Origin of the sequence: Pseudoduganella sp. R-43 (genome assembly GCF_049913255.1) — a bacterium.
Taxonomy (GTDB): Bacteria; Pseudomonadota; Gammaproteobacteria; order Burkholderiales; family Burkholderiaceae_D; genus Rugamonas.
Window position 1 is genome coordinate 2600236 of record NZ_CP183988.1, and the last position, 53065, is coordinate 2653300.

Here is a 53065-nt window from a genome sequence, read left to right on the forward strand (position 1 = left end):
ACCAGGGGCGCATGTTCAAGGGCGATGGATCGCGCAATGACGATTGGTATGGCTGGGGCAAACCGATCCTGGCACCGGCTGGCGGGAAGGTAATCCGCGCCGTCGGCACAATCCCGGACAATGCCAAAGGCAAGGGGCCGTCGTTTGGCAAGGAGCAGTTCATCGCTGATCCGAGCATCATGTGGGGCAACCACGTGGAGATCGAACATGGCAACGGCGAAATCAGCTTGCTGGCCCATATGAAGCAGGGCAGTGTGGCGGTCAAGGCCGGTGATATCGTGAAGGCTGGCCAGAAGGTCGGAGAAATGGGCTTTTCCGGCGATGCCTTCCTGGTTCACCTGCACTATGACCTGAAAAACGCGCCGGGCTTCGATGCCGATGCGCTGCCATCGCCGTTCAATACCTTCGAACGCCTGACAGGCAAGAACTGGCTCAAGGTCAAGCAAGGCCAGGTCGATAGCGGCGATGTGGTGCGCCGCCTGCCGTAAGCCTTAGCGGATGCGCCGGGTGGTTTCGCGCACCACCAGCTCCACCGGTGGGATGGTGCCTTCCACTTCCTCGCTGTTGATGAGGCCGAGCATCGATTGCACGGCCGTCTGTCCGATCACGTACAGCGGCTGGCGGATGGTGGTCAGCGGCGGCGTGGTGTAGGAGGAGCCGGGCAAATCGTCGAAGCCGACCAGCGAGATGTCGTCAGGTACGCGAATGCCTTTGCGATACAGGAAAAGCCGCGCGCCGTAAGCCGTCTGGTCATTCACCGCGAAGACGGCGGTAAAGGGATGGCCGCCGTCGAACAGTCGATTCATGGCCAACAGGCCGCCGGCCTCCTGCAGGTCGCCTTCCACCACCAGCGCCGGATCGAAATCGATGTCGGCTTCTTTCAGCGCGCGTTTGTAGCCGGCCAGGCGCTCGACCGAGTCGCGGTTCTCGCCCGGCCCGGCCAGGTGGGCAATGCGGCGATGGCCCATTTCGATCAGGTGGCGTACGGCCAGCCAGGCGCCGTGTTCATTATCGAGCGCGAAGCCGATTGCGCGGTTGGTGCGCAATACGCGGCCCAGCGAGACGATAGGGCGCTGGGCGGCGAAGCCCAGCACCGCTGCGTCGGTCATGCGGCCGGTCAGCAGGATGATCCCGTCCACTTTGCGCGCCAGCAGCAGGCGGATGCGCTCCGCTTCTTCGTCGGCGTTCCAGTGGCCGCTGACGATTACCGAGGCGTAGCCGGTGCCTTTCAGGCCATCGTCCACACCGTGCAGGATCTCGTCGAAGAAGGGTGAGGCGATATCCTGCACCACGATCCCGATCGTCATCGTGCGTCCGTGCTTCAGGCTTTGCGCCATCTGGTTGGGTGCAAAATTCAGTTCGCGGATCGCGGCCAGCACGGCTTGCCGTTTATCGTCGGCGACCTTGGCGGTGCCGTTCAAGATACGCGATACGGTGCTGGGGGAAACGCCTGCGCGGCGGGCGACGTCGGTCAGCGTGGCGGGCGATGGAGCAGTGGAGTGGTCGTTCAAAGGATTTCTCATTCTGAAAAGCTTTTCAAATGGAGATTACCATAGAACACAGCGGCAACTTCGACTTAATGAATTACTGTTGCACGAATAGTATGAAAATCGTTTCTGAAAGCGTTTTCATGCCGGCATAGCAGGTCTACGAAGGCGCGATGGTCGGGCAGGTCCGCCACTGCCCGTGCCGACACTGCAGCGATATTGGCGAATTCCTGGCGCGCGGCTTCTGCCAGCGGTTCAAGACCGGGCAGGGGAGGCATGGCTTTCGGGAAGTCCATTCCATACAAGACGTATTGCCAGCTGGTGGGCGGGTACATCTCGAAATCGGTCAGGAAATCCATGCGTTGCGGCGGGCGGCAGCGCCACATGGCCAGCTTGTCGCGCAAGCTGTCGGTCCAGGTGGCGGGGTCGCAATTGTCGATCCAGAATTGTTCGCGGCGTTTGCTCAGGCAATAGTGCAGCTTGATGAAGTCGACGATGCGGGCATAGCGCTCGCCCATGAACTGGTTGAAGTGGCGCGCCACCGGCGCCATTTCGCCGTTATGCGGGAACAGGGCGCCCAGCATGTGCACCGCGGTTTCGACCAGGCCGATGCCGGATGCCTCCAGCGGTTCGAGGAAGCCGCCAGCCAGGCCGATCGCCACGCAGTTTTTGATCCAATGCTGTTCGCGGTAGCCCACGCGCATGGGGATCTTGCGCACGTTCAGGCCTTCGGCGGCTGGGCCGGCGTAGGCGCGCAGCACCTGTTCGGCGCGCTCGTCGCTGGTGTGGCGGCTGGAGTAGACGTAGCCGATGCCGCGCCGTTCCTGCAGTCCTATGTCCCAGGTCCATCCCGCCTCGTGCGCGGTGGAGATGGTGGCGGAGGCGATCGGCGTATCGGGCGCCGGATGCGGCACTTGCACGGCCAGCGCGGTATCGCATAGCAGGATATCGCTCACGCTGTGGAACGGCGCGCCAAGTGCGCCGCCGATCAACAGGGCGCGGAAGCCGGAGCAGTCGATATAGAGGTCGGCCATGAGCGCGCCGTGTTCGCGGGTGTCGACGCTGGCGATGGCGCCATCCAGGTCGAGCTGTACGCCTTCGACATGATCCTGCACGTGGCGCACGCCGAGTTTGCGCGCATGCTTTGCCAGCAGGCCGGCAAAGCGCGCGGCGTCGAAATGGTAGGCGTAGTTCATCGGGCCGTTGTAGTCGCTGTCGCCGGGACGTTTCGGCGCGCGTTGCGCATCTACCACGCGCTTCTGCATGGTGACTGCTTCGGCAAACGGCTTGTTGCCGGCCAAGCCTTGCAGCCAGTAAGGCAAGAGCTCCGGCGCGCCCGGCCGCTGGCTCGGCATGGAGAAGGGATGGAAGTAGTGCTCTTCGCCGTGCAGCCAGTTCTGGAAGGTGATGCCTTGCTTGAAGGTGGCACTCGATTCGCGAATGAATTCCGCCTCCGGAATGCCGATCGCCGCGAGCGTGGCGCGCAGGGAGGGGAAGCTGCCTTCGCCCACGCCGATGGCGCCGATTTCGGGCGCTTCCACCAGAGTGATTTGCTTGCTGTCGCCGAACATCTTGGCCAGGTAAGCGGCGCACAGCCAGCCTGCGCTGCCGCCGCCAACGATCAGTATCCGCGTGGTTGGGATCGTTCCCATTTTTGTCGTCTCCTTAAAAATTTTTGTTGACTTTTTATTTTTTGAAAATGTACCATGAAAACGTTTTCAAGAAATAAGAAATCGTTTTCACAACAACTACCGGAGACAACATGAAGTTTTCTGCAATCCAGGTCGGGGTGCTGGCCCTGGTCTCGTCCGTCAGCGCCTCGGCGCAGCAAGCCGCCCCTGCGGCCAACACCGAATCCGCCGTCGTGCCAGAGGTTCTGATCACGGCGACCAAGCGCACCACCTCCCTTCAAAAGACCCCTGTGGCTGTTACCGCCCTGGATGCAGCGGCACTCGAAGACGCACACGTGCAAACCATCCAGGACGTGACCAACCTGGTGCCAAGTTTCCAGGCCACCGGCCAGGGCGACCACGGCGTCATCACGATGACCATGCGCGGTATCGGTAACGACTCCGCCAAGACTGAATACGCCGATCCGGAAGTAGCCTTCTTCGTCGACGGCATCTACTCGCCTCGTCCGGAAGGGGCTACCGCGCTGCTGTTCGACGTGGAAGCGATTGAAGTCCTGCGTGGCCCGCAAGGCACGCTGTGGGGCCGCAATTCCACCGTCGGCGCAGTCAATATGCAGACCGTCAAGCCCAAGCTGAAGGAGTTCTCGGGCAGCGTTTCCGGCGGCATCGGCGATTACGCCCGCCTGGGCGCCCGTGCGGCGTTGAACGTGCCGACCGGCGACAACTCCGCCCTGCGCGTGGCCGTGATCCACGAGCAGCACGACGGCTACGTCAAGTACCAGACCTTCCCGAACATTTCGCTGGCCGACCAGCGTGCGGCCTACCTGGCTGGCGGCGGCGACCCGGCCAAATTCCAGCCGATCAACCCGAACCAGTACGTCGTCAACGGCCCGCGCTACAACGCGCAGAACCAGAGCGGCGTACGTGTGAGCTGGCTGTACCAGCCGACCGATCGCCTGAAGTGGAACATCTCCTACGAGCGCTTCCAGGACCGTGGTACCCCGAACATGAACCTGATGCAGACTCCGCGCGCCGGCCAGGACGAGTGGTCGGCACTGATCGACACCGCGCCGTTCCTGCACCGTAACGTGAACACCTTCCGCAGCCGTCTCGAATATGCGGTGAGCCCGGACATGGCGCTGACCTACATCGCCGGCCATTCCAAGTTCTCCGGCTCGTCGACTTACGACCAGGACGGCGGCCGCGTACTGCCGACCAGCTTCACCACCGGCGGCGACTTCCAGGCCAATAACACGGTCTGGTCGAAATACAGCAGCAATAGCCACGAGCTGCAACTGCAGTCGGTCGGCCAGAAGGAAGTGGACTGGCAACTGGGCGCCTACTACGCGGCGGAAGACAACGGCATCCGCTTCGACATCCCGATCATGCACGGTACCCAGCAAGGCAGCGTGGCATGGCAAGGTTCCTTCATCCAGCCGAAGGAAACCGTGGATTCGCGCGCTGTCTTCGGCCAGGCGACCTGGAACGTCGGCAGCATGCACCTGACCGGCGGCCTGCGTTACACCTCGGACAAGCGCACCAATGAAGGCGGCAACGGCTATACCTGGAATTCTGACCCGAACGCACCGCAGGTTCCTCTGAGCCCAAGCATCGACCCGACCAAGCCGGGCCAGGGCTACAACCCGAGCGTGCCGTCCAACGATGGCCGCTACAAAGGCAGCAAGACCACCGGCCTGGCGCGCCTGAGCTACGACGTCGATAAGAACCACATGCTGTACGCCAGCGTCGCCACCGGCTACAAGGCGGGCGGCCTGCAGGACGGCGGCCGTACGTACGACCCGGAGACCCTGACCAACTACGAGATCGGCAGCAAGAGCTCCTTCCTGGGCGGCGCATTGCGCATCAACAACGCGCTGTACTACGAGGACTTCAAGGATTTCCAGTTCAGCTCCCCGGTCACCAATCCGGACGGTTCGCACACCTTCGTCACCAGCAATGTGGACGGCGCGAAAGTGTGGGGCTTCGAATCGGAAATCCAGGCCAAGCTGTCGCCGGATGACAAGCTGGCGCTGGCCCTGGCTTACACCCACACCAAGCTGGGCTTCCTGATCGCCGGCTCCAACGACTACGCGCTGCCGTTCTGCCCGGACCTGAACTCGAACTGCCTGAACGTCACCGGCAACATCATGCCGCACGCGCCAAAGTTCTCGGCCCACCTGAACTACCAGCACACCTTCCGCATGGCGAATGGCGACACCCTGATCCCACGCGTTTCGGCACACTACGAAACCAAGTCCGAACTGTCGATCTTCAACCTGGGCCCGGAAGACCAGCAAGCTGCCTACACCAAGTTCGACCTCGGCCTGCGCTACCAGGGACCGAAGCAGTTTTGGGTGGACGCCTTCGTGCGCAATGTGGGCGACAAGCGCATCAAGACCAGCGCCATGAACGGCGCCAATGTGTGGGTGGCGCAGTACCTGCCTCCGCGCACCATCGGTGTGAATGCGGGCATCGAATTCTAAGCCCGTTGCAACGCGGCCTGCCTCGTCCCTCGGGGCAGGCCATCCCTAAGCCTTAACCTGTGAATCAAGAAATGAAAGATAAACGCCTGCCGCCCGAATTTCTCTGGGGCGTAGCCACCAGCGCCTTCCAGATTGAAGGCGCCAACCAGGAGGACGGCAAAGGCCTCTCTATCTGGGACGTTTTCTGCAATACGCCCGGCAAGATCAAGGACGGCAGCGACGGCAGCGTCGCCTGCGATCACTATCATCGCTACCGCGAGGACGTCGACATCATCGACTGGCTCGGTGTCGATGCCTACCGCTTCTCGATCGCCTGGTCGCGCGTCCAGCCGGACGGCAAGGGCGCCTGGAATGAAGCCGGTTTCGCTTTCTACGACCGCCTGATTACAGCCCTGCACGAAAAGGGCAAGCAGGCATACATCACGCTGTACCACTGGGACTTGCCGCAAGCCTTGCAGGAAGAGGGCGGCTGGCTCAATCGCGATACCTGCTACCATTTTGCGGCCTACGCTGCCGAAGTGGCGCGCCGCTTTGGCGATCGTGTGGCCAGCATCGCCACCCACAACGAGCCGTGGTGCACAGCCAACCTGGGCTACGGCAACGGACAGTTCGCGCCTGGCGTGCGCGACGCCAAGGCGGCCATACAGGTTTCGCACCACTTGCTGTTGTCGCACGGCCTGGCTATGAACGCCATGCGCGCCGTCGGCTCGAAGGCAAAATTGGGCATCGTGCTGAACCAGTGGACCGCTGATCCTGCCACAGACAGCGACGCCGACCGCGAACTGGCGGAGTTCGAGTATGCGCGTTCGGTACAATGGTTCATGGACCCAATTTTCAAAGGCCGCTATCCGGAACTGGCGCTGCGCAAGCACGGCGCGAACGCGCCGCTGGTTGAGCCGGGCGACATGGCCGTCATCCACCAGCCGATCGACTTCCTCGGCGTGAATTACTACTTCCGCGCCTTCTGCAGCGCCGAAGACCCGCCGCGTACGCCGCCGCTGGAAAACGGCCGCACCGACATGGGCTGGGAGATCTACCCGCAAGGCCTGACCGAACTGCTGCTCAAGCTGAAGGGCGAGTACGAGCTGCCACCGATTTACATCACCGAGAACGGCATGGCCAGCAGTACGCCGGAGCACGATGAGGAGCGCATTTCCTTCGTCACGCGCCACCTCGATGCGCTGGCCAGCGCAATGGAGCAGGGCGTCGACGTGCAAGGCTACTTCATGTGGAGCCTGCTGGACAACTTCGAATGGGATTCCGGCTACGCCAAGCGCTTTGGCATCGTCCACGTCGATTACGCCACGCAAAAGCGCACGCTGAAAGACAGTGCGCACTGGTATCGTGAATTGATCAAGGTACAGCGTTCATGAACCGATCGCCGCTGCAGTGGGTCCCCACCGGCTACTTCGCGATGGCGATGGGGTACATGATGCTGACCAGCGTCACGTCCATCATGTTCAAGAACCTGGGCATGGACAATGGCCGTGCCGCGCAGTATTCGAGCATGCTGATCCTGGCCTACACCATCAAGCCCCTGTTCGCGCCAGTAGTGGAAATGTACCGCACCAAGAGGTTCTTCGTGCTGGTCACACAGTTGCTGCTTGGCCTGGGCTTCGGTGCGGTAGCCCTGGTGATGGGCATGCCGGGTTCGATGGCCCTGATGATGGTGCTGTTCTGGATCATGTCCTTCATCGGCGCCACCATGGACATTGCCAGCGATGGCGTGTACGTCACTTCGTTAAGCTCGCGCAGCCAGTCGCTTTACTGCGGCGTGCAAAGCCTGAGCTGGAATATCGGCCCGGTGGTGGCCTCCGGCGTGCTGGTTTACCTGAGCGGCCGCCTGCATTCGGACTACGGCATGGATTGGCTGGGCGCTTGGCGCATCGTCTTCGTGGCCGTGGCGATCCTGTTGCTGGCAATTACGGCATGGCACTGGCGCGCTATGCCGGATGGCGCCCGTGCCGCCGATACGCCGGAAAGCCTGGGCCAGGCTGCCTTCATCCTGCGCGACGCGTTCAAGACCTTCTTCGAAAAACGCGGCGTGTGGATGATGGTAGCCTTCGCGCTGCTGTACCGAGTCTCGATCGGCCTGCTGGAAAAAATCGGCCCCTTCTTCATGGTCGATCCGGTGGGCAAGGGCGGCCTGGGCATGTCGAATGAGTTGCTGGGCATCGTCTACGGCACATACGGCTTGCTGGCCGTGCTGGCGGGCTCCCTGATTGGCGGCTGGTACGTGGCGAAGCGCGGCCTGAAACCGGTGTTGTTCACGCTGTGCTGCGTACTGAACATCCCGATTGCCACCTTCCTGCTGATGGCGATCTACCAGCCGTCCAACCTGTGGGTAATTGGCGCCGGTGTGGTGATCGAGAAATTCTCCTTCGGCTTTGGCTCGGTGGGCTTCATGATCTACCTGATGCAGCAACTGGCGCCTGGCAAATACACCACGACCCATTACGCCTTCGGCACTGGCCTGATGGGGATGTGCGGCATGTTGACCGGCATGGTCAGCGGCCACCTGCAGGAAGCACTGGGCTACGTCAGTTACTTCTGGCTGGTGATGGCGGCGACCGTACCATCCTTCATCGTGACGTGGTACGCGCCTTTCCACCATGAAGAAGCGCGTCCTGCTACCGAACCCGATCAGCTGCAGCGCAAGGCTGGCTGACGCTTGCCGTCGTGGGCGCCGATCACGTCGCGGATCGCGCTGACCACGACCTCGGGATTGGCCTGCTGCATCTGGTGGTCGGAATCCACGATCACCTTGCAGGCTTTCGGATACATGTTCTTGACCATGTTGCGAGTCTGTTCGTCGTCGTTGACGGTACCTAGGTCCACCGCCACGGCGCCGGCCGATTTGGGCACGTTAAACAGGCGCACGACCGGAATATCGTCATTCCACGGCATCGCCAGCATGGCCTGGCCGGTGCTGTTGATCTGGTCGACTTCCGCCTCCATCGCCGCGTTCAGGAACACGTACTTGGCCACGCGCGTCATGAAGGGAAATTCTTCCGGCTTCTTGATGATGCCGGGGTAGACCGAGTCGACCAGCACCACCCCCTGGACTTCCTGCGGGTAGGCGCGCGCATACATCTGCATGTACAGGCCGCCAAGGGAATGACCGACCAGGGTATAGGGCGGCTGCAAGCCTTGCTGGCGCAGCAGCTGGCGCAACTCCTCGACCACGGTCTTGCCGTCGCGCGGGGTGGAAGGCTTGTCGCTCTTTCCGTATCCGGGGCGGTTGTAGGCAAACACCGTCGATTCCTTGGCCACTTCCGCAATTACCTTGTCCCATTTATCAAGGGTGATGCGCGAACCGTTCTCGAAGACCACGGTGGACGGCGCTCCTGGCTTGGCGATTTTCAGGACTTCGATCTTATGGCCTGCAAAGTTCTGCAGCACGGCTTCGGCATGGGCCTGGGCGCTGGCCAGCGCGATTGCCAGCACAGGCAGGGTGAAACGAGTCAAGGGCATGAATGTCTCCAGTTTGATAACGGTGGCGATTCTGACGGCTGCCACAGCTAGCTACCGGAAGATTGCGACGAGTTGTCAAAAATAATGCTTGAATTGCACAAATCGCGGCCTGGGGGCTAGAATAAAAGTCACTACTTAGAGGGGAATCGCCATGAAGCCTATCCTGTTCGCACTGCCCGGCAATGAGGCAATGACAGCGCAACTGTCGGCGTTGCTGGGTTGGGAGCAGGGGAGTTTGCAGGTGCGGCGCTTCCCGGACGGCGAATCCTACGTGCGCTACCACTCGGAAGTGAAAGGCCGCCAGGTGGTCTTGGTGTGCACCCTGGACCGGCCGGATGATCGTTTCATGCCCCTGTATTTCGCCGCCAGCATCGCGCGCGACCTGGGCGCGGCCAGCGTAGGACTGGTGGCGCCATACCTGGCCTATATGCGCCACGACGCCATCTTCAACCCCGGCGAAGGCATCACCTCTGCCCATTTTGCGCGGCTGGTGTCGGGCGTGTTCCATTGGATGGTGACCATCGATCCGCACTTGCACCGCCACCATGACCTGGCCGAGATCTACACGATCCCGACCCGCGTGGTGCGCGCCGCGCCTGCCATCTCGCAATGGATCGCGGCCAATGTGCCGCAGCCGCTGGTGATCGGGCCGGATTCGGAAAGCGAACAATGGGCCTCCGAAGTGGCGCGCGGCGCCGGTTGCCCCTTCATCGTGCTGGAAAAAGTGCGTCGCGGCGACCACGACGTGGAGGTATCGGTGCCGGACACCGAACGCTGGCTGCACCACACCCCCGTCATCGTTGACGATATCGCATCCACTGCCCGCACGATGATTGCCGCCGTGGGCCACGTGCGTCGGGCCGGCCTGCCGCCTCCCGTATGCGTCGCGGTCCACCCCCTGTTCGCAGGCAGCGCCTATGAAGATCTGCAAGCCTCCGGCGTGGCCCGCACTGCCAGCTGCGACACCGTCCCGCACAGCAGCAACGCCATTCCTGTCGCATCCTTGCTGGCCCCGGCCCTGGCAGGCATGACACAAGGCGCAGGCTAGGCTATATTCCTGCCTATGTGGAATTGGATTCGTAACTGGTATCGCAAGCTGCGCATGCCCGCAGCCTATCGCGCCTACGAGCGCAGGCTGCGTGCCGCCCATGAGGAAGAGGCACGCAAGAAGTTTTCAACCGTGCGCTACGAGGCGCGCCTGCTGGCCGCCAACAAGGCGATGGAGGAGCGCGCCCAGCGCCGGTTCGACATGCCGGTCGCCAAACTGCAGCTGGAAGTGGTGGCGCTGGAAAAGCAGCTCGAGTCCTGCCGCGCCCAACTGGGCAATTTCGAACGCCCCTTCCGCGACGAGTACGAAGTGCTGGAAGCGGAAATGGCCCTGCTGGGGGAGCGCCGCCGCAACGCCTACGCGGCCAAGGACGCCCAGGCCATCGACGAGGTCAACGCGGAAATCGCCGAACTGCAGAAGCGTACCAACGCCGTGCGCGGCGACCTGGCAGTGCAGACCGACTTGCGCGACCAGGGCCTGACGCCGGAAAAGCTGCGCCGCACCGTGCAGCGTTGCGAGGGGCGCCTGCAGACCATCAAGGACGAGCAGGAACGGATCCAGCGCGAACGCGCCAACTACATGAACCATTCGGCGGACCGCGCTGAAATCGACGCGATCGAGCGCGAGATGCTGGCGCTGGAACGCAAGCACATCCAGTTCTTGCGCGACTTCGACTCTCCGGCCGAGCGCCGCCGCCGTGAACGCGCCCACGAGCAAACCTGGCTCAACGGCGCTTAATCGCTGCACCTTTAATCTGCGTCAAGCCGGGGTATATTCCCGCCGGCCCAGTGCTGCCTATACTTGGCTTGTCGCGCCATGCCTTTGCACGGCGGATCGTCGGGAGGACGGCCATGCGCAACCAATCCCTTGGCAGCAATCTCGGTGCGCTCCTGCGCCGCTGCAAAAAAATGGAAGCCACAATGCGGGGCGTGGGCTTGCCAAGCTTCCTGGCCTGCCTGCCGCTGGCCCTGCTGGCCTGGCAATACGCGTTGATGCTGCACCAGAAAAATGCCAACATCAATCGCATCAGCCGCCGCATCCAGCGCTGGCAAGGCACGGTGTCGCAACTATCGGCCCATGAATACGCGCGTACCGAGTTCATCGACCTTGACCGCAAGATGCGCGCCGACATCGAAGGCGCTTGCGCTTCCATGCGCACCCTGCGTGACCTGTGCTTGGATATCTGCGAAATGTTCAGCGTAGTCGGTTACCAGTCGGCCATGCTGACGCGGGGCCGCGACCGCTTCGATGCCACGGTCAGGGAGGCGTGCCGGCTTTCGCAATCCTTAATTGACCTGGTCGATGCGCATGATCGCCGCGCGCTGGCAATCCGCCAGCAACTGCACGCGATCGAACAGGCCGGCGAGGCGAGCGCGGCAGCGCATGCCGCGCGTGCCGCCGCTGAAGCTTAAAACCCTTCCAGCACGATCTTGCCGCGCGCGCGATTGCTTTCGAGCAGGGCGTGTGCGCGTTTCAGGTTGGCTGCGTTGATGGCGCCGAAGCGCTCGCCCAGCGTGGTTTTCAGCACGCCGCTATCGACCAGGCGCGACACGTCGTTCAACAGCGCATGCTGTTGCGCCATGTCGTCGGTCTCGAACATTGAGCGCGTGAACATGAACTCCCAATGCAACGATACGCTCTTGCGTTTCAGCAGGCGCACGTCGATATGCGCAGGATCGTCGATCAGGGCCAACTTGCCTTGCGGTGCCACCAGTTCGGCCAGCGCGGCGAAATGGCGTTCGCTCTCGTTCAGGCTGGCGATGTAGTGGACGGGCGGCAGGCCGAGGCGACCGATTTCTTCATCCAACGGCTTGCTGTGGTCGATAACGTGGTGCGCGCCAAGCGACTTGACCCAGTCTGCAGTTTCAGCGCGCGAAGCGGTACCGATCACGGTCAGTCCCGTCAACTGGCGTGCAAGCTGGACCAGGATGGAGCCGACGCCTCCGGCGGCGCCCGTCACCAGCAGGGACTTGCCGGCTTCGCGCGCCTTGTCGCGGCTGGCGCCAAGGCGGTCGAACAGCAATTCCCAGGCGGTGATGGCGGTCAGGGGCAGGGCAGCCGCTTCGGCGAAGCCAAGCCTGGAAGGCTTATGGCCGACGATGCGTTCGTCAACCAGGTGCAGTTCGGCGTTCGTGCCCGAGCGGCCCAGAGCGCCGGCGTACCACACTTCATCACCCGGCTTGAACAGCGTCGCCTCCGGGCCGACCGCGCGCACGATGCCGGTGGCGTCCCAACCGAGCACCTTGTGTTCTCCTTCGGCGGGAGCGACGTTGCGCCGAATCTTGGTATCGACTGGGTTGACGGAAACGGCCTTGATTTCGACCAGCAGGTCGCGCCCGCTGGCAACCGGTGCCGGCAATTCGATGTCGACCAGCGCTTCGGCGTGGTCAATGGGCAGGGAGGCGCGGTAGGCAACAGCTTTCATTGTGATGTCCTTCGTCAAAAGTGGTGATGTCGCTATCTTCGATCATCACGGCTTCGCGAAAAAGACTAAAATTATGGAAACACTTTCAAAGGAATGCTGAAAATGCTGCGCCTCGACGATCTGGAAGTCTTCGTCAGCACGGCCGACCGCGGCAGCCTGTCAGCGGCGGCGCGTTCGCTCGACATCTCGCCGGCCCTGGCCAGCGCAGCCTTGAAGCGGCTGGAAGACGAACTGCAACTGCGGCTGTTTGCCCGCACCACGCGTTCGCTGCGCCTGACGGCGGAAGGCGAGCATTACCTGGGGCACGCGCGCGAAGCGGTACGCCAGTTGCGCGAAGGACATGAGGCGATCAGGCAAGGCCAGCAGGAGCTGGCGGGCTTATTGAAAATTTCGATGCCGTCCGATGTGGGCCGTAACGTGCTGCTGCCCTGGCTGGACGCTTTCCAGGCCGAATATCCGGCCATCAGCCTGCAGTTGTACGTCAGCGACCGGGTTGCCGATATGTATCGCCAGCCGGTAGACCTGGCCCTGCGTTATGGCAAGCTCGATGATTCAAGTCTGGTTGCCATGCCTGTTGCGCCAGGAAATCGACGCACCCTGGTGGCCTCGCCGGACTACCTGCGCCGGCACGGCGCCCCGGCCAACCTGGATGAGTTGGCGCGGCACAATTGCTTGCGCTTTGCTTTGGATGATGTGCTGTATGACCGCTGGGCCTTCCCCGCCCAGGGCAAAGTCGTGCAGGTCAGGGGCAACCGCAGCAGCGATGATGCCGACCTGGTGCGCCGCTGGGCGGTAGCGGGACTGGGGATTGCCTATAAATCACGGCTGGACGTGACCGCCGACCTCAAGGCCGGTCGCTTGCGCATGCTGCTACCAGATGTAATGGGTGAAGAGGTGCCATTACAGCTGGTTTGCATGCATCGCTCGCAGGTCACGCCCGTCGTGATTCGTTTGCGCGACTATTTGCGCGCTCGGTATGAACAGCTATGCGAGACTGAAGCTTAGTGGGCCTTGGAGAAGATCAGCAGCCAACGGCTGAACAGCAGTACTTCCAGGTGGCCAGGCTGTACGCCGGTGTCGCATTCGATGATCGGGTTCACAGCGTAGAAGCGCTTGCGGAAGTCGCGGCACACCAGCACTTCGCGTTTGCCGAAGCGAACCAGGAAAGACATAGGGGCATATTCCAGGCCAAAGCGGGAGCCGAAGGTGCTGTGCATAGTGGTCATGACGAATTCCTTTTGCTGTGATGTGTTTAACGAGTGATTAGAATAACACAAATACTGTATGAATCAACAGTACTGGATGAAATATCAGGTTTTTTTATTAAGCGTTGTATGAGAGATACGATCCGACTTCCCCTGCATCTGGTGGCCGGCCTGCTCCTGTTGCTCAGCGCCGCGGCCGTGTTTGATGCGATTGCCGGCGCTGCGATGGGACCCGGCGCCCGGCTGGCCGCACTCGATATCAGCGTTTCCCAATGGCTGCACGTTCGCGCCAGCGAGCCCTGGACTACGCTGATGCTGGCGGTCAGTCATCTGCACAGCGTGGCGGGCATTGCCTTCCTGACGCTGCTGTTTGCCTGGCAGCTGTGGCGGCGCCAGGCGCATTACTGGCTGCTGACCTTGCTGCTCTCCGTACCACCGGGCATGGTGCTGAACGTGTTGCTCAAGTACAGCTACCAGCGCGTGCGGCCCAGCTTCGACGCGCCCCTGCTGACTTTGCCGACCTACAGCTTTCCCAGCGGCCATACGCTGGCCGCAACCGTGTTTTATGGCGTGCTGGCCTGTTACCTGTGGCCGCGTGCCCGCGGCGCGGCCCAGCACGCGGCGCTGCTTGCTGGCGCAGTGGCGATGGTGGCGCTGGTCGGGTTCAGCCGCGTCTATCTCGGCGTGCATTTCCTGAGCGATGTGCTGGCGGCGGTGGCGGAGGGGCTTGGCTGGTTGGCCATCTGCGTCACGGCGGTGTCCAGCCTGCGCCGGCACCGGGAGCGCCGATGAGCCGCATGGCCGTCATCATCAACGCTGGAGCTGGCCTCGGATATGGCCTGCCGTGGCGCGATTCGCTGGCCGCGCGTTTCGCCAGCCACGGACTGGATGCCGACATCACGCTGGCCGCCGACCTCAATCATCTGATGGAGGCCGCCCGGGCAGCATTGGCCGCCGGCGCGCCAGTGGTGGTGGCGGGAGGCGGCGACGGCACGGTCAATGCCGTGGCCTCGGTGGTGCTCGATAGCGGCGCCATGTTCGGCGTCCTGCCGATGGGGACGCTGAACCATTTTGCGCGCGACCTGCGCATCCCGCCCCAGCTCGACGCAGCCATTGCCAACCTGGCTGCCGGCCACGTGGCAATGGTCGACGTCGGGGAGGTCAATGGCCGCATCTTCCTGAACAACTCGAGCCTTGGGCTCTACCCGGACATCGTGCGCGATCGCCAGCGGCAGCAGCGCCGCCTCGGGCGCGGCAAGTGGACTGCGTTCGGCTGGGCGACGCTGGCCGCGCTGAAGCGTTATCCTTTCCTCAGCGTGCGCCTGACCCTTGGTGAACAAGGCCATGCGCGGCGCACGCCCTTCGTTTTCATCGGCAATAATGAATACCATATGCAAGGATTCAACATCGGCGAGCGGGCACGGATTGATGGCGGCACGCTGAGCGTCTACGTGGCCCAGCGGCCGACACGTTTCGGCTTGCTGAAACTGGCCTTGCGCGCGCTGTTCGGACGGTTGCGCCAGTCGCGCGAGTTCCATGTATTCCAGGCCGGCGAGATGGTGATCGAGACCCGCCACCGCCGCTTGCGGGTGGCGACCGATGGCGAGGTGTCCGTCATGGCCCCGCCTTTGCGTTACCGGATCCGCCCGGCAGCCTTGCCGGTGCTCGTGCCGCGCCCTCTGGAGAAGTGATGCGAACCCTGGTCCATATCTCCGACTTGCATTTCGGCCGCGTGGACAACGCCTTGCTGGCGCCCTTGCGCGAATTGATCGGGGATTTGCGGCCGGACGTGGTGGTGGCTTCCGGCGACCTGACCCAGCGTGCCCGCAGCGCGCAATTCCGCCAGGCACGGCACTACCTCGACACCTTGCCCCAGCCGCAGATCGTGGTGCCGGGAAATCACGACATTCCCCTGTATAACGTGGCAGCGCGCTTCTTCCAGCCGCTGGTCAAATACCGGCGCTACATCACGCGCGACCTCGCGCCAGAGTTCGTCGACGATGAAATTGCCGTGCTGGGGTTGAACACGGCGCGCTCGCTGACCTTCAAGGATGGCCGCGTCAATCGCCGCCAGGTCGAATACTTGCGGCAACGCTTCTCGCGCCTGCCGCGCAGCGTCACGCGGGTTGTCGTGACTCACCACCCCTTCGACCTGCCACCGCACAAGGACAATGACGATATCGTGGATCGCGCGCCAATGGCGATGGAAACGTTCGCGCGCTGCGGCGTGGACTTGCTGCTGGCAGGGCACTTGCATACCAGCCACACTCACAATACTTCTGAGCGCTATGAGATAGACGGCTATGCCGCACTGGTGGTGCAGGCCGGCACTGCCACCTCCACCCGTAGCCGGGGGGAGACCAATTCATTCAACGTGCTGCGCGTACAGCACGACGAAATCCAGGTTGAGCGTTACAGCTGGCGCGAAGGAAGCGGCTTCGCCTTGGCTGCTACCGATATCTTCTGCCGTGTGGGTGACATCTGGCGCCCAGCTGCTTAAAGCACGCCAAGGTGGCGAGCTTCAATGCATATCAAACCTCAGAGCCAGTAGTCCCATACGCGGGCAAGCCACTCCTTCAGACGCGTGGAGATCGGCCGCTTGTTCCACTCCACCAGCGTGATCTCACGGGAATTGTGCAGGTCTTCCTTGAACGCCTTTTCCATCTCGAGGCCGAACACATCGCCCATCACGATCACATTCACTTCACTGTTGTGGAGGAAGCTGCGCCGGTCGAGGTTGGTTGAGCCGACAGTGGACCATACGCCGTCAATCACCACCGTCTTCGCATGCAGCACCGACAGCTTGAGCTCATAGATCTTCACGCCAGCTTCCAGCAAAGGCTGGTAGAACGCCCGCCCTGCGTGGAATACGAGCCCGCTGTCCGACACGCTGGGCAGCACAAGCTGCACATCCACGCCGCGCCGGGCGGCATCGGTCAGCGCCTCCAGGGTCTGGTCATCCGGCACAAAATAGGCGCAGGTGATATGGATCGACTTCTTCGCTTCCTGCATCGCCAGCAGCAGCGCCTTGTAGATCTCAAAATGTCCTTCAGGCCGCGAACCCAGCACGCGCACCACCTTGTCTCCCGCCGGCGCTACCTGGCTGAAGTATTTGGCGTCGCGCAAGTCGTCCGCATCCTGCTCGATCCAGGCTTGCACGAACAACCACTGCATGGCCTGCACGGCCGGCCCCTCGATGCGCACATGCGTGTCGCGCCAGCCGACGTCATTTTCGCCTTTTTCACGCCCCGGGCCGGACCCGCCGCCGGCGCCCGAACCCACGCCGCCGGAGCCGCCGCGGAATGGTGAACTCTTCGAGTACGTATCGCTGATATTGATCCCGCCCGTGAAGCCGACCTTGCCATCGACGATCAGCATCTTGCGGTGGTCGCGCGCATTCAGCTTCCAGCCGTTGCCGCGCGCCTTGGCAGGATTTACCGGGTTGAAGGCCAGCAGCTTCACGCCGCCTTCCTTCATGCGGTCAAAGAATTCCTGCGGCACGCCGATGGTGCCGACACTGTCGTAGATCACATTGACCACCACGCCTTCGCGCTGTTTCTGGATCAGCAGGTCGGCGAACTTCATCCCCAGTTCATCCTGGTCGAAGATATAGGTCTCGAAATTGATATGGTCGCGGGCTGCCGCAATGGCCTTCATCATCTCCGCCATGGTCTGCGGGCCATCGAACAGCAATTGCACCTTGTTGCCGGCAATAAGCGGCACCCCGGTTGCCGACTCCTCCAGGGCCGCCTGGGCTTTCAGGTCCAGCGTGGACTTGGCCCAGCGTTTCTTCAGCAGTTGTTCGGTGGTCTGGCGCGGCAGCTTGCCCTTGGCGGTGATGACTTGCGGCACGGTGCCCGCACGTGGCTTGGCCTGGTCGGCATCGACCTCCGGCAACGAAGCGCAGGCCAGCAGCGTCCAGCCCGCGAGGATAAAAGCCAGCCAACGACTTGCCTTCATGGGGCACCTCCGAAGGCCAGTCTAAGACAGCAGCGAACGGTTGAATGTTCGCTGCCGAACATAGTCAGCTGTAGTTCAGCCGGGCTGCTTCACGCCGCAATTCGCCCCTGAAATCGGGATGCGCAATCGAAATCAGCGCTTCGGCGCGTTGCTTGGCCGACTTGCCGCGCAATTGTGCCACGCCATATTCGGTCACCACGTAGTTGATGTCGTTCTTGCTCGTGGTCACATGTGTCCCGGCGCACAGGGTGGGCACGATGCGCGAAATGCTGCCTTCCCTGGCGGTCGACGGCAGCACGATAAAGGACTTGCCGCCGCGAGAACGATTGGCTGCCCGCACAAAGTCCACCTGGCCGCCGGTGCCGGAATAGGGCAGGTGCGCCAGGCTTTCCGAGCCGCACTGTCCCAGCAGGTCGATCTGCAGGCTGGCGTTGATCGATACCAGCTTGTCGTTCTGCCCGGCGATATAGGGATCGTTGCTGAAGCTGACCGGGTGCATTTCCAGCATCGGGTTGTGGTGCATGAAATCGTACAGCTTGCGCGAGCCCAGCGCGAAGGTCGCCACCATGCGCCCGGGCATGAAGCTCTTGCGGCGATTGGTCACGGCGCCGCACTCCACCAGCTTGAGGATGCCGTCGCCAATCATTTCGGTATGGATGCCCAGGTCCTGCTTGCTGGTCAGTTGCATCACCACCGCGTCGGGAATGCCGCCATAGCCGATCTGCAAGGTCGAGCCGTCTTCGATCATCGGCGCCACATGGGCGGCAATCGCCTCCTGCACCGGTCCGATCTTCGGCAGCCCGACTTCGATCACCGGCGCATCGCTTTCCACCACCGCCGTCACCTGCGAAATATGGATGTGGCATTGGCCGTGCGCAAAGGGCACGTTGGGATTCGATTCGAGCACGATGACACGTGCTTTCTGCAGGGCAGCCATGGTGTAGTCGGCGCCCAGGCTGAGCGAGAAGTTGCCGTGCTGGTCCATTTCCGATGCCAGCGCAAAGACCACGTCGGCGGGCATCTGCCCGTGCTCGATCAAGGAGGGGATTTCAGAGAAATACGCCGGGATGAAGCCTGCCCAGCCGGCCTGGCCCGCCGGCCGCGAAGCGCCGCCGAAGAACAGCGCGCAATGCCGCACGTGGTGCGCCGTTTCCTGGTCGAAGTAATCGTACTTGCGCATGGCCAGGATTTGCGCCACCTGTACGCCCTTGAAATTGCGGCGCTGCGCCGACAGTTCGGTCAACAGGGCCGGCGGCTCGCCGGCGCCGGTAGGAACAATGATCATGTCGCCATCACGCACGAGGCGAATGGCGTCGGCGGCGCTGCAACGCTTGCTGGACATACGCGGTCTCCGAATAGTTTTGTTTGTGTGCGCACAGATTGCATGACCGTGCTTACCCTAAGCTGACAAGCATGAAAGCTCTTGCCATCCTGCTCACAATGCCCGCACTGGCGCTGGCGCAGACCAGGGAACCGCCGGCGGGACAAGGCGTCCAGCCCTATGGCGTGGTCGATGCCGGCGTGGTGCTGGAGCGCGGCTGCAAGGAGGGCTGTGCCGGCAGCAAGGTTTCCCCCGGCATAGCGGAAGGCTCGCGCATCGGCATCACGGGGCGCGAACCGTTGGGCAGCAACGGGAATTCCGCCGTCTTCACGCTGGAAGGCGGCGTCGAGAACGATACCGGCCGCTCCGAAGAAGGCCGCCTGCTGGGGCGCCAGGCCTGGGTCGGGCTCGATGGGACGTGGGGCATGCTGACGCTCGGTCGCCAGTACAACCTGCAATACGAAACCTTGGCCGAGGTGGCTGACCCCTTCCATGGCGGACTCGCCGGTACCGCTACCAACCTGATGGGCTTTACCACCAAGCGTTATGACAATGCCGTCAAATACCGCACGCCGTCCGGCCACCAATGGAATGCCAGCGCCATCTACAGCTTCGGCGAATCCGAATTCAGCACCTCGCGCAACCGGGCATACGGCGCGACGCTGGGCTTTGCCAACGGCATCTTCAATGTCCGCATCGCCCACCAGCGCAAGCGCAATCCGATCGAAGCGGTCGGCACCACGCAGCCGGTCGACCTTTCCGCCCGCAATACCCTGGTGGCGGCCAACCTGAACTTTGGCGCCACCACCGTCTTCGCGGCCTATGGCATCAATCGCGGCCTCGGCAGCTCGCCGTGGGACCCGGCCAACCCGTATGGCGCGCTGACGCTGAACACGCCCTCGCTCTACAGCCACGATATGCTGGCAGGCATTTCCTACACCCGCGGCCGCACCACCTACATGGCTTCCTTCATCCACAAGGACGATCGCAGCCCCCCCAACCAGGATGCCGACCAGGCGGCTGTCGGCGTGGTGTATTCGCTGTCCAAACGCACCGCCCTGCATGCCTCCCTCGCCCATATCCGTAACCGCAACAACGCAGCTTATACCGCCGGCACCGCGACCGAAACCGGCAAGGGCAACCGCGCCATCACCTTCGGCCTGCGCCACGCTTTCTGATGTGCTACATTCCCAAGCTGGAACTTTCAGCGGGGAACACTATGTATCTGACTTACTTCAATGGAAACTGGGCGGAAGGCAATGCGCCACTGTTCGGCGCAATGGACCACAGCGTCTGGCTCGGCTCCTCGGTATTCGACGGCGCGCGCGCCATGCGCGGCAAGCTGCCGGACTTGCGCCCGCACCTGGAGCGCGTGATTCGCTCGGCGCGCAGCCTGGGCCTGGAATGCCCGCTCAGCGTGGATGAAATGGAGGAGCTGGTGAAAGAGGGCGTGGCACGCTTCCCTGCCGATGCCGAGCTGTACATCCGCCCGCTGGTATTTGCCACCGATGGCCTGCTGATCCCGGTCGCTGAAAAATCCGCCTTCGCGCTGACCCTGTTCGACGCACCGGTGCCGCCATTCACAGGTTTCTCGGCCTGCCTGTCGGCCATGCGCCGTCCGGACCCGGACATGGCGCCTACCGATGCCAAGGCCTCCGCGCTGTATGCCAATTCGACCCGCGTGCTGCGCGAAGCGAAAGAACGCGGCTGCGACAACGCCGTGGTGTGCGATAGCCAGGGCAATGTGGCGGAGTTCGCCACCGCCAACCTGTTCTTCGTAACGCCGGAGGGGAACGTGGTGACGCCGGCCCTGAACGGCACCTTCCTGGCCGGCATTACCCGCGCCCGCGTGATCAAGCTGCTGGCCGAAGCCGGCATCGAAGTCGAGCAGCGTACCGTCAAGCCGGAAGAGCTCGATCGCGCCAGCGAAATCTTCAACACCGGCAACTTCGGCAAGGTCACGCCTTGCGTGCGCTATAACGGCCGTGAACTGCCGGCTGGTCCGGTCGCCACCAAGGCCCGCGAGCTGTACTGGGCCTTTATTGAGCGCGGCGAGTAGGCGCCTGCAAATCCGGCCCGGGCTTGCTGGGCGGTGCAGCGGGCGCCGGCGGCGCCACGCTGCCGCAGTCGGCGCTGAGCCAGCGGCCGCTGCCCTCCACCACCATGTTTTGCGGCTTGCCCTGCGCTGAACTGTTCACGTTCATGCGCATGCTGTAGGCCGTATTGCCGTTGAAGATCACCTGGCCATTACCGCTGGACGGCGGCCGGGTGCAATTGAAGGTCACGTTCAGGCCGCCCGGCACGGGCGTGCGGGTAGTGGTGCACTGGCCGGGTTGGCCGGCCGGCAGATCCTGCTTCTCGGCCATGTCCTTGGTCAGGCAATAGGTGAGCTTGACGCCACCGTTAGCGCCCAGTCCCAGGTTGACGCCGTGGCGCGCCATCATCTGTTCCATGGCCTTGCGCTGTTCCGGCGCCATATTGGCCATCTGTTGCTGGGCTGCCTCCATGATGGCCATCATTTCGGGACTGGCCGAGGCAATGCGGTTATCCAGCTCCCACAGTCCCGGTTTCAAGGTCTGCGCCATCGCCGGCGCGGCGGCCAGGCAAAGCAGGAAGAAGGCTTGGATTTTCATGCGGGCTCCTTGGGGGCAGGATGCGCGGCCCGGAGCGCCATGCCCCGGGCCGATGCGGCTTGCTTAGCCTTGCGGCTGGCGTGGCTCGGCCACGAAGATTTCCACGCGGCGGTTGCGTGCGCGGCCGGCTGCGTCGTCGTTGGAGGCGATCGGCTCCTGCTCGCCGCGGCCTTCGATCACGATGCGGGTCGGCGATACGCCGCGCGTGGCTAGGTAGTCGCGCGTATGGGCTGCACGGTCGACCGACAGTGGCTGGTTCACGCTGGCGTTGCCGGTGCTGTCGGTGTGGCCGACAATGCTGACGGTGGTCGCCGGGTTTTCATTGAGCGTGGTGGCAAAGCGGTCCAGGATCGGGCGGAAGTCGGGCTTGATGTCGGAACGGCCCGTATCGAACGAAATATCGCTCGGGATTTCCAGCTTCAGGCGGTTGTCGCCGGTTTGCGAGACTTGCACGCCAGTGCCCTGGGTGGCCTGTTCCATCTGCTGCTTCTGCGCTTCCATGCGCTTGGACCAGACGTTGCCGACCACGGCGCCGACTGCCGCGCCAATCGCAGCACCGCCGGCCGCCCGTTTGCCGCCGCCTGGACCGGTCGCGGCGCCAAGCACGGCGCCGATGCCGGCGCCGACGCCGGCGCCGGTGGCAGTGCCGCGCTGGGTGGCGCTCATGTCCGCACAGCCGGTTGTGGCGAGCACGGCAATCAGCAGGGCAGCAAGGGTTTTATGAGGCATGAGCTTTCTCCTTCGTTAAATATGCTCGAAAAAAAGCGGGACGGGTCCTGCGCCGCAGTTCCCGCCCCGCTAGTGTACGCCGGCTTGGCCGGCTTAACTAAATGCCGCGCCCACTGATCAGGCGCAGCAGGATCATGATGACTGCCACCACCAGCAAAATATGGATGAAGCCGCCCACAGTGTAGGAGGTCACCAGGCCGAGCAGCCACAAGATGATAAGTACGACAGCGATCGTATAGAGCATGATGTTTTCCTCTCATAATCCGTAATCCTGGATGCATTATTGCTGCGTCCGACCGCGTCATCTGTACGTTGTCGAACTATCAGCGTCGTTGCAGGCGTCCCTTGACGACTTTTACATGGTCGCCAGCCTGCCAGTTGGCCGAGCTGCTGCTGACGGTGCGCACCTTGCCGTCATCCATGCGCACGCGCACCTGGTAGGTGGTGGTCGACTTCATATTGTCTTCCACCTGGTTGCCGACCACGGCGCCGCCGACCGCACCGGCCACGGTGGCCAGCTTGCGGCCCGAGCCGCCGCCGATCTGGTTGCCCAGCAGGCCGCCGACAATCGCGCCGCCCGCCGCGCCCAGGCCGCTGCCCTGGCCGCGCTGGGTGACGGCATGCACTGCTTCCACTACGCCGCAGCTATGGCAGACGGCGGGCGCCGGCGCCGCCATGTGCGCTGCGGCGGGCTGCGGTGGAGACGCTTCTGCCGGGGCCGCCCTGCCGCCGCCATCGTTGCCGGCGCCATAACTGCCGCCGCCTGCGCCGCCACCGCTACCGGAATAGCCGGAGGTGTCGGCCACGCGATTGACCGGCGCATAGCCGGCCGGCGGCGGCGGCGGGCCGGCGTCGCGCGTATCGACCTGTACCGGCGCTTCGGCAACCGGCGGCCCCATCTTCGCCCCTGATTGCGGCAGCCAACCCATGACCGCAGCGATGCCGACGCCGCAAAACAGCACCACGGCAATGGCTGCAATCAGCAGCATCGGGTGGGTGGTGTAGCTCATGATTTTGGTTTCTCGTTGCATGCCGTAATTCCTTTCCTATTGGATAGACGCATTCTGGCGGCCGGGCTGGCCTGCTTCCGTGCGTCAGCGTACATACAGTCTTTTTAATTGCCGATACGCTCCGCCTAAACTCCACCAGGCTGACGGCAATGACCCTGAATCTTCATACCGTTCCAAGCAGTGAATCGCCACCACCCCGTATTGGCAACCGCCTGCTGGCAACCCTGCCGGAAGACGACCTCGAGCACCTCGAGGGCCTGTGCGAACTGGTGGACCTCGCGGCCGGCGATATCCTGTTCGAAGCCGGCCAGCCCATCGACTACATCTTTTTCCCGCTCGATACCCTGGTCTCGCTGCTGGCCGTGGCGGAAGGCCGCATGACGCTGGAAGTTGGCTCGGCCGGCCGCGAAGGCATGGTCGGCGCTTCGGTAGCGCTGGGCCAGCGTTTCGCCCAGGTGCGTGCCGTGGTCCAGCGCAGCGGCCATGCGCTGCGCATGGAGGCGGAAGATTTCATCGCCGAGTTTGCGGAAATGGAATCGCTGCAGCGCCTGCTGCACCGCTATACCGACACCCTGCTGGCGCAAGCGATCCAGATCGCGGTCTGCAGCCGCTTCCATGTGCTGGAGGCGCGCTTGGCGCGCTCGCTGCTGGTCACGCGCGACCGCCTGCAATCGGACCGCTTCCACATGACCCACGAATTCCTGGCCCACGCGCTCGGCGTGCGCCGCGTTGGCGTGACCAAGGCGGCCAGCGCCTTGCAGGGGCAGGGCTTGATCAGCTACAGCCGGGGCAATATCGAAATACTGGACCCGGCTGGCCTGGAAGCGGTGTCCTGCCATTGCTACCAGCAGGTCCGCACGCCGTCTTAGCGGCGAGGTTTGTCGACCTGGTTACCGATCACGCCGCCGACCACGGCGCCGCCCACCGTACCGGTGGTGGAGCCGCCCGTCAGCACGGAACCGGCGACCGCGCCGACACCGGCGCCAATGGCCGTGTTCTTATCCTGTTGCGACATCGAGGAGCATGCGCCCAGGCCCAGCATGGCGGTAGCGATGGCGAGGCGGGCTGCGATCTGTTTGGTATTCATGATGTTTCCTCCGTAACGTGGAATGCTGGCTCCAGCTTACGGGGGAGGGCAGATGTGATCTGTTCGCTATTTCACGGTGTAACGGTTTGTTACCTTTGCGTCTTGCCCGGCGGCGGCGCCTTCGGCTTTTCGCGCGCGGCGGCCAGCAGGCTGGCGCATTGGTTGTCGCCTTCGCCGCCCGCGCTGATCAGGGGCACCAGGGCCGCCGGTGCGGCCAGCGCGCCCAGCGCCAGTGCGCCGCCGGCCCGCATGGCGATCACGCCCTTGTCGATGTCGACGTCGGGTTGCTTGAGCGAGCCGCGCACATAGATTGGGGCGCGCAGCGAAATAATGCGCAAGCCCTTGCTTTCCGGTTTCATGGTGAGGTCGATTTTCTCGCTGGCCAGGTTGACTGCGCCGTTGATGCGCACCGTGGCATCGTCGGTATCGGCGATGAAATAGCGCGTCTGCGCCAGGCCGTCGCGCACGCCGAAGTCGCCGGCCAGGCAGTTCAGGTGCACCGGCTTGTCGCCAAACAGCTTGGTCAGCACGATGTTGCCGATGTTCAGGCCCATCTGCTCCAGCAGCAGCTTGCTGACGGTGCCGTCGTTGACCAGGGTTTTCAGTTCGCCATTGGAATGCGCCAGCAGGGTGGCCACCGAGTTGCCTTTCGCAGTCAGCTTGGCGTCGGCATTGATTTCGCCGATGGTGGCCTGCTTGAGTTCGGGCAGCTTGGGCAGCAGTTGCCTGAGCTTGATATGGCGGGCCGTGGCGTCGAGCGTGGCGGCGACAGCTTCGCCGCTGCTGCCGTCCAGCGTTGCCTTCGAGGCGACGCGGCCGCCGGCGAAATCAAAGTTGAGCGGGGTCAGGCGCAGCACGCCGTCTTTCAGGTGGAACGCCGTTTCCAGTTTGCTGAGCGGCAGTTCCTTGGTGCGCACGATGCGCTCGGCGCGGAAGCCGACGTCGGCATCGAGCGCCGTCCAGCGTTCAGTCTTGAAGGTCTCCACCGGCAGCAGCTTGCCGGCCGGCTGCACTGCCGCCACGCCGCGTTCTTCTTTCTTGGCATTGGAGTCGGCGCCGATCAGCGGCCCCAGGTCGGCGAACTGCAGCAGGCGCGAGTGCACTGAGCCGGTCAGCAAGCCGCGCGGCTGGCGCTGCTGGTAGGACAAGGTGCCGGCGATATCGCTGTCGCCGACGCGGCCGGTGAATTTTTCGTAGGTCCACTGGCTGGCGCCCTCGGCCAGGTGGCCGCTCAGGCGCCCGGCGGTACTGAAGGGCGGGGTTTCCGGCAGCAGCAGCCCGGTCAGTGCATACAGGCGTGCGGCCGAAGCGCCGGCGACCTTGAGCTGCAGGTCGATGGCAGCGAGCTGGGCCGGATTGGTCAGCGTGCCTTCGGCAGCCACGCTGACCAGGCCGATCTTGGCATCGGCCTGGATCGGGAAGGGCAGGCCGGTGTCGCGCAAGGCCAGCACGGCGCCGGTCTTGCCCTTGCCGCTGATGTCCTGCTTGTTCCATTTGCCGGCCAGGGTCCATTGCACGCCGTAGCGAGGATCGTTGTCGAGCGTGTCGACGTGGGCGGTGGCCGCGATCTGTTGCTGGGCATCGTCCAGCTTGATGGTGCCGCGCGTGAAGACCACGCGCTCCAGTTCCATGCGCCACTCGGACGGCGGGCGCTTGGGCAGGGTCCAGTTGTTCCTGCCGTCGGCCTGGCGCAGCAGGTCGAGCTGCGGCTGGTCGAAACGCAGTTCCGGGATGGCGATCTTGCGGCCCAGCAGGGCAAATGGACTCAGCGAGAACGCCAGGCTCCGGGCTGCCGCGGTGTCGCCTGCCGGCAGGCCGGCCGGGTTACCGACGTGCACGTCTTGCGCGACCAGATGGGGCCAGGGAATATGGTCGCGCCAACTGCGCGCCTGCGGCGGCAGCGCCTGCTTTTGCCAGGTCAGCGACAAGTTGCCGCGCAGTTCCACCGGCCTTTGCAGTGCCTCGGTGGCGCGCGCGCCCAGCCAGGGGCGGGCGCGGTTCCAGTCGTAGTTCAACACGATCACCAGGGCCACCGCCGGAATGGCCAGCAGGAAGCCCAGCACAGCCAGGCTAATCTTTGCGCGGCGAGAAATTGTGTGTGCCATGGCGCCAGCTTACACCCGGGCAGCCCGACTTCAATGTGCGGCACCGTACTGAACCCATCGGGGACAGCTTATATAACTGGCATACCCCAATCGCTTTGAGGAGAACAACAATGGATTCGCTGAATCGCCTACCGCTGTTGACTACCGCCTGCGCAGCATGCGTGATTGCGTTGGCAGGTTGCAGCAGCATGAAGACCCCGGCCACGGCCGAAGTAGCATCGTCGCGTACGGCGGTGGAAGCCGCTGCCTCGACTGGCGCACCGGAACTGGCTCCGGCCGAAATGGCGGCAGCGCGCGACAAGATGCTGCGCGCCAACCAGGCGCTGGCAGCCAAGGATTACCGCACCGCCCAGGACCTGGCACAGCAGGCGCAAGCCGACGCCAAGCTGGCGCAAAGCAAGGCCAGCAGTGCCAAGGCCACCGAGGCCGCCAACAAGCTGCAAGACGATATCCGTGTGCTGCGCGAAGAACTCGATCGCGCCAACAGCACCATGACTCGCTGAGAAAGGGGCCATCATGTTCAAGCCATTCCTGAAACCTGTTGCCCTGGCCGCCGCCCTGGCCCTGGCAGCCTGCAGCACCACCCCGACCACCACCGGCGAACTGGAAACCGCGCGCGCCAATTACGCGCAGGCGCAGGGCAACCCGATGGTCGCCAAATACGCCAGCGCCGAACTGGCTGCCGCCACCCGTGCCATGGACCAGGCCAATACAGCGGCGGCGCGCAATGAAAGCCTGCAAACGATCGACAAGCTGGCCTACATCGCCAAGCAGAAGACCGCCAGCGCCGAGGAAATCGCGCGTGCCAAGTCCGCCGAAGACCAGTTGAAGGACGCCGCCTCGCAGCGCGACCAGGTGCGCCTGCAAGCGCGCACGGCGGAAGCCGAGGCGGCCAAGCGCCGTGCCGACCAGGCCCGCATGGAGGCCGAAAATGCGCAGAACCAGGCCGCCAGCGCCGAAGCGGCGAAAAGCGACGCACAAGCCCGCGCTGCCGCCCTGGCGGCGCAGCTGGCCGACTTGCAGGCCAAGCAGACCGAGCGCGGCATCGTGATCACCTTCGGCGACGTGCTGTTCAACGTCGACCAGGCCGTGCTGACCTCGCAAGGCATGGCGACCGCCCAGCGCCTGGCCGATGTGCTGCGCGACAATCCCGACCGCACCGTGCTGATCGAAGGCTTTACCGACAGCACCGGCAGCGATGCCTACAACCTGCAGCTGTCGCAGCGCCGCGCCGAAGCGGTGCGCAGCGCACTGGGCCAGATGGGCATCGAGCGCTCGCGCATCGAGACGCGCGGCTATGGCGAAGCGTATCCAGTGGCCGGCAATGCCACGGCTGGCGAGCGCCAGATGAACCGGCGGGTGGAAATCGTGCTGTCCGAAGCGGGCCGCCCGGTGACCTATCGCCGCTGACGAGGAGTTTCCATGATCGATAAAAATGCGATCCGCGCGGCAGCCCGCAATATGGCCGACGGTCCGGTGACCGAAGGCTACAAGGGCAACCGCGCGATGGTGCTGCAAATGCTGAACGAAGCGCTGGCCACCGAACTGGTCTGCATCCACCGCTACAAGCGCCACTACTACATGGTGACCGGCCTGTCGAACGCCTCGATCAAGGCCGAGTTCCTGGAGCATGCGACGCAGGAGCAGCAGCATGCCGACTGGCTGGCCGAGCGCATCGTCCAGCTCAATGGCGAACCCGATTTCAATCCAGCAACGTTGCTCGACAGGAGCCATGCCGAGTATGATGACTCAAGGGAGGTGCAAGCGATGGTGCGGGCCAACCTGGTGGCAGAACGGGTGGCCATCGAGAGCTATCGCCAGATGATCGAACTGATTGGCGACAGCGACCCGACGACCAAGCAACTCTTGACGCAAATCATGGCGGTGGAGGAAGAACACGCCGACGATATGCGAGACCTATTGGCGTAAATCACTTACGAAAGAGGAGTCCTATCATGCTGGAACAGAACATCAGTACCGTCAATAACGATGTGAAAACGCTGGTCAAGGATGCGCAAGCCCTGTTCACGGCCGCCACCGCGCTCACTGGCGAAAAAGCGGATGAATTGCGTGGCCGCGGCATGAAAGCGCTCGATAGCGCACTGGCCAAGGCCCATGAAGCCCAGGCCAGCGCGATTGCCGGCGCCAAGCATGCCGCTGCTTCGACCGATGCCTACGTCAAGGAAAATCCATGGCGTTCCATCGCCGTGGCAGCCGGCGTGGGTCTGCTGGTAGGCGTTATCCTCGGCCGCAAATAAGCGATGTCCGCCGAGAACCAGGTACCACCACCGCCCGGCCTGATCGCCTCACTGGCCGGGCTTGCCAAAAACAGCCTGCATCTTTTACTGTCGCGCCTGGAACTGGCAGCCCTTGAGCTGACCGAGGTGCGCGACACCCTGCTGCAATTGTCCATCGTGTTTGCCGTGGCCCTGCTGGCTGCCTGGTTCGCCATCGCGTTCGGCACGGCGACCCTGATCTACCTGTGTTGGGAAGCGATGGGCTGGAAGATCCTGCTGGTGCTGGCGATTGCCTTTGCGGTAGTGGCGATCGGCCTGGTGCTGTGGGGGCGCAGCCTGGTGCGGCAAGGCAAACTGGGCTTGTCGGCGACGATGGCGGAACTCAAGTCCGACCGCGACATGCTGCTTTGAAAGGGAGACCATGGCGTCCAGACAGGAATTACAGGCGCTTGCCGTAGCCAAGGAAAGGCTGGTGCGGGAAGGCGAGTTGTACCGCCTCGGCACGCTGCGCTCCAAGCATGAAGTGATCAACGCCCTGCAGCCGCAAGCGCTGCTGCATGGGGCGGTGGACCAGGCCATCGGCACGCTGCAGTCACGCCTTGGCAGCTTCATCGGGCAGGGCGGCGGCTTGTCCGGCATCAGCTTCAAGACCGTGCTGCCGTATGCGGTGACACTGGGTTCGTGGATTGCCCGCAAGCGCTTGTGGAAGCCGGCCGCGGCGGCCGGGGTGCTGGCGGCAGTCGGCGCCTGGTGGCTGATGCGGCGCAAGCCCGATGCTTAAAGGGTCTTGCGCAGGCGCGACATGTACTGCGTCGTAATGCCGAGGTAGGAGGCCAGCGCGCGCTGGGTGATGCGTTGTTCCAGGCCGGGGAACTGGCTGCGGAACGCTGCCAGCCGCGCTTCCGCCGTATTGTGGCTGCGGATCTGCAGGTTGGCCGCATAACGGCGGATGCTGCATTCGATGATCTTCAGGTAGTACTCATTCACAAAGCCATGCTCGGCCCTGTGGCGCTGCATGGCCATCCAGTCGATGCGCCAGGCCTCGACGGCCGTCTCGGCGACGAAGAATTCGCGCGCCGGCTCGCCCTGCAGGCCGCCCATCATATCGCTGTGCGAACCGGTGTTTTCACCTTCGGTGATGAAGCCCAGGGTCAGGTCTTCGCCGGCCACCGAGATATGGCCGCGCCGCGCCACCCCGCTGGAAATCCAGTAGTAATGGGTGGCGCGCGTGCCGGCCTCCTGCAGCATGGTGCCCTTGCGCACGTGTACCGCAGTCACGTGCGGGGCGCTCAGCTCGGTGTAGCGGTCGTAGAGCTCAATGCCAATGCCCAAGCGCTGGACGGTGGTAGCCCGGTGTTGCTCTCTTTGTAATTGGTATGCATGTGGCATGCTCGCATCATACCCGACCTGCTGCCAGGCCAGGATGACTTTTTATGATGCGGCCATAACTGGCGGTTGTACGCTTGCTTATTTGCCACTGGTTTCAAAGGTACGCGACATGTCGCGCGTGGCCAGGTGGATCTGGCGCGCGTTGGCCATGTCCGACTGGGCAATGCTGCGCGCTTCTTTCACGCAGTCGCTGTTGGCGCCGGCCCCTTGCTGCTTGCAGGCTTCCAGGGCTTCACGCAGGGCTGCGTTGATTTCCTTGCGCAGCGTAGCAAGCTGGGCCGCTTCGGTGCGGTCCGGCCTGGTCCAGCGCGGCGGGTCGCCGCGCTTCAGTTCTTGCTGTTGCTGCCTTGCAACTTCCGGCGGCGTGACCTGGGCGCTGGCCAACCCGCACAGGGCCAGGGCGGCAGCGCCAATCAGCATTTTCATGATGGGCTCCTTCGCTACAGCCTGCCGGTCAGCAGCAGGATGAGCAAGACGACAACAATCAGGCCGGCAACGCCGCTCGGGGCATAACCCCAGTTGCGGCTATGCGGCCAGGTTGGCAGGGCGCCGATGACAAGCAGGACCAGCACGATCAGCAGGATGGTGGCCATGGCAACCTCCTTTAATAGCGGTAAACCCGGCCATCGACCACGCGCACGCGCGTGCCGACCCGCAGGTCGTAGGCGCTGTCCTGGTTGACGGTACGGTAGTCGCCGTTATCCAGGCGCACGCTGATCTGGTACACATCGCGCGGCATGTTGCGGCTCTCTTCAACGCGGTTGCCGATCACGGCGCCGCCAATCGCACCGGCAGCGGTTGCCGCGGTACGGCCGGAACCGGAGCCGATCTGGCTGCCGGCCAGGGCACCCAGCAAGCCGCCGGCGACTGCGCCGGCTCCGCTGGTGGCCGGGTCAACGCGCACCACGCGGATCGAATCGACCGTGCCATACGTCGAGACATCGGCCTGCGAGGAATAATCGGTTGCCTGGGGATAGGATGAGTTGCTGGCGCAGCCGGCCGACAAAGCGGCCACCGCCACCATCATCGCTGCAAGGGATACAGTCGGTTTCATAACGTCTCCTCCTGTGGGTGGGATTAGGCGCAGCTTATGGCCGCCCGCCCTTGCTCGTCTGTGCGATTCCGCACAATGTTCGCCAGCGAACAGAAAAAGGGGCTTGTTAGCTGGACACTAGTGCCCGGAACACCCACCTCACAAAGGAGAAGCGTCATGAAATTCACCCAGAAATTCGCTACTGCCGTGTTCATTGCCTCAACCCTCGGCCTGGCTGGCTGCGCCTCGACCCCCACCAAGGAAAGCGCCGGCGAATATATCGACGACGCCGCCCTGACCACCAAGGTCAAGGCCAGCATCTTCAACGAGCCATCGCTGAAGTCGACTGAAATCAATGTCGAGACCTTCAAAGGCACCGTGCAGCTGAGCGGCTTCGTGGCCCAGCCTGCCGACATCACCCGCGCCGGCGAAATTGCCCGCGGCGTGAAAGGTGTCAAGGAAGTCAAGAACGACATCCGCGTCAAATAAACGCGGGTGGCATGGCTCATGCGCCTGGCGCAGACCATCCTTGCCACCGTCGCCTTCCTGTACGCCTTGCAGTGGGGCCGGGGTTTCCTCGTGCCCCTGCTGCTTGGCATCCTGCTGGCCTACACGCTGAACCCGCTGGTGGCCTGGCTGGAACGCGTGCGCGTACGGCGTGCGCTGGGCACGACGCTTGTCACTTGCGCCATCCTGGGGGGCGGTGCGGTGACGGCGGAGAAAGTGCACGTCGAATTTTCCAACATCATCGAAGAACTGCCCGATGCGGGGCGCAAACTGTCGCGCCTGGTGGCCTCGACCACCAGCGGCAAGGACAGCACGCTCAAGCGCATCCAGGATGTCGCCACCCAGATCGAGCAGGCGACCGCTGGCAAGCCTGCCACGCCGCCGCGCAAAGCGATCGCCGTGGTCACGCAGGATGGCGGGCATATCAAGGTGATCGACTGGGTCTGGGCCGGTTCGCGCGGCCTGCTGTCTTTCCTGAGCCAGGCCACCATGGTGGTGTTCCTGGTGTTCTTCCTGCTGCTGTCCGGCGACACCTTCAAGCGCAAGCTGGTCAAGCTGGCCGGGCCTTCGCTGACGCGCAAGAAGGTCACGCTGCAGATCCTCGACGAGATCAACAGTTCGATCCAGGGCTATATGTTCATGCTGCTGGTGACCAATGTGCTGCTGGCGCTGCTGATGTGGCTGGCCCTGCATTTCATCGGGGTGGAAAACGCCGGCGCCTGGGCCATCGTGGCGGGGCTGCTGCACCTGATGCCTTATTTCGGCCCGCTGCTGATTGTCTGTGCGCTCAGCGTCGCCTCTTACCTGCAATCGGAATCGCTGCAGATGGTGGCGCTGGTGGCGCTGGCCTCGATCGCCATCGCGACCCTGGTCGGCACCGTCATTGCCACCTGGATGACCGGGCGCATCGCGCGCATGAATGCCGCCGCGGTGTTCGTCAGCCTGCTGTTCTGGGGCTGGCTGTGGGGCGTGTGGGGCTTGCTGCTCGGCGTGCCGGTGGTGGTGATCGTCAAGGTCGTGGCCGAGAAGGTCGAGGGCATGGAAGTGGTCGCCGAGCTGCTGGGCGAGTAGGCGGGGAATGCTGCCGCTATCTGAGCGTATCCATTCGGGGGCTGCCGTGCCGGTGGCGCAGGCTGCCCAGCTGGAGCGCATACTGGCGCGCAAATTCGGCGCCGAGGAAGAACACCTGGGCCGAGTAATAGACCCACAGCAGGACCGCGATCAGGGAGCCGGCGGCGCCGAAGCTGTCGGTCACGCCGCTGTTGCCGATGTAGACGCCGATGCCGTATTTGCCCAAGGTGAACAGGGCCGCGGTGCCGAAGGCGCCAATCACCACGTCGCGCCATGACAGCCTGACGCGCGGCAGCATCTTGTAGATCACGGCAAACAGGGCGGAAATCACGAAGAAACTGATGACGTGGTTGAGGATGGTCAGCAGCAATGCGGCATCCTGCCAGTAAGCGCCCATTTTCTTTTCGACGAGGGCGAGGGCGGCGCTGACCACCAGCGAAACCAGCAGCAGGAAGCCGAGCACCAGCACCATGCCGAAGGATAGCAGGCGCGTGCGTACGGTATCCCAGATGCCGCCGCCTTGCGCAGGTGGCAATTGCCAGATTTCGTCGAGGCTGCCTTTCAGTTCGGTGAACACGCTGGTGGCGCCAAACAGCAGCAGGGCGCCGGCCACCAGGGTGGCGATCATGCCTTGTGTTTCATTGCTGGCGCCAGAGAGGATCAGCTGGATCGCTTCCGCGCCCTGGCTGCCAACCAGGCCGCGCAGCTGGAAGAACAGTTCCCCCTGGGCCGCCTCCTTGCCGTAGAACAGGCCGGCTATCGCGATCACCAGCACCAGGATCGGCGCCAGCGAAAACAGGGTGTAGAAGGCGAGCGCGGCCCCTTTGCTGCTGGCGCGGTGCTCGAGCCATTCGGTGATGGCGCACCAGCCAACGGCAGGCAGCTTCTTGGCGATGTGGGGAAAGCGTCTCCAGCCCATGAGCCGAGTGTACGTCCGGCGCGGCCAGGCTGACGGTGCGCCGGGGCACAAAAAAAGGGGCCCGCAGGCCCCTTCCATACCGCGTTGGCAGTGATTACTTCACACGGCGTTCCGCGGTCACATTGTCGATTTCAACGCGACGGTTTGGTTCCAGGCACTTGATCAGGTCGGCGCGCTTCATCTTCTTGTCGTTGCACTGTACCACTGGCTGGGACTTGCCCTTGCCTTGCGCGGTCAGGCGGGATGCATCAACACCCTTGCTGACCAGGTAGGTCTTGACGGCTTCGGCACGACGCTCGGACAGCTTCTGGTTGTACTTGTCCGAACCCAGGCGGTCGGTGTGGCCGGTGATGACCACGTTGTTGACCGACTTGTCTTCGTTCAGCAGCTTGGCCATGTCGTCCAGCTTAGGCTGTTCCGGCGCCAGGTTGGCGCTGTCGAAGGCGAACAGTTCGTTGGCGGACATGGTGACTTTTTCGAACTTCGGTGCTGGTGGCGGAGGCGCCACTGGAGCGGCAACTGGCGCCGGGGTTGGCTCAGGCGCCACGACTGGCGCCACCGGTGCAGGCGGTGGCGCTGGCTGTGGCGCTGGGCCCAGCAGGTAGTTCAGCGAGAACATCAGGTATTTGTTGTTCGATTTCGAGTTGTCGAACTCGTTGCCGCGGATGAAGCCGTGCACATTGCGCAGGTCAGCTTGCAGGAACAGGCGGTCGGTGATGTTCGACTGCAGACCTACGCCAACGGAGACGAATGGGGAATTGCGCTTTGGCTCAGCAACGCTGTTCGCTGCGGTGAACACATCGCGTTCCATGCCGGCACCAACCAGCAGGAATGGACGCACCGTCTTACGGGTCAGCATGTACAGGCCGTCAACGCCCAGGGTCTTCTGGCCGTAGCGGGAGCCGAACTTCTTGGTGGCAGCGTGGGTGGCGTTGAATTGCAGGTCCCACTGTTCATTCAGGGCTTTACCCAGTTTCAGGCCGTAGGCACCGTCGTATTTGTCGATGCCCCAGTCGCCGTCAGGGCGGAACGCGCCAGCGCCAGCGCCGACGTACCAGTTCTGGTTGAGCAGGGTGTCCTGCGCCGAAGCGGCGAACGAAGCCGACAACATCGCAGCGGCGATGGCGATATTCTTAATCTTATTCACTAGAAAACTCCCGTTGTTTGAGTAGCAAAGTCGCAAAAAAAAGTTGCGCGACTCCCTTTCCCAGCGGTGATACATTGCTGTGGGTTCAGTTTAGGCGGCGTTAACCGTCAGTATCCGTGCGTTGGCGCACATTTGGCTTGAAGTATAGCAATCACGTGGCATTTATACAACATATACCATAATTCACTATTGAAATTTCGTCAGGCCGCCACCTAAACGGGGATAGGTGGCGGTCGGTTGACAGACTGACTATTTCTTTTCAGGCTCAGGCGGCGGCGTCTGCGGCTGCACGATGACGGTGTCGCCGGCCTTGCCTGGCTCGCCTTGCGGACCAGGGGTGCCAGGTTCGCCTTTCGGGCCTTCCGGCCCCGGCGGACCCGGCACGACCGCTGGCGGCGGCGCCGGTTCCACCGTGGGCGGCGGATTATTGGTGACGGTCTTTTCGCAGGCGGTCAGGCCCACCAGGGCCAGGGCTGCGAGCAGGACTGGATATTTCATGGTCGTTCCTCTCTGGTTGGTTGATGCCGGCTCCAGCATAGGCCGCTGTCGGGTTGCGCCTCTGTTCGGGAACACACACAGGAAATCAAGGTCCAAGCTCCTGACGCAGCAGAGATTGGCAAATAACCAATGTTTGTTCGTTTGTATGTTCGTTGCCGCACAGACCGATGAGTCGCAGGCAAGGCACTCTGGAGCCTGCGAATCCACCCTGGCATCTACAAGGAGTGTTCAAATGCACGCAATCAGAGAATCGTCCCATGGCCTCGAAATCGAAGCTACCGCAGAGCTGCCGGCACCGTTGCCGGCTGTGCCGTCCCGTCCACGCCTGGCGCTTGTCGAGCGTCCCGGTCCCGTGACGGAGCGCAAAGCCCTGTCGCTGGCCCCGATCGAGCGCGTCCGATCCACCTCGGCGACCCTGCGCCGCATCGAAAATATGCAGAAACTGGTGGCGGAATTACAAAACCACGAAATGCTGGCTGACGAAATCGCCTGGTTCCTGAAATTTTCCCCATCCGGCGCCCGTAAATATATCCGCGACCTGCGCGAAGCCGGCGTGATCGAACTGGCCCGTTATATCGAAGGCACGGCGACCTACCTGGGCAAGGCTGTCTACCAGCTGACCCCGGATGCCGAACGCGTGCAAGCCTTCCTGGCCGCGATCGCCCAGCCCAAGCGCGAAGGCGCGCCGCCGCGCAAGGAGCGCCCCAGCCTGCGCGAACAGAGCATGGCCGGAAATGGCCGTCACTTCCATATCCTGGCAGATGACACCCATTACGCCATCCGCGTCAACCGCGGCCCGGTCCAGCGCGACCCCTTGGTGGCAGCGCTGTTTGGCGCCCCGAGCTCCCTGCAAAAGGCCATGCCTTAAGCCGGAACAGTGATAAGCTTCCATCAATGGCATGTTGAAATGCCATTGACCAGCCCCATCTGTGGCGGAACGAGTTCTGTTATGGACGGCATCATGGACGCTTGGGTTTTGCTTATCTTGACGGCGCTGGGCATCGCGGCGCCGATCGTGTATCCACGCTGGACCTTGCGGCGGGCGCTGGCCCGGCCGCTGGCAGCCGCCGAGCAGGCTATGCTCGAGCGCAGCATGCCTTTCTACCGCCAACTGGCGCCGGACTTGCAGCGCCAGTTGCAGCGCATGGTGGTGCAATTCCTGCACCAGAAAAAATTCGTCGGTTGCGCCGGCCTCGAGGTGAGCGATGAGATGCGCATCACCATCGCCGCCCAGGCTTGCCTGCTGTTGCTGAACAAGCCGAGCAAGGTCTACAGCGCCTTGCACACCATCCTGGTCTATCCGGGCGCCTTTGTCGCCAACCGCGACGAAGTGGGGGCGGGCGGCGTGATCACGCCGGCGCGCCGGCAGATGCTGGGTGAATCCTGGAGCGATGGCCGCATCGTGCTGTCCTGGGACGATGTCGCGCGCGGCACGCTGGATTGGCAGGGCGGAAACAACGTCGTGCTGCATGAGTTCGCCCACCAGCTCGACAGCGAATCGGGCAGCAATAACGGCGCCCCCTATCTTGGCAGCCCGGACAGCTATCGCAGCTGGTCGGAAGTGCTGTCGCGCGACTACGCCAACTTGCGCCATGCTGCCTGGCTGGGCCGGCAGGATAGCGTGCTGGACCATTACGGTGCGACCAGTCCTGCCGAGTTCTTTGCCGTGGCGACGGAAACCTTCTTCACGCGGCCGTGGCAACTGGCCGAGCGCCATGCCGCCTTGTATGGCGAGCTGCAAAAGTATTACCGGGTCGATCCGCGCAACTGGTTGGCCGCACCGCCGCCGCCAGCGCCCGAACCGGCCTTCCTGTCGATGCCAATGCCTGTGCGGTCGTTCGCCTGGGCCGACTGGTAAGGAGACTCAAAGGCGCCCATGGAATTCGAAGACTTCGATTTCATCACCAGCGAAGCGCCGGCCCGCGCCAGCGAACCGGCCGATCCGCTGCAGCGCCTGAAATACCTGGTCGACAATACCCCGGCCATCATCTACAGCACCGTGCCAAGCGGCGACTTCAAGATGACCTTCGTCAGCGCCAACGCGCTCAACGTGCTGGGCTACCGGCCGGAAGACATGGTGGCCGACCCCAATTTCTGGTTCGACCATATCCACCCCGACGATGCGCCGAACATCTTCTCCAGCCTGGCGCAGATCTTTACCGAAGGCGAGAAGGCCTACGAATACCGTTTCCGTACCGCCGATGGCCGCTACCTGTGGATGCATGACCAGTTGCGCCTGATTCGCGACGAGCAGGGCGCGCCGCTGGAGGTGATTGGCTCGCTGACGGACATTACCGACCGCAAGCAAATGGAAGAGACCCTGGTGCAGGCCCAGAACATGGCCTCGATCGGCCAGCTGGCGGCGGGCGTGGCGCACGAAATCAATAACCCGGTCGGTTTTGTCACCTCCAATATCGGCACCCTGAAAAGCTATGCCGACACCCTGTTCGAACTGGTCGAGCACAGCACCACGGCGGAGCAGCGCAGCGCGGCCGATTTCGAGTTCATGAAGGAAGATACGGAAGCCTTGCTGCGCGAGTCGATGGATGGCCTGCGCCGCGTGCGCGACATCGTGCAGGCGCTGAAAGACTTCTCGGAAGCCGGCGACAGCCAGTGGCAGCAGACCGACCTGCATGAGGGTCTGGAGAGCACGCTCCATGCGCTGGCCAATGAGCTGCGCTTCAAGGCCAAGGTGGACAGGCATTATGGCAAGCTGCCGCTGGTGCGCGGCTTGCCGGGCCAGTTGAACCAGGTATTCCGCAACATCCTCATGAATGCCATCCAGGCCATCCCCGGCGAAGGCATCATCCGCATCGTCACCAGCGCCGACCGCGAGGCCGTGCATGTGCGGATCCAGGACAACGGCGTCGGCATCCCGCCCGAGAATCTGGGCCGTATTTTCGATCCCTTCTTCACCACCAAGCCGGTGGGCAGCGGCACCGGGCTGGGGCTCTACCTGGCTTACGGCGCCGTCAACAAGCACGGCGGCCGCATCAACGTGATCTCCGAGCCCGGCAAAGGCTCGGCATTTACCGTGGTCCTGCCACTGCGCTCCGCTGAACCCAGATAGGCAGGCGGTGGCCGCTCTTTTTCTCGAAGTCCTGCAACTGCTGGATCATGCGCTCATTGAGCACGTGGTCGGAGGCCAGCAGCATCAGGCCATCGCGGCTGACGACGTCACGCGCGAGCACCATGCCGGGCACCAGTTCGCCCGACAGCAATTCGACGTCGGTGCTTTCCGCCACGCCGCGCACGCCGCCGTCGACCACCTGGCGGAAGGCTTGCACCACTTGCGGGTCATAGCGCTTGCCGCTGCCATCCATCACCAGCGACTTGGCTTCTTCCGGCTTCAGGTGGCGCTGCACCAGGGCGCCTTGCTGCAGGTTGAAGTAATCGATCGCCAGCGTCAGGATGCGCGAGCCGATCGGGATCGCAAAGCCCGCCAGCCGGTCCGGGAAGCCCTGGCCGTCGAAGCGCTCCATCTGGTGCCGCACGATGGCGGCGACGCCGGCCATGTCGGTCAGCGGCATCAGCAACTGCGCGCCGGAAACAGGATGCTTGCGGAACAGCGCCAGGTCGGCGCCGTGCAGCATGGTCATCGGGGTGCGCAGCATCTCGTCGGAAAAGCCGATGCGGCCAAGGTCGTGCAGCAGGGCGGCGATGAAGATATCCTGCACCTCGTTCATGTCGAGCTTGAGCTGGGTCGCCATCTTGCGCGCCAGGTCGGCCACCTGGCGCGTCTGGCCGGTCTGGCCGGTGCCGCGCGCTTCGGCGATGCTCGACAGGATCTTGATAGTGGTCAGGAAGTTGGCCTTGAGCTGGCGCGTACGTTCCTCGACCTTTTGCTCCAGGCCGGCGTTGAGCGACTTCAGTTCCTCGTTCTGCTTCAGGGTCAACGCTTCCAGGCGCTGCTTTTCCAGCTCGAGCTGGTGGCGTTCCAGCGCGTGGCGCACGATCAGCAGGATGTCGTTGTCGTCCCAGGGCTTGGTGATGTAGCGGTAGATCTCGCCGCAGTTGATGGCGTCCTGGATCGACTGCACGTCGGAATAACCGGTCAGCAGCAGGCGCACGGTATTGGGCCAGCGCTCGCGCACCTGGGCCAGGAAACGCGCGCCGTCCATTTCCGGCATGCGCATGTCCGAGATCACCAGGTCGACCGGCTGCTGCGCCAGCAGCTCGAGCCCCTGCGCGCCGCTGATGGCCGTCAGCACCTCGTAGCCTTTGCCGCGGAACAGGCGGCGCAGGGAAGAGAGGATGTTCGGCTCGTCGTCGACACACAGGATGGTCATCATGGGGTGGCTTCCTTCTGCTCGTTGGGAGGTCGCTTCTTGGGTAGGGTGACGCGGAAAGTGGTGCCCTGGCCGAGGGCAGAATCGACCTCGATCCGGCCGTGGTGCTTTTGCACGATGCCGTAGGACAGGGACAAGCCCAGGCCGGTTCCCTTGCCGACTTCCTTGGTGGTGAAGAAGGGGTCGAAGATGCGGCCCAGGTTTTCCGGCGCGATGCCGGCGCCGTTGTCGGAGACGCTGAACCAGACGTGATCGCCGTCGCAGCCGGTGCGGATCTCGATGCGGCCGCGCATGGAGCCGATGGCGTGGGCGGCGTTGACCAGCAGGTTCATCACTACCTGGTTGATTTGCAGCGGCAGGCATTCGATGTCGGGGATTTCGGCGTATTCGCGCACCACGTCGGCCTTGTACTTGATTTCGTTGCTGACGATGTTGAGGGTGGAGTCGATGCCCTGGCGCAGGTCGGCCCAGACCCATTCCTGCTGGCTGTCGACGCGCGAGAAGTCCTTCAGGTCTTGCACGATATGGCGCACGCGCACGATGCCTTCCTTCGATTCCTGCATCAGGGTCGGGATATCGGTGCGCAGGAAGCCCAGCTCCACCTGGTCGCGCATGGCGCGCAGCCGGGCCGCGACGGCCGGATCCACGATCGCCGCCTCGGCTTCCTGATAGGCGTCGAGCATGGAGAACAGGTTGTCCAGGTAGCTTTGCAGGGTGCCGAAATTGGAAAAGATGTAGCCGATCGGATTATTGATTTCGTGCGCCACCCCGGCCGCCAGCTGGCCAATGGAGGCCAGCTTGTCGGACTGCACCAGCTGCTGCTGGGTGCGGCTCAGGGTTTCATTGAGCTCGGTCAGTTCGATATTGCGGCGCCGCAGCTCCTCTTCGGCGCTCTGGCGCTGGCGGATGTCTTCGGCCAATTGGGCGGTGCGCTGGCGCACGGTCTGCTCCAGGTTGTCGTGCGCGCGGCGCAGGGCGTTTTCCGCCACGCGCCGCTCGGTCACGTCGCGCAGGCTCTGGATTGCGCCGACCAGCTTGCCGTCATGCCCGCGCAGCGGCGCTGCCGTCGATTGCAGCCAATGCCCGGCCGCGCCGAGGTTGGGGAAGAAGTCCTCTTCCTCGTAGGCGCCGTCGATCAGCGAAGACGGCTTGTATTTGTCGCGGAAATTGCGGTCGGTGGCCGGATCGATGTTATCGACGATCAGGTCGGCCAGCAGGGGGCGCGGCTTGGTATAGAAAGCTTGCCAGTGCTGGCGGGTGCCCACCATTTCGTGCGTGCCCCAGCCCAGCAGGTGTTCGCAGGCCTTGTTCCAGTGGGTGATGACGTGGTCGGTATCGATGACGAAGGTCGCAACGGGGTGACCGTCCAGCAATTCGGACAGGGCGCGTTCGACAGACCTTTCGACGTGGAAGCTGCTCATGTCAAAGTGGCATCTGGTGTGGACGGTCTGATTATACGGCGGGAAATAGAAAAGGTGCGCGTGCGATAGCTAACAGTCATAAAGGCCAGGCTTAGGCAGGCTAGGGCTTTTGGGAGGAACCGCCATGGCCACCATCATTGCAGGACATTTCCAGTTGCAGGAAACCGCGCTCGAGGTATGCGAAGCGTTCAAGGCTGCCGGTTTCGCTGCCGGCAGCGTATCGACCTTCTTCAACAACCCGCCCGGGCAGCACAATGTGATTCCGACCGGCGGCGACCGCCCCGAGTCGCCGGGCGCGCAGCAAACCCCGGAGGCGGTGGCCAAGGGCGAAGTGACCGGCGCGGCCATCGGCGCCGCGGCAGGGGCGGCCACCATTCCCTTGACCGGGCCGCTGGGCCCGGTGCTGGGCGGCCTGGTCGGCGCCCACGTGGGCTCGCTGTACAGCTTTTCCGAACTGAAGGAGAAGAACGAATCGGGGCCGCCGCCACGCCGCTCCGGCATGATGGTTGCCGTGGCAGTCGACGGCGGGCAAGAGGCGCGGGCGATCGAGCTGATGCGCCAGCAGGGCGCGGAAAAAATCGAGCGCGCCCAAGGCATTATCGAGAACGGCGACTGGAAGGATTTTGATCCCTTGTCAGTCCCACAATTTGTTTGAGCGCCCTGTTGCGGAATGCAAACGCCCCCTGTGCGAAAAGTAATTTTCGGTATGATAGTTGCTACAATAAAAGCAGCGAACTAGACGTGGATCATGACCACGGCGTGCCGTCCAGTACATCATCTGCCACAAGAGCTATCGCTTTGTTCTGAGGGGGAGAGGGCCAATGACACAGGCATGGGTAGTCCTTTCGCGGCCGGATCGCCGCGATATTTCGGCGCCGACCGAAGCCCAACTGGTGGCGGCACTGTCGGATGTGTACGGCGGCAAGATCCACGGCCCCGATGGCATTCCCGGCAGCGCCACCCTGAAGTTCGGCTATGACGACGGCCTGATGTACCAGGTCGAAGTCGGCCAGGACGGCGCCGTACGCTACGAGGAGTGGTCGGACCGCGATTGCGAAATTGCGCTCGCCACGCCGCGCCATATGAGCTGCAAGCAGGAAGATGCATTGCAAATCTGGAAGTGGCTGGCGCTGCGCCAGGTCGCCAAGATTCGCAGCCAGGCCTGGCTCTCCGAGGGATGATGGCGCGCTCAATGCGACATCAGCAGCGGCAGCGTCATCGCGTCGAGCACGCTGCGCGTGACGCCGCCCAGCAGCGTTTCGCGGAAGCGCGAATGGCCGTACGCCCCCATCACCAGTAAGTCGCAATCGCGCTCGCCGGCCAGGGCCAGCAGCTGTTCGCCCACGTTGCCGGGGCGCTTCAGCAGGCCCAGGCGTTCGCTCTGGGCCAGCACCAGTTTCGCCATCACGCCATGCCGCTCCAGCCAGGCCAGCACGTCGGTGCCGGGCGGATCGCCGAAGACGCCGGGACGCGCCTCGGCATCGACAATCGCCACCGTCACGCTGTCGGCGCGGCGCAGCAGGGGCAGCGCATCCTGCAGTGCGCGCCCGGCTTCGCGGCTGGCATTCCAGCCGACCAGGATGTGGCGCGCCGGCGCCGGGCCGCCCGGGCTGGCCACGCCATCGCTGCTGACGGCAATGGCAGACGAGGTGCGGGCGGCAAAGGGCATGACCAGCACCGGCTTGCCGCTGCCGGCCAGCACTTCGGCCGGCACGTCGGGACCGCGCCCGTTCGGCGCGAGCTGGCCGACGATCACCAGGTCGGCATGGCGCGCCATCAGGCTCAGGCCGGCAGCCGGTTCATCGTCGAGGATGCGCTGTTCGAACGATTGCACGCCCAGCGCCTGCAGGCGCGGCGCGAAGTCGGCCAGCGCATGGCTGGCCCGCTCGCGCAGGATGTCGAGGTGGCGTGCCAGATTGGGATCGTTGTCGTCCACCGTTTCGTTCTGGTACAGGAAGCGCGAAATGCCGGTGGTGGCGACGCCGATGACGTGGGCGCCTTCCTGCAGCGCCAGTTCGCCGGCCAGCAGGATGCGCGCTGCGCTATGGGGCGCTTCATCGACGTGCACCAGGATAGTTTTGTAGGCCATGGCTTTTTCTCAGCGCAGGGCCGCCGTCGCTTTCTCCAGCCGCGTCTGGCACGCGATGCACAGCGGTGCTTCGGGCCGCGCATTCAGGCGCGAGAAGGGGATCTCATTGCCGCAATTGTCGCACAAGCCGTAGCTGCCTTCGTCGATCTTGGCCAGGGCGTGGCGGATACTGCTGAGCTGTGCCTGCTTGTGTTCGTCGGCTTCCAGTTCGAGCTGGTTGAGGGTGCGATTGCTGGCGCTGTCTGCCGGCGAGGTTTCGATTTCCTCCACCGCCGGGACGCGCGCCAGCTCGCCGTCCATGCGGCCGGCAAGCTGCTGCAAAAGTGCTAGCTTGCGTTGCTCCAGCGCGGCTTGCAATGATGCAAGCTGATCCGGCGACAGGCCCATGGCGGTCTCCACGAATTCATTGTTCGGAAGACCATTGTATGCCTGCTGCGTTAATTACGCACTCTCGCGTGCATGGCGTGCGGCCAGCTGTTTTTTCAGGCTCTCCAGCGGCGCTGCCAGGTGTTCGGGCCGGGCCGCGGCAATCGCTGCCGCCACGGCCAGCAAGTCGGCGCTGATGCCGGCCAGTTCCTTGACGCGCTCGATGCGGCGGATGGTTTCGCGTGCTTCGCTGGCCAGCCGCAGCAGTTCGGGCAGGGTGACGCCCATGCCTTCCAGCGAATGGCTGGCGGCATCGACGTACAGGCTGTTGGCCTGCTGGCGCAGCGCCACTTCGTTTTCGAACAGGGCCTGGGCCGCGCCGTGCGTCAGCGGCGCGCCTGCGCCCTTGCCGTTGTTGCCCTCCAGCCGTTGCTGCTGGCGGATGCCGCGCATGATGCGCTCGTGCAGTTCGTCGGCGCTGGCGGACAGGCTGTCGGCCAGCGTTTCCAGGTCGTGCGGCAGGGCGGCGGTCAGGCTCATGGCTGGGCTCCTTGGGCGGTGGCAGGCGGGATGGCGGACGATGCGCTGCCGGCGGTGTCGGTCGCCGGCAGCGGGTCGAGGCCGCGGTACAGGGCGGCGTGGCGTTCGCGGATGGCATCGATGTTTTGCGCCGCCAGCGTGTGGCGCAGGCCGAGCAGGCGGTACTCCTTCAACTTTTCCTGCTGGTGCGCGCGGGCCAGGGCGGCCAGCAGGCGGTCGCGCGGCGCGTCGGCATAGGGAATTTCCACCGCCAGCATGCCGAGCACGATGCGCTGCTCGTTGTCGTGGTTCTTGTTGAAGTAACGCAGCAGGGTGTGCATGGCGTCAAGCGTGCCTTGCAGCGGCTCGTACCCTTCGCGCAGCATGGCTTGCACGGCCTGGTCCTGTTCGCGTGCCGTGGCGCTGCGCAGCAGCAGGCGCACCAGGCCGGCATAGGCGTTGACATGGCGGTCGCTCAGGCCGGTATCGGGCCAGGCCTTGATGCTTTGCGACATTTGCTTGACCTGGTCGCCGTAATGGAAGGTGTCGCCGCTGGCCAGGGCGCCCAGGGCACGCAGGTAGGTGGTGGCGGCGCTGTGCAGGGCGATGAAATCGGGATAGGCGTCGTGGCGCTTGCGGTCGATCGCTTCCTCGCGCTGGACGGCTGCGGCGCTGAGGTAGGGCTGCTCGCGCTGGAAGGTATCGCGGAAGCGTTGGCTCAGGTCGTTGAATCCGGCCAGCTTGGGCGCGTCGTCGGCAAGGGCGCGCACCTCCCGCAGGCGCGGATTGCTGGCGCAGGCGGCCAGTAGCAGGCACAACAGGATGCACAGGTAACGTTTCATGGCGGGTCTCCTCGGGCGGCAGAGACCATCTTGCACCTCGGCGCAGCGGGCGCGTTTGCGCCAGCGCAAAGGTCAGGCGCGCAGGTAGGGCGTGGCCCAGGCCAGGCTGTCTTCGGTGCGCGCGCCAGGCAGGTACTCGCAGCCGATCCAGCCCCGGTAGCCGAGCTCGTCGAGCAGGCGGAACAGGAAAGGATAGTTGATCTCGCCCGTGCCCGGTTCATGGCGGCCCGGCGTGTCGGCCAGTTGCATGTGGCGGATATGGGGCAGGCAGGCGCGGATGGTGTTGGCCAGCTCGCCCTCCATGCGCTGCATGTGGTAAATGTCGTACTGCAGGAACAGGTTGGGGCGCGCGGCGTCGGCCAGGATCTCGAGCGCCTGGCGGCTGTGGTTCAGGAAATAGCCGGGAATGTCGAAATGGTTGATCGGCTCGATCAGCACCTCAATGCCATGGGGCGCGAACTGGTCGGCGGCGTATTGCAAGGCGCGGATATACGCCTCGCGTGCACGTTCCGGCGCCAGGCCGCCGGGCAGGATACCGGCCATGCAATGCACGCGCGGCGTGTCCAGCTCCCTCGCGTATTCCAGGGCGAGGCCGACGCTATCCTGGAATTCCTCGAAGCGGCGCGGATCACAAGCCATGCCGCGCTCGCCCGCTTGCCAGTCGCCGGGCGGCAGGTTGTGCAGCACCAGTTGCAGCTGGTGGCGCTGCAAGCGTTCCTTGATGTCGTCGGAATCGAAGGCGTAGGGGAAAAGGAATTCCACGCCCTTGAAGCCTGCCGCATGCGCCAGCCCGAAGCGCTCGATGAAGGGCGCTTCGGTGAACAGCATGGACAGGTTGGCAGCGAACTGTGGCATGCCCGCGATTATAGCGGGCCTGGCCTGGTTCAGCGTGGAGGGCGGTTGCGCGGGGCGTTGGATGGGCGCGAGCCGCTTGGGCTGCCGCCTGGACGGGCGTCGCGGCGGATGCCGGCCGGGGCTGCTGCGCGCGGGGCGCCGCCGTTGCCGCTGGCAGCCACGCGTGGCTTGCCCTGGCCATTCTGGCTGCGGTTGCCGCCGCCGTTTCCGCCATTGCCGTTGCCGCCAGGGCGTGGGGGGCGATTCGTATGGCGGCCGACACCGCTGCGCAGCTGGATCGGCTGGGCCTTGGCGTTCGGGTCCGGCTCGAAGCCCGGGATGATTTCGCGCGGCAGCGTGACCTTGATCAGGCGTTCGATATCGCGCAGCATGACGTGTTCGTCCACGCACACCAGGGACACTGCTTCGCCCTTGGCGCCGGCGCGGCCGGTGCGGCCGATGCGGTGCACATAATCTTCCGGCACGTTCGGCAGGTCATAGTTGACCACGTGCGGCAACTGGTCGATGTCGATGCCGCGCGCAGCGATATCGGTGGCGACCAGGCATTGCAGCGTGCCATCCTTGAACTCGGCCAGCGCGCGGGTACGCGCGGTCTGGCTCTTGTTGCCGTGGATCGCCATGGCTTTCACGCCGTCCTTGCCCAGTTGCTCGACCAGCTTGTTGGCGCCGTGCTTGGTGCGGGTGAAGACCAGTACCTGGGTCCAGGCGTGGGTGCGGATCAGGTGCGACAGCATCGGGTGCTTCTTGTCGCGGTCGACCGGGTGGATCTTCTGCGAGATGATTTCCACCGTCGAATTGCGGCGCGCCACTTCGATGGTTTTCGGGTTGTCCAGCAGGCCGTCGGCCAGGGCCTTGATCTCGTCGGAGAAGGTGGCCGAGAACAGCAGGTTCTGGCGCTTCGGCGGCAGGGCGGCCAGCACTTTGCGGATATCGCGGATGAAGCCCATGTCCAGCATGCGGTCGGCTTCGTCCAGGATCAGGATCTCGATCTTGTCGAGGTTGACGGTGCCCTGGCCCATGTGGTCCAGCAGGCGGCCTGGCGTGGCCACCAGGATGTCGACGCCGTGCTTGAGCAGCTTGATCTGCGGGTTGATGCTGACGCCGCCGAAAATCACGGCCGAATTCAGCTTGGTGTATTTACCGTAAGTCTTGACGCTTTCTTCCACCTGGGCCGCCAGTTCGCGGGTCGGGGTTAGGATCAGGGCGCGGATCGGGCGCGGCGAAGTATTGTTGACCAGCTTGCTGCCGAAGGCGTCGGTGGACAGGCGGTGTAGAACGGGCAGCGTGAAGCCGGCAGTTTTGCCGGTACCGGTCTGGGCGCCTGCCAGCAGGTCGCCGCCATTCAGTACGGCAGGAATGGCCTGGCCCTGGATCGGGGTTGGGGCTGTATAGCCGGTTTCGGCGACCGCGCGCAGAATGGCATCGGACAAGCCGAGATCGGAAAAGTTCATAGTTATTATATAAATTATGTGGAAATTATTGCCATACGGAAACGTCGGCCCTGTGCGGAGTATAGCAGCAAGTCCGATTCATTGACGCACGGCAATAACAAAAGAGGCCCCGCAGGGCCTCGTTTGTGGCGGTTTTGGGCTTGTTTTTATGCAAATTCTGCCAGCAGGCCAACCATCTGGCCGAACACCTTTGGCGAGGCCGCGATGATGTGGCCGGTGTTCATATAGTTCGATTCGCCGTTGAACTCGCCGGCGATGCCGCCCGCTTCGGTCACCAGCAGGGCGCCGGCCGCGATGTCCCATGGCTTGAGGTTCTTTTCGTAGTAGCCATCCAGGCGGCCGCAAGCGACGTAGGCCAGGTCCAGGGCGGCGGAGCCGGCGCGGCGGATGCCGTGCGAGCGCTCGGCCATGATGGTGAACATCTTGGCGAATTCAGCGATGGCAGCCGGGCTGCCTGGCTTGTAACCGGAAGCGAGCAGGGCGCCGCTGATGCGGTCGAGCTTGTTGACGCGGATGCGCTTTTCGTTGAGGTAGGCGCCGGCGCCTTTGGTGGCGGTGAACAGGTCGTTGTGTACCGGGTCGTAGACCACGGCCTGGGTCACGACGCCTTTTTGCTGCAGGGCGATAGAGATGCAGTACTGTGGGAAGCCGTGCATGAAGTTGGTGGTGCCGTCCAGTGGATCGATGATCCACACGTATTCGCTCTCGTCATTGACGGTGCCGGTCACGCCGGATTCTTCGGCGAAGATGGCGTGGTCGGGATAGGCTTTCAGCAGCACTTCGATGATGGCCTGTTCGGCGGCCTGGTCAACATCAGTGACGAAGTCATTGTGTTGTTTTTCAGTTACGTTCACGCGGTCCAGGTCGAAGGATGCGCGGTTGATCACAGCGGCGCCACGGCGCGCGGCCTTGATGGCCGTATTCAGCATTGGGTGCATACTAGCTTCCGTAAAATAGACATTGCCGCCCACGGAAACGCTTCGCGCATCCGGCAGCGGAAATGATGACAAGATTGAAAAAGAGCGGCGCGTTGTGCGGGCAGAGTAAAATGCGGCCCAACGCAGAATCCCGCTATTGTAAATGAAGCAGACCGAAATCGCATCCTCCGCCTTCCACCGCCTCCGGGTCGTCCTGGTGGAAACCAGCCGCCCCGGCAATATCGGATCGGTGGCGCGCGCCATGAAAACCATGGGTTTTTCCGACCTGGTGCTGGTCAATCCGCGCTTCGAAGGGGCCTGCGAGCATGAGGAAGCGGTGGCCTTTGCCTCCGGCGCGCAGGATATCCTGTCGTCGGCGCGGGTGGTGGGCAGCATGGCCGAAGCGCTGGAAGGGATCAACTTCACGGCGGCCGTGTCGGCGCGGCTGCGCGAGTTTTCGCCGCCGGTGGTGACGCCGCGTGAATTTGCCGGCCAGCTGGCGGCCGGGGCGGAGCTGAACGCGGCCCTGATCTTCGGCAATGAGCGCTTTGGCCTGCCGAATGAGATTGTCGAACCTTGCAATGTGCTGGTGAATATCCCGGCCAATCCCGACTATTCCTCGCTCAACCTGGCGCAGGCGGCCCAGGTCCTGGTGTATGAATGCCGCATGGCGGCGCTTGACGGGCGGCATGCGGCCAGCCCGGTCGGTTTCCACGGCGAAGCGGCCAGCGCGGCCCAGATCGACGGCATGTACGAGCACCTGGAGCAGGCGCTGGTCGAGGTCGGCTTTCTCGACGCTAACAATCCGCGCAAGCTGATGCCCCGCCTGAAGCGCATGTTTGCGCGCGCCGGGCTGGAAACGGAAGAAGTCAACATCCTGCGCGGCATTGCGCGCCAGATGCAGGTGCGCAGCCGCAAGGATTAGAGGTCTTTCTCTAGCCGGGGCGCGGCGGCGTCCTTAGAATCCCCCTATAACTATTAAGAGGGGACTAGATGCAACGCAGATCATTCTTGAAGGCTGGGCTGCTGGGCGGCCTGGCGCTGGTCGCCGGCGGGGCCGTGTACCGGCAACTCCGTCCGGCCGTGGCCGAGCGTTTTGCGCTCGATGCCGAGGGCCGCACCATGCTGGCGGCGCTGATTCCAGCCATTACCGGCGTCGCGCCCGACGCGGCAGCGCTGCAGGCGGCAATCGACCGCGTCGGCGCGGCCATCAATGGGCTGCCGCTGCGCGTGCAGAAGGAAATCAGTGACCTGTTCGGCTTGCTGAACATTGCGCCCACGCGCCGCCTGCTGGCTGGCGTGCCGGCCTGGCCGGAGGCAAGCCCCGAGCAGGTGGCGGCCTTCCTGGAGGGGTGGCGCACCCATCGCACCGAGATGCTGCAGACGGCCTACCATGGCTTGCATGACCTGGTGCTCGGCGCCTGGTATGCCGAATCTTCGACCTGGGCGGCCATCGCCTATTCCGGCCCGATGAAGGAGTTGAGCGCATGAGCAGCCCGATTCCAGATCCGATCCAGGCCGGCATCGCCGCCGGCTGGCAAGTCATCGATGCCTCCACCTTGCAGCAGGACCGCAGCTTCGACGCCGACGTGGTCGTGGTCGGCACGGGCGCGGGCGGCGGCGTGACTGCGGAAATCCTGGCGCAAGCCGGCCTGAAAGTGCTGATGGTGGAAGAGGGCGCGCTGAAGTCGTCGAAGGATTTCAAGATGCGCGAGGCCGATGCCTATCCTTCCCTTTACCAGGATTCCGCCGCCCGCAAGACCGCCGACAAGGCGATCAACATCCTGCAGGGCCGCACCGTCGGCGGCACCACGGTGGTCAACTGGACATCCAGCTTCCGCACGCCGGCCGACACGCTGGGCTGGTGGCAGTCGAAATATGGCCTGCGCGACTATAGCGTGGAAGGCATGGCGCCCTGGTTCCAGAAAATGGAAGAGCGCCTGCACATCAGCGACTGGCCGACCCCGCCGAACGCCAACAATGACTTGCTGCGCACCGGCGCCGACAAGCTGGGCATCAAGACCGCCCTGATCCGGCGCAACGTCAACGGCTGCTGGAACCTGGGCTATTGCGGCATGGGCTGCCCGACCAATGCCAAGCAGTCGATGCTGGTGACGACCATTCCGTCCGCGCTGGAAAAAGGCGCCGTGCTGCTGACGCGTGCCCGCGCCGAGCGCTTCACGCTGGCGGGCGGCCATGCCACCTCGCTCGAGTGCGCGGCGCTGACTGCGGATGGCATGGAACCGACCGGCCGCCGCCTGACGCTCAAGGCGCGCCACTTCGTGGTCGCGGGCGGCGCCATCAACTCGCCGGCGCTGCTGCTGCGCTCCGGTGCGCCCGATCCGCAGCAGCTGCTTGGCCAGCGCACCTTCCTGCATCCGGTGGTGGTGTCGATGGGGCTGTACCCGCAAGCGGTGGAAGCCTTCAACGGCGCGCCGCAGACCGTCTATTCCGACCATTTCCTGCATACCCAGGCGCTGGACGGCCCCATGGGCTACAAGCTGGAAGTCGCGCCGCTGCATCCGGTGCTGGGCGCGACCACGCTGGCAGGCTACGGCCCGTCCCATGCCAACCTGATGAAGCGCTTTGCCAACGTGCAGGGCATGCTGGCGCTGCTGCGCGACGGCTTCCATCCGGAAGCGGCCGGCGGCCGCGTGACGCTGCACAGCGACGGCTCGCCGCGCCTGGACTATCCGTTGACGCCTTATTTCTGGGAAGGTGCGCGTCGCGCCTTGCTGACCATGGCGGAAATCCAGTTCGCCGCCGGCGCCGACGGGGTAGGCCCGGTGCACGAACTGGTGCGGCAGCCCTACAAGAACTGGGATGAGGCGCGCCAGGCCATTGCCGCGCTGCCGATGCAAAAGCTGCTGACGCGCGTCGTCTCGGCCCACGTCATGGGCGGTTGCGCGATGACGGGCGATGCCGCCACCGGCGTCGTGGCGCCGGACGGGCTGTATCGCGGCATCGGCAACCTGTCGGTGCACGACGGCTCGCTGTTCCCGACCTCGATCGGCGCCAATCCGCAGCTGTCGATCTATGGCGTCGCGGCCCGGCTGGCAAGCGGCCTGGCCGAGCGCCTGGCAAGGAAGGCCTGACCAATGGTAAAACGCATGCTGCTGATGATCATGGCCACGCAAGTGGCCGTTGCGATCGTCATCGCATGGGCGTTATCGCGCCTGGTGCCAGCCGATGTGGCGCTGCTGCTGGCGGTGATTGTTGTGCTATTGGTACGCCTGGCGATCACGGCCAACAATTTCCGCATGACGCTGCGGCCGCTGCCGGAAGAGGCGCACCTGGGCCTGCTGCAACGCTTGCAACTGTTCTTTCACGAGTATGCGTCCACCATGGCCGTGACGTCTTGGCATATGTTGCGCCACCAGCCGCGCATGCATATTGCAAGGACGCCGCGCGGCTTGCCGGTGCTGCTGGTGCACGGCTATGGCGCCAACGGCGGCTTCTGGGTCCACCTGGCCGAGCAGCTGGAAGAGCGCGGCTACAGTCATGCCACCGTGGATCTGGAACCGGTGTTCGGCGATATCGAAGACTTTGCCGTGCAGCTGGAGCAGGGCGTGCAGGCGCTGCTGGCTGCCAGCGGCAGCGAGAAGGTCATCATTGTGGCGCACAGCATGGGCGGGCTGGTGGCGCGCGCCTGGCTGCGCCGCTTCGGCGCCGCGCATGTGGCGCGCATCATCACGCTGGCTACGCCGCACCACGGCACCGACCTGGCGCACCTTGGGCCGGGCCACAACGCGCGCCAGATGCAGCGCAATGCCGAATGGCTGGCGCAGCTGGATGCCGCCGACCGCAACCGGCGCGGCCTGTTCACCTCCATCTACTCCTGGCACGACAACATCATCGCGCCGCAGGATTCCTGCCACCTGCCCGGCGCCCGCAATATCGCACTGCATGGCATCGGCCATGTCGGCATGGGCCGCCATCCAGCGATCGCAAGCCACATTCTTGCGGAGATTTTGGGTATCACTTAGACTGTCTTGAGGCCAAGCAAGAAACGCTGCAATTTTGACCCTGGTTGGTTTCAATAAGAAAGCGGGACGATGGCGACAGACTACGGCAAGCTCGAAGAAACCCTGGAGGCCGAAGAGTGCTTTGGCAGCCTGCTCGAATCCATGCCGGATGCTATCGTGGTGGCCAACGAATCTGGCCGCATCGTGCTGGCCAACTGCCGCGCGGAAGACCTGTTCGACTACCTGCCGGGGGAAATGCGCGGCATGGCCCTGGAAGCCGTGCTGCCCAAGGGGCCGGAAGCCTGGGGGGCGCGCAAGGGCGGGGACAGGTTCGCGGCCGACGTGCGCAGCAGCCAGCTGGGCGCCGGCGCCAGCAGGCTGCAAGTCCATTCCGTACGTGATATCAGCGAACTGGCAAAGGCCAGCCAGGCCAAGGAGCGCTTCCTGGGCAGCATGTCGCATGAATTGCGCACGCCGCTGAATGCCATCATCGGTTTCACAGGCACGTTGCTGATGCAGCTTCCGGGTCCCTTGAATGCGGATCAGGAGAAGCAGCTGCGTACCGTGCAAGCCAGCGCGCGCCACCTGCTCGCCCTGATCAACGACCTGCTGGACTTTGCCAAGATCGGCTCGGGCAAGGTGGAGTTGAACGCCGAGCCGCTGAACTGCCGTGCCGTTGTCGAAGAGCTGGCGATGGCGTTCCGCCCGCAGGCAAAGCAGAAAGGGCTGGTGCTGCATTTCCGCGCGCCGGCGCAAGCCGTGATGCTGCGCACCGACCGCCGCGCCTTGCAGCAAATCCTGGGCAACCTGTTGACTAACGCGATCAAATTTACCGAACGTGGCGAAGTCAGTATCGCCCTGGAACGCAGCGTGGCCGGGGGCAAGCCCGTGGTGCAGGTCAGTGTCAGCGACACCGGTACCGGCGTCACGGAAGACATCATGCAACAACTGG

The 53065-nt window shown here is 63.8% G+C and carries 61 protein-coding genes (2 of these 61 running past the window's edge); 32 read left to right on the plus strand and 29 right to left on the minus strand.

Annotation, left to right across the window (positions count from 1 at the left end):
* Positions 1–488: the end of a M23 family metallopeptidase gene (locus ACN9M3_RS11895; RefSeq protein ID WP_426170949.1), read on the plus strand. It extends 598 nt beyond the left edge of the window; the window shows 488 of its 1086 coding nt (coding positions 599–1086); its start codon lies beyond the left edge, outside the window; its stop codon occupies positions 486–488.
* 3 nt (positions 489–491) lie between these two features.
* Here the strand turns inward: ACN9M3_RS11895 and ACN9M3_RS11900 are convergent, their stop codons facing one another.
* Positions 492–1511, minus strand: coding sequence for a LacI family DNA-binding transcriptional regulator (locus ACN9M3_RS11900; RefSeq protein ID WP_426170951.1), 1020 nt, complete (start codon positions 1509–1511; stop codon positions 492–494).
* 65 nt (positions 1512–1576) lie between these two features.
* A complete protein-coding gene (locus ACN9M3_RS11905; RefSeq protein WP_426322632.1) occupies positions 1577–3139 on the minus strand; it encodes a tryptophan halogenase family protein in 1563 nt (520 codons plus the stop codon).
* Positions 3140–3249: 110 nt separating this feature from the next.
* Between ACN9M3_RS11905 and ACN9M3_RS11910 the strand changes: the two genes are divergently transcribed.
* The 3 genes from ACN9M3_RS11910 (at position 3250) to ACN9M3_RS11920 (ending at position 8269) form a co-directional block, all read left to right on the plus strand.
* Positions 3250–5601, plus strand: a complete 2352-nt coding sequence (locus ACN9M3_RS11910) for a TonB-dependent receptor (protein WP_426322634.1) — start codon at positions 3250–3252, stop codon at positions 5599–5601.
* Between the two features lie 71 nt (positions 5602–5672).
* Positions 5673–6974, plus strand: a complete 1302-nt coding sequence (locus ACN9M3_RS11915; protein ID WP_426170954.1) for a GH1 family beta-glucosidase — start codon at positions 5673–5675, stop codon at positions 6972–6974.
* Positions 6971–8269, plus strand: a complete 1299-nt coding sequence (locus ACN9M3_RS11920; RefSeq protein ID WP_426322636.1) for an MFS transporter — start codon at positions 6971–6973, stop codon at positions 8267–8269. Before ACN9M3_RS11915 ends, ACN9M3_RS11920 begins: the two co-directional genes overlap by 4 nt.
* Here the strand turns inward: ACN9M3_RS11920 and ACN9M3_RS11925 are convergent.
* Entirely contained in the window at positions 8245–9075 is an 831-nt protein-coding gene (locus tag ACN9M3_RS11925) for an alpha/beta fold hydrolase (protein WP_426322638.1), read from the minus strand. The two genes, ACN9M3_RS11920 and ACN9M3_RS11925, sit on opposite strands and share 25 nt — an antisense overlap.
* Positions 9076–9226: 151 nt before the next feature.
* On the opposite strand from ACN9M3_RS11925, the gene ACN9M3_RS11930 reads away from it, so the two are divergent.
* The 3 genes from ACN9M3_RS11930 (at position 9227) to ACN9M3_RS11940 (ending at position 11535) form a co-directional block, all read left to right on the plus strand.
* Complete coding sequence (locus tag ACN9M3_RS11930) at positions 9227–10123, plus strand: ribose-phosphate pyrophosphokinase (RefSeq protein WP_426322640.1); 897 nt, start codon at positions 9227–9229, stop codon at positions 10121–10123.
* 15 nt (positions 10124–10138) lie between these two features.
* On the plus strand, positions 10139–10861 hold the full coding sequence (locus tag ACN9M3_RS11935) for a hypothetical protein (protein WP_426170960.1): 723 nt from the start codon (positions 10139–10141) through the stop codon (positions 10859–10861).
* A 113-nt stretch (positions 10862–10974) separates the two neighbouring features.
* Positions 10975–11535 carry a hypothetical protein gene (locus ACN9M3_RS11940; protein WP_426322642.1) on the plus strand — a complete coding sequence of 187 codons (561 nt, stop codon included), beginning with the start codon at positions 10975–10977 and terminating at the stop codon, positions 11533–11535.
* Here ACN9M3_RS11940 and ACN9M3_RS11945 read toward each other — a convergent pair.
* The gene (locus ACN9M3_RS11945; protein WP_426322644.1) at positions 11532–12548 is read right to left on the minus strand and encodes a zinc-binding alcohol dehydrogenase family protein; all 1017 of its coding nucleotides are present in this window, start codon (positions 12546–12548) and stop codon (positions 11532–11534) included. The genes ACN9M3_RS11940 and ACN9M3_RS11945 overlap by 4 nt on opposite strands.
* A gap of 102 nt (positions 12549–12650) precedes the next feature.
* On the opposite strand from ACN9M3_RS11945, the gene ACN9M3_RS11950 reads away from it, so the two are divergent.
* Positions 12651–13553: a LysR family transcriptional regulator gene (locus tag ACN9M3_RS11950; RefSeq protein ID WP_426170966.1), complete on the plus strand. Its 903-nt coding sequence runs from the start codon at positions 12651–12653 to the stop codon at positions 13551–13553.
* Here the strand turns inward: ACN9M3_RS11950 and ACN9M3_RS11955 are convergent.
* Positions 13550–13774: a hypothetical protein gene (locus tag ACN9M3_RS11955; RefSeq protein ID WP_055934969.1), complete on the minus strand. Its 225-nt coding sequence runs from the start codon at positions 13772–13774 to the stop codon at positions 13550–13552. The genes ACN9M3_RS11950 and ACN9M3_RS11955 overlap by 4 nt on opposite strands.
* A 108-nt stretch (positions 13775–13882) precedes the next feature.
* On the opposite strand from ACN9M3_RS11955, the gene ACN9M3_RS11960 reads away from it, so the two are divergent.
* The 3 genes from ACN9M3_RS11960 to ACN9M3_RS11970 are packed head-to-tail and all read left to right on the plus strand — an operon-like array spanning position 13883 to position 16253.
* Complete coding sequence (locus tag ACN9M3_RS11960) at positions 13883–14545, plus strand: phosphatase PAP2 family protein (protein WP_426322647.1); 663 nt, start codon at positions 13883–13885, stop codon at positions 14543–14545.
* Positions 14542–15444, plus strand: a complete 903-nt coding sequence (locus ACN9M3_RS11965) for a diacylglycerol/lipid kinase family protein (RefSeq protein ID WP_426322649.1) — start codon at positions 14542–14544, stop codon at positions 15442–15444. Before ACN9M3_RS11960 ends, ACN9M3_RS11965 begins: the two co-directional genes overlap by 4 nt.
* Positions 15444–16253: a metallophosphoesterase family protein gene (locus ACN9M3_RS11970; RefSeq protein WP_426322651.1), complete on the plus strand. Its 810-nt coding sequence runs from the start codon at positions 15444–15446 to the stop codon at positions 16251–16253. Before ACN9M3_RS11965 ends, ACN9M3_RS11970 begins: the two co-directional genes overlap by 1 nt.
* Before the next feature lie 38 nt (positions 16254–16291).
* Here the strand turns inward: ACN9M3_RS11970 and ACN9M3_RS11975 are convergent, their stop codons facing one another.
* Both ACN9M3_RS11975 and ACN9M3_RS11980 read right to left on the minus strand, forming a co-directional pair.
* On the minus strand, positions 16292–17713 hold the full coding sequence (locus ACN9M3_RS11975) for a phospholipase D-like domain-containing protein (RefSeq protein WP_426322653.1): 1422 nt from the start codon (positions 17711–17713) through the stop codon (positions 16292–16294).
* 64 nt (positions 17714–17777) lie between these two features.
* Positions 17778–19055 (minus strand): acetyl-CoA hydrolase/transferase family protein, encoded by a 1278-nt coding sequence (locus ACN9M3_RS11980; RefSeq protein WP_426322655.1) that lies wholly within the window; start codon positions 19053–19055, stop codon positions 17778–17780.
* A 71-nt stretch (positions 19056–19126) separates the two neighbouring features.
* Between ACN9M3_RS11980 and ACN9M3_RS11985 the strand changes: the two genes are divergently transcribed.
* Together ACN9M3_RS11985 and ACN9M3_RS11990 are read left to right on the plus strand one after the other, a co-directional pair.
* Positions 19127–20212 carry a porin gene (locus ACN9M3_RS11985; protein WP_426322657.1) on the plus strand — a complete coding sequence of 362 codons (1086 nt, stop codon included), beginning with the start codon at positions 19127–19129 and terminating at the stop codon, positions 20210–20212.
* A 41-nt stretch (positions 20213–20253) separates the two neighbouring features.
* The gene (locus ACN9M3_RS11990; protein ID WP_426322659.1) at positions 20254–21093 is read left to right on the plus strand and encodes a branched-chain amino acid aminotransferase; all 840 of its coding nucleotides are present in this window, start codon (positions 20254–20256) and stop codon (positions 21091–21093) included.
* On the opposite strand, the gene ACN9M3_RS11995 is transcribed toward ACN9M3_RS11990, so the two are convergent.
* From ACN9M3_RS11995 to ACN9M3_RS12010, 4 genes are all read right to left on the minus strand, one after another.
* Positions 21074–21667, minus strand: a complete 594-nt coding sequence (locus ACN9M3_RS11995) for a DUF3617 domain-containing protein (protein ID WP_426322661.1) — start codon at positions 21665–21667, stop codon at positions 21074–21076. The two genes, ACN9M3_RS11990 and ACN9M3_RS11995, sit on opposite strands and share 20 nt — an antisense overlap.
* A 63-nt stretch (positions 21668–21730) precedes the next feature.
* Positions 21731–22396 carry an OmpA family protein gene (locus tag ACN9M3_RS12000; RefSeq protein WP_426322663.1) on the minus strand — a complete coding sequence of 222 codons (666 nt, stop codon included), beginning with the start codon at positions 22394–22396 and terminating at the stop codon, positions 21731–21733.
* 97 nt (positions 22397–22493) lie between these two features.
* Positions 22494–22640 carry a lmo0937 family membrane protein gene (locus ACN9M3_RS12005; RefSeq protein WP_139232699.1) on the minus strand — a complete coding sequence of 49 codons (147 nt, stop codon included), beginning with the start codon at positions 22638–22640 and terminating at the stop codon, positions 22494–22496.
* A gap of 79 nt (positions 22641–22719) precedes the next feature.
* Positions 22720–23427, minus strand: a complete 708-nt coding sequence (locus ACN9M3_RS12010) for a glycine zipper 2TM domain-containing protein (protein ID WP_426322665.1) — start codon at positions 23425–23427, stop codon at positions 22720–22722.
* A gap of 128 nt (positions 23428–23555) precedes the next feature.
* Here ACN9M3_RS12010 and ACN9M3_RS12015 point away from each other — a divergent pair, with 128 nt between their 5' ends.
* Positions 23556–24275, plus strand: coding sequence for a Crp/Fnr family transcriptional regulator (locus ACN9M3_RS12015; RefSeq protein ID WP_426322667.1), 720 nt, complete (start codon positions 23556–23558; stop codon positions 24273–24275).
* Here the strand turns inward: ACN9M3_RS12015 and ACN9M3_RS12020 are convergent.
* Together ACN9M3_RS12020 and ACN9M3_RS12025 are read right to left on the minus strand one after the other, a co-directional pair.
* Positions 24272–24493, minus strand: coding sequence for a glycine zipper 2TM domain-containing protein (locus tag ACN9M3_RS12020; RefSeq protein ID WP_426170985.1), 222 nt, complete (start codon positions 24491–24493; stop codon positions 24272–24274). The genes ACN9M3_RS12015 and ACN9M3_RS12020 overlap by 4 nt on opposite strands.
* 89 nt (positions 24494–24582) lie before the next feature.
* Positions 24583–26598 (minus strand): AsmA family protein, encoded by a 2016-nt coding sequence (locus tag ACN9M3_RS12025; RefSeq protein ID WP_426170987.1) that lies wholly within the window; start codon positions 26596–26598, stop codon positions 24583–24585.
* A 110-nt stretch (positions 26599–26708) separates the two neighbouring features.
* Between ACN9M3_RS12025 and ACN9M3_RS12030 the strand changes: the two genes are divergently transcribed.
* The 6 genes from ACN9M3_RS12030 to ACN9M3_RS12055 are packed head-to-tail and all read left to right on the plus strand — an operon-like array spanning position 26709 to position 29616.
* Positions 26709–27101, plus strand: coding sequence for a DUF4398 domain-containing protein (locus ACN9M3_RS12030; protein WP_426170988.1), 393 nt, complete (start codon positions 26709–26711; stop codon positions 27099–27101).
* A gap of 13 nt (positions 27102–27114) precedes the next feature.
* Complete coding sequence (locus tag ACN9M3_RS12035; protein WP_426170989.1) at positions 27115–28008, plus strand: OmpA family protein; 894 nt, start codon at positions 27115–27117, stop codon at positions 28006–28008.
* Between the two features lie 12 nt (positions 28009–28020).
* Positions 28021–28527, plus strand: coding sequence for a ferritin-like domain-containing protein (locus ACN9M3_RS12040; RefSeq protein ID WP_426170991.1), 507 nt, complete (start codon positions 28021–28023; stop codon positions 28525–28527).
* 26 nt (positions 28528–28553) lie between these two features.
* A complete protein-coding gene (locus tag ACN9M3_RS12045; RefSeq protein ID WP_426170993.1) occupies positions 28554–28856 on the plus strand; it encodes a DUF883 family protein in 303 nt (100 codons plus the stop codon).
* Positions 28857–28859: 3 nt separating this feature from the next.
* The gene (locus ACN9M3_RS12050) at positions 28860–29246 is read left to right on the plus strand and encodes a phage holin family protein (RefSeq protein ID WP_426170995.1); all 387 of its coding nucleotides are present in this window, start codon (positions 28860–28862) and stop codon (positions 29244–29246) included.
* Positions 29247–29256: 10 nt separating this feature from the next.
* Positions 29257–29616, plus strand: a complete 360-nt coding sequence (locus ACN9M3_RS12055; protein WP_426170997.1) for a hypothetical protein — start codon at positions 29257–29259, stop codon at positions 29614–29616.
* On the opposite strand, the gene ACN9M3_RS12060 is transcribed toward ACN9M3_RS12055, so the two are convergent.
* The 4 genes from ACN9M3_RS12060 to ACN9M3_RS12075 all read right to left on the minus strand — a co-directional run bounded on the left by ACN9M3_RS12060 (position 29613) and on the right by ACN9M3_RS12075 (position 31278).
* Positions 29613–30224: a Crp/Fnr family transcriptional regulator gene (locus ACN9M3_RS12060; RefSeq protein WP_426322672.1), complete on the minus strand. Its 612-nt coding sequence runs from the start codon at positions 30222–30224 to the stop codon at positions 29613–29615. The two genes, ACN9M3_RS12055 and ACN9M3_RS12060, sit on opposite strands and share 4 nt — an antisense overlap.
* 78 nt (positions 30225–30302) lie before the next feature.
* Entirely contained in the window at positions 30303–30650 is a 348-nt protein-coding gene (locus ACN9M3_RS12065) for a hypothetical protein (RefSeq protein WP_426171001.1), read from the minus strand.
* Positions 30651–30664: 14 nt separating this feature from the next.
* Positions 30665–30817, minus strand: coding sequence for a DUF3309 domain-containing protein (locus tag ACN9M3_RS12070; protein WP_082507486.1), 153 nt, complete (start codon positions 30815–30817; stop codon positions 30665–30667).
* Positions 30818–30828: 11 nt separating this feature from the next.
* Positions 30829–31278 (minus strand): glycine zipper 2TM domain-containing protein, encoded by a 450-nt coding sequence (locus tag ACN9M3_RS12075; protein WP_426171002.1) that lies wholly within the window; start codon positions 31276–31278, stop codon positions 30829–30831.
* A gap of 156 nt (positions 31279–31434) precedes the next feature.
* Between ACN9M3_RS12075 and ACN9M3_RS12080 the strand changes: the two genes are divergently transcribed.
* Entirely contained in the window at positions 31435–31746 is a 312-nt protein-coding gene (locus ACN9M3_RS12080; protein WP_426171004.1) for a BON domain-containing protein, read from the plus strand.
* Positions 31747–31764: 18 nt separating this feature from the next.
* Positions 31765–32835 carry an AI-2E family transporter gene (locus tag ACN9M3_RS12085; protein ID WP_426171005.1) on the plus strand — a complete coding sequence of 357 codons (1071 nt, stop codon included), beginning with the start codon at positions 31765–31767 and terminating at the stop codon, positions 32833–32835.
* A 16-nt stretch (positions 32836–32851) separates the two neighbouring features.
* Here ACN9M3_RS12085 and ACN9M3_RS12090 read toward each other — a convergent pair whose 3' ends face one another.
* The 3 genes from ACN9M3_RS12090 to ACN9M3_RS12100 all read right to left on the minus strand — a co-directional run bounded on the left by ACN9M3_RS12090 (position 32852) and on the right by ACN9M3_RS12100 (position 35399).
* Complete coding sequence (locus ACN9M3_RS12090; protein WP_426171007.1) at positions 32852–33754, minus strand: YihY/virulence factor BrkB family protein; 903 nt, start codon at positions 33752–33754, stop codon at positions 32852–32854.
* A gap of 94 nt (positions 33755–33848) precedes the next feature.
* The gene (locus ACN9M3_RS12095; protein ID WP_426171008.1) at positions 33849–34901 is read right to left on the minus strand and encodes an OmpA family protein; all 1053 of its coding nucleotides are present in this window, start codon (positions 34899–34901) and stop codon (positions 33849–33851) included.
* 249 nt (positions 34902–35150) lie between these two features.
* The gene (locus tag ACN9M3_RS12100; RefSeq protein ID WP_426171010.1) at positions 35151–35399 is read right to left on the minus strand and encodes a hypothetical protein; all 249 of its coding nucleotides are present in this window, start codon (positions 35397–35399) and stop codon (positions 35151–35153) included.
* Positions 35400–35631: 232 nt separating this feature from the next.
* On the opposite strand from ACN9M3_RS12100, the gene ACN9M3_RS12105 reads away from it, so the two are divergent.
* From ACN9M3_RS12105 to ACN9M3_RS12115, 3 genes are all read left to right on the plus strand, one after another.
* Positions 35632–36267, plus strand: a complete 636-nt coding sequence (locus ACN9M3_RS12105) for a winged helix-turn-helix domain-containing protein (RefSeq protein ID WP_229210060.1) — start codon at positions 35632–35634, stop codon at positions 36265–36267.
* A gap of 93 nt (positions 36268–36360) precedes the next feature.
* Positions 36361–37257, plus strand: coding sequence for a zinc-dependent peptidase (locus tag ACN9M3_RS12110; RefSeq protein ID WP_426322676.1), 897 nt, complete (start codon positions 36361–36363; stop codon positions 37255–37257).
* 18 nt (positions 37258–37275) lie between these two features.
* Positions 37276–38469 (plus strand): ATP-binding protein, encoded by a 1194-nt coding sequence (locus tag ACN9M3_RS12115; protein ID WP_426171013.1) that lies wholly within the window; start codon positions 37276–37278, stop codon positions 38467–38469.
* Here ACN9M3_RS12115 and ACN9M3_RS12120 read toward each other — a convergent pair.
* Both ACN9M3_RS12120 and ACN9M3_RS12125 read right to left on the minus strand, forming a co-directional pair.
* Positions 38429–39691, minus strand: a complete 1263-nt coding sequence (locus ACN9M3_RS12120; RefSeq protein WP_426171014.1) for an HD domain-containing phosphohydrolase — start codon at positions 39689–39691, stop codon at positions 38429–38431. The genes ACN9M3_RS12115 and ACN9M3_RS12120 overlap by 41 nt on opposite strands.
* Positions 39688–41109, minus strand: a complete 1422-nt coding sequence (locus ACN9M3_RS12125; RefSeq protein WP_426322678.1) for an ATP-binding protein — start codon at positions 41107–41109, stop codon at positions 39688–39690. Before ACN9M3_RS12125 ends, ACN9M3_RS12120 begins: the two co-directional genes overlap by 4 nt.
* A 124-nt stretch (positions 41110–41233) precedes the next feature.
* Here ACN9M3_RS12125 and ACN9M3_RS12130 point away from each other — a divergent pair, with 124 nt between their 5' ends.
* Together ACN9M3_RS12130 and ACN9M3_RS12135 are read left to right on the plus strand one after the other, a co-directional pair.
* Complete coding sequence (locus tag ACN9M3_RS12130; RefSeq protein WP_426171018.1) at positions 41234–41764, plus strand: hypothetical protein; 531 nt, start codon at positions 41234–41236, stop codon at positions 41762–41764.
* A gap of 166 nt (positions 41765–41930) precedes the next feature.
* A complete protein-coding gene (locus tag ACN9M3_RS12135) occupies positions 41931–42290 on the plus strand; it encodes a hypothetical protein (RefSeq protein ID WP_426171020.1) in 360 nt (119 codons plus the stop codon).
* 8 nt (positions 42291–42298) lie between these two features.
* Here ACN9M3_RS12135 and ACN9M3_RS12140 read toward each other — a convergent pair whose 3' ends face one another.
* The 7 genes from ACN9M3_RS12140 to ACN9M3_RS12170 form a co-directional block, all read right to left on the minus strand.
* The gene (locus tag ACN9M3_RS12140; RefSeq protein ID WP_426322681.1) at positions 42299–43198 is read right to left on the minus strand and encodes a universal stress protein; all 900 of its coding nucleotides are present in this window, start codon (positions 43196–43198) and stop codon (positions 42299–42301) included.
* Positions 43199–43207: 9 nt separating this feature from the next.
* Positions 43208–43585 carry a TraR/DksA family transcriptional regulator gene (locus tag ACN9M3_RS12145; protein WP_055934865.1) on the minus strand — a complete coding sequence of 126 codons (378 nt, stop codon included), beginning with the start codon at positions 43583–43585 and terminating at the stop codon, positions 43208–43210.
* Between the two features lie 54 nt (positions 43586–43639).
* Entirely contained in the window at positions 43640–44104 is a 465-nt protein-coding gene (locus ACN9M3_RS12150; RefSeq protein ID WP_426171023.1) for a hypothetical protein, read from the minus strand.
* On the minus strand, positions 44101–44925 hold the full coding sequence (locus tag ACN9M3_RS12155; protein WP_426322684.1) for a hypothetical protein: 825 nt from the start codon (positions 44923–44925) through the stop codon (positions 44101–44103). Before ACN9M3_RS12155 ends, ACN9M3_RS12150 begins: the two co-directional genes overlap by 4 nt.
* A 72-nt stretch (positions 44926–44997) precedes the next feature.
* A complete protein-coding gene (otnI, locus tag ACN9M3_RS12160; protein WP_426322686.1) occupies positions 44998–45780 on the minus strand; it encodes a 2-oxo-tetronate isomerase in 783 nt (260 codons plus the stop codon).
* Positions 45781–45809: 29 nt separating this feature from the next.
* Entirely contained in the window at positions 45810–47231 is a 1422-nt protein-coding gene (locus tag ACN9M3_RS12165) for a DEAD/DEAH box helicase (RefSeq protein ID WP_426171028.1), read from the minus strand.
* 146 nt (positions 47232–47377) lie between these two features.
* A complete protein-coding gene (locus tag ACN9M3_RS12170) occupies positions 47378–48160 on the minus strand; it encodes an inositol monophosphatase family protein (RefSeq protein ID WP_426172179.1) in 783 nt (260 codons plus the stop codon).
* Positions 48161–48311: 151 nt separating this feature from the next.
* Here ACN9M3_RS12170 and ACN9M3_RS12175 point away from each other — a divergent pair, with 151 nt between their 5' ends.
* The 5 genes from ACN9M3_RS12175 to ACN9M3_RS12195 all read left to right on the plus strand — a co-directional run.
* The gene (locus ACN9M3_RS12175; protein ID WP_426322688.1) at positions 48312–49073 is read left to right on the plus strand and encodes an RNA methyltransferase; all 762 of its coding nucleotides are present in this window, start codon (positions 48312–48314) and stop codon (positions 49071–49073) included.
* A 68-nt stretch (positions 49074–49141) separates the two neighbouring features.
* Positions 49142–49639 (plus strand): hypothetical protein, encoded by a 498-nt coding sequence (locus tag ACN9M3_RS12180; protein ID WP_426322690.1) that lies wholly within the window; start codon positions 49142–49144, stop codon positions 49637–49639.
* Positions 49636–51243 (plus strand): GMC family oxidoreductase N-terminal domain-containing protein, encoded by a 1608-nt coding sequence (locus ACN9M3_RS12185; protein ID WP_426322692.1) that lies wholly within the window; start codon positions 49636–49638, stop codon positions 51241–51243. The genes ACN9M3_RS12180 and ACN9M3_RS12185 overlap by 4 nt, the downstream gene beginning before the upstream one ends.
* Positions 51244–51246: 3 nt before the next feature.
* Positions 51247–52134 (plus strand): esterase/lipase family protein, encoded by an 888-nt coding sequence (locus tag ACN9M3_RS12190; RefSeq protein ID WP_426322694.1) that lies wholly within the window; start codon positions 51247–51249, stop codon positions 52132–52134.
* 69 nt (positions 52135–52203) lie between these two features.
* On the plus strand, positions 52204–53065 hold the 5' portion of the coding sequence (locus ACN9M3_RS12195; RefSeq protein WP_426322696.1) for a PAS domain-containing sensor histidine kinase. It continues 107 nt past the right edge of the window; only the first 862 of its 969 coding nucleotides appear in the window; it begins with the start codon at positions 52204–52206; the stop codon falls past the right edge of the window.

Bases quoted from the DNA above. Each gene is read 5' to 3' on its own strand.
- ACN9M3_RS11905 (WP_426322632.1), bottom strand. From the start codon at position 3,139: ATGGGAACGATCCCAACCACGCGGATACTGATCGTTGGCGGCGGCAGC.
- ACN9M3_RS11910 (WP_426322634.1), top strand. From the start codon at position 3,250: ATGAAGTTTTCTGCAATCCAGGTCGGGGTGCTGGCCCTGGTCTCGTCC.
- ACN9M3_RS11915 (WP_426170954.1), top strand. From the start codon at position 5,673: ATGAAAGATAAACGCCTGCCGCCCGAATTTCTCTGGGGCGTAGCCACC.
- ACN9M3_RS11920 (WP_426322636.1), top strand. From the start codon at position 6,971: ATGAACCGATCGCCGCTGCAGTGGGTCCCCACCGGCTACTTCGCGATG.
- ACN9M3_RS11925 (WP_426322638.1), bottom strand. From the start codon at position 9,075: ATGCCCTTGACTCGTTTCACCCTGCCTGTGCTGGCAATCGCGCTGGCC.
- ACN9M3_RS11930 (WP_426322640.1), top strand. From the start codon at position 9,227: ATGAAGCCTATCCTGTTCGCACTGCCCGGCAATGAGGCAATGACAGCG.
- ACN9M3_RS11935 (WP_426170960.1), top strand. From the start codon at position 10,139: ATGTGGAATTGGATTCGTAACTGGTATCGCAAGCTGCGCATGCCCGCA.
- ACN9M3_RS11940 (WP_426322642.1), top strand. From the start codon at position 10,975: ATGCGCAACCAATCCCTTGGCAGCAATCTCGGTGCGCTCCTGCGCCGC.
- ACN9M3_RS11945 (WP_426322644.1), bottom strand. From the start codon at position 12,548: ATGAAAGCTGTTGCCTACCGCGCCTCCCTGCCCATTGACCACGCCGAA.
- ACN9M3_RS11950 (WP_426170966.1), top strand. From the start codon at position 12,651: ATGCTGCGCCTCGACGATCTGGAAGTCTTCGTCAGCACGGCCGACCGC.
- ACN9M3_RS11955 (WP_055934969.1), bottom strand. From the start codon at position 13,774: ATGACCACTATGCACAGCACCTTCGGCTCCCGCTTTGGCCTGGAATAT.
- ACN9M3_RS11960 (WP_426322647.1), top strand. From the start codon at position 13,883: ATGAGAGATACGATCCGACTTCCCCTGCATCTGGTGGCCGGCCTGCTC.
- ACN9M3_RS11965 (WP_426322649.1), top strand. From the start codon at position 14,542: ATGAGCCGCATGGCCGTCATCATCAACGCTGGAGCTGGCCTCGGATAT.
- ACN9M3_RS11970 (WP_426322651.1), top strand. From the start codon at position 15,444: ATGCGAACCCTGGTCCATATCTCCGACTTGCATTTCGGCCGCGTGGAC.
- ACN9M3_RS11975 (WP_426322653.1), bottom strand. From the start codon at position 17,713: ATGAAGGCAAGTCGTTGGCTGGCTTTTATCCTCGCGGGCTGGACGCTG.
- ACN9M3_RS11980 (WP_426322655.1), bottom strand. From the start codon at position 19,055: ATGTCCAGCAAGCGTTGCAGCGCCGCCGACGCCATTCGCCTCGTGCGT.
- ACN9M3_RS11985 (WP_426322657.1), top strand. From the start codon at position 19,127: ATGAAAGCTCTTGCCATCCTGCTCACAATGCCCGCACTGGCGCTGGCG.
- ACN9M3_RS11990 (WP_426322659.1), top strand. From the start codon at position 20,254: ATGTATCTGACTTACTTCAATGGAAACTGGGCGGAAGGCAATGCGCCA.
- ACN9M3_RS11995 (WP_426322661.1), bottom strand. From the start codon at position 21,667: ATGAAAATCCAAGCCTTCTTCCTGCTTTGCCTGGCCGCCGCGCCGGCG.
- ACN9M3_RS12000 (WP_426322663.1), bottom strand. From the start codon at position 22,396: ATGCCTCATAAAACCCTTGCTGCCCTGCTGATTGCCGTGCTCGCCACA.
- ACN9M3_RS12005 (WP_139232699.1), bottom strand. From the start codon at position 22,640: ATGCTCTATACGATCGCTGTCGTACTTATCATCTTGTGGCTGCTCGGC.
- ACN9M3_RS12010 (WP_426322665.1), bottom strand. From the start codon at position 23,427: ATGCAACGAGAAACCAAAATCATGAGCTACACCACCCACCCGATGCTG.
- ACN9M3_RS12015 (WP_426322667.1), top strand. From the start codon at position 23,556: ATGACCCTGAATCTTCATACCGTTCCAAGCAGTGAATCGCCACCACCC.
- ACN9M3_RS12020 (WP_426170985.1), bottom strand. From the start codon at position 24,493: ATGAATACCAAACAGATCGCAGCCCGCCTCGCCATCGCTACCGCCATG.
- ACN9M3_RS12025 (WP_426170987.1), bottom strand. From the start codon at position 26,598: ATGGCACACACAATTTCTCGCCGCGCAAAGATTAGCCTGGCTGTGCTG.
- ACN9M3_RS12030 (WP_426170988.1), top strand. From the start codon at position 26,709: ATGGATTCGCTGAATCGCCTACCGCTGTTGACTACCGCCTGCGCAGCA.
- ACN9M3_RS12035 (WP_426170989.1), top strand. From the start codon at position 27,115: ATGTTCAAGCCATTCCTGAAACCTGTTGCCCTGGCCGCCGCCCTGGCC.
- ACN9M3_RS12040 (WP_426170991.1), top strand. From the start codon at position 28,021: ATGATCGATAAAAATGCGATCCGCGCGGCAGCCCGCAATATGGCCGAC.
- ACN9M3_RS12045 (WP_426170993.1), top strand. From the start codon at position 28,554: ATGCTGGAACAGAACATCAGTACCGTCAATAACGATGTGAAAACGCTG.
- ACN9M3_RS12050 (WP_426170995.1), top strand. From the start codon at position 28,860: ATGTCCGCCGAGAACCAGGTACCACCACCGCCCGGCCTGATCGCCTCA.
- ACN9M3_RS12055 (WP_426170997.1), top strand. From the start codon at position 29,257: ATGGCGTCCAGACAGGAATTACAGGCGCTTGCCGTAGCCAAGGAAAGG.
- ACN9M3_RS12060 (WP_426322672.1), bottom strand. From the start codon at position 30,224: ATGCCACATGCATACCAATTACAAAGAGAGCAACACCGGGCTACCACC.
- ACN9M3_RS12065 (WP_426171001.1), bottom strand. From the start codon at position 30,650: ATGAAAATGCTGATTGGCGCTGCCGCCCTGGCCCTGTGCGGGTTGGCC.
- ACN9M3_RS12070 (WP_082507486.1), bottom strand. From the start codon at position 30,817: ATGGCCACCATCCTGCTGATCGTGCTGGTCCTGCTTGTCATCGGCGCC.
- ACN9M3_RS12075 (WP_426171002.1), bottom strand. From the start codon at position 31,278: ATGAAACCGACTGTATCCCTTGCAGCGATGATGGTGGCGGTGGCCGCT.
- ACN9M3_RS12080 (WP_426171004.1), top strand. From the start codon at position 31,435: ATGAAATTCACCCAGAAATTCGCTACTGCCGTGTTCATTGCCTCAACC.
- ACN9M3_RS12085 (WP_426171005.1), top strand. From the start codon at position 31,765: ATGCGCCTGGCGCAGACCATCCTTGCCACCGTCGCCTTCCTGTACGCC.
- ACN9M3_RS12090 (WP_426171007.1), bottom strand. From the start codon at position 33,754: ATGGGCTGGAGACGCTTTCCCCACATCGCCAAGAAGCTGCCTGCCGTT.
- ACN9M3_RS12100 (WP_426171010.1), bottom strand. From the start codon at position 35,399: ATGAAATATCCAGTCCTGCTCGCAGCCCTGGCCCTGGTGGGCCTGACC.
- ACN9M3_RS12105 (WP_229210060.1), top strand. From the start codon at position 35,632: ATGCACGCAATCAGAGAATCGTCCCATGGCCTCGAAATCGAAGCTACC.
- ACN9M3_RS12110 (WP_426322676.1), top strand. From the start codon at position 36,361: ATGGACGCTTGGGTTTTGCTTATCTTGACGGCGCTGGGCATCGCGGCG.
- ACN9M3_RS12115 (WP_426171013.1), top strand. From the start codon at position 37,276: ATGGAATTCGAAGACTTCGATTTCATCACCAGCGAAGCGCCGGCCCGC.
- ACN9M3_RS12120 (WP_426171014.1), bottom strand. From the start codon at position 39,691: ATGATGACCATCCTGTGTGTCGACGACGAGCCGAACATCCTCTCTTCC.
- ACN9M3_RS12125 (WP_426322678.1), bottom strand. From the start codon at position 41,109: ATGAGCAGCTTCCACGTCGAAAGGTCTGTCGAACGCGCCCTGTCCGAA.
- ACN9M3_RS12130 (WP_426171018.1), top strand. From the start codon at position 41,234: ATGGCCACCATCATTGCAGGACATTTCCAGTTGCAGGAAACCGCGCTC.
- ACN9M3_RS12135 (WP_426171020.1), top strand. From the start codon at position 41,931: ATGACACAGGCATGGGTAGTCCTTTCGCGGCCGGATCGCCGCGATATT.
- ACN9M3_RS12140 (WP_426322681.1), bottom strand. From the start codon at position 43,198: ATGGCCTACAAAACTATCCTGGTGCACGTCGATGAAGCGCCCCATAGC.
- ACN9M3_RS12145 (WP_055934865.1), bottom strand. From the start codon at position 43,585: ATGGGCCTGTCGCCGGATCAGCTTGCATCATTGCAAGCCGCGCTGGAG.
- ACN9M3_RS12150 (WP_426171023.1), bottom strand. From the start codon at position 44,104: ATGAGCCTGACCGCCGCCCTGCCGCACGACCTGGAAACGCTGGCCGAC.
- ACN9M3_RS12155 (WP_426322684.1), bottom strand. From the start codon at position 44,925: ATGAAACGTTACCTGTGCATCCTGTTGTGCCTGCTACTGGCCGCCTGC.
- otnI (WP_426322686.1), bottom strand. From the start codon at position 45,780: ATGCCACAGTTCGCTGCCAACCTGTCCATGCTGTTCACCGAAGCGCCC.
- ACN9M3_RS12165 (WP_426171028.1), bottom strand. From the start codon at position 47,231: ATGAACTTTTCCGATCTCGGCTTGTCCGATGCCATTCTGCGCGCGGTC.
- ACN9M3_RS12170 (WP_426172179.1), bottom strand. From the start codon at position 48,160: ATGCTGAATACGGCCATCAAGGCCGCGCGCCGTGGCGCCGCTGTGATC.
- ACN9M3_RS12175 (WP_426322688.1), top strand. From the start codon at position 48,312: ATGAAGCAGACCGAAATCGCATCCTCCGCCTTCCACCGCCTCCGGGTC.
- ACN9M3_RS12180 (WP_426322690.1), top strand. From the start codon at position 49,142: ATGCAACGCAGATCATTCTTGAAGGCTGGGCTGCTGGGCGGCCTGGCG.
- ACN9M3_RS12185 (WP_426322692.1), top strand. From the start codon at position 49,636: ATGAGCAGCCCGATTCCAGATCCGATCCAGGCCGGCATCGCCGCCGGC.
- ACN9M3_RS12190 (WP_426322694.1), top strand. From the start codon at position 51,247: ATGGTAAAACGCATGCTGCTGATGATCATGGCCACGCAAGTGGCCGTT.